Origin of the sequence: Duganella sp. BJB1802, from assembly GCF_013369445.1 — a bacterium.
Lineage (GTDB): Bacteria > Pseudomonadota > Gammaproteobacteria > Burkholderiales > Burkholderiaceae_D > Rugamonas > Rugamonas vulcania_A.
Genome location: NZ_JABWEF010000005.1, coordinates 280,512 through 337,538, shown reverse-complemented (window position 1 = coordinate 337,538; position 57,027 = coordinate 280,512). Strand labels below are relative to the sequence as shown.

The 57,027-nt window shown below is 66.5% G+C and carries 50 protein-coding genes and 3 pseudogenes (2 of these 53 running past the window's edge); 26 read left to right on the top strand and 27 right to left on the bottom strand.

Annotated elements, in window-relative coordinates:
• Both HUX88_RS11115 and HUX88_RS11110 read left to right on the top strand, forming a co-directional pair.
• A protein-coding gene (locus tag HUX88_RS11115; protein ID WP_176361812.1) for a YciI family protein crosses the window boundary here: on the top strand, positions 1 to 239 show its 3' portion. Its footprint begins 79 nt before the window's first position; 239 of the gene's 318 nt are visible here — the last part of the coding sequence; its start codon lies beyond the left edge, outside the window; its stop codon occupies positions 237 to 239.
• A gap of 18 nt (positions 240 to 257) precedes the next feature.
• Positions 258 to 1,061 (top strand): alpha/beta fold hydrolase, encoded by an 804-nt coding sequence (locus tag HUX88_RS11110; RefSeq protein WP_176361811.1) that lies wholly within the window; start codon positions 258 to 260, stop codon positions 1,059 to 1,061.
• Here the strand turns inward: HUX88_RS11110 and fos are convergent.
• The 3 genes from fos to HUX88_RS11095 form a co-directional block, all read right to left on the bottom strand.
• On the bottom strand, positions 1,034 to 1,444 hold the full coding sequence (gene fos, locus HUX88_RS11105) for a fosfomycin resistance glutathione transferase (RefSeq protein ID WP_176361810.1): 411 nt from the start codon (positions 1,442 to 1,444) through the stop codon (positions 1,034 to 1,036). The genes HUX88_RS11110 and fos overlap by 28 nt on opposite strands.
• Before the next feature lie 40 nt (positions 1,445 to 1,484).
• Entirely contained in the window at positions 1,485 to 2,168 is a 684-nt protein-coding gene (locus HUX88_RS11100) for a glutathione S-transferase family protein (RefSeq protein WP_217916291.1), read from the bottom strand.
• A 95-nt stretch (positions 2,169 to 2,263) separates the two neighbouring features.
• Positions 2,264 to 3,016: an SDR family oxidoreductase gene (locus HUX88_RS11095; protein ID WP_176361836.1), complete on the bottom strand. Its 753-nt coding sequence runs from the start codon at positions 3,014 to 3,016 to the stop codon at positions 2,264 to 2,266.
• A gap of 125 nt (positions 3,017 to 3,141) precedes the next feature.
• On the opposite strand from HUX88_RS11095, the gene HUX88_RS11090 reads away from it, so the two are divergent.
• Entirely contained in the window at positions 3,142 to 4,065 is a 924-nt protein-coding gene (locus tag HUX88_RS11090; RefSeq protein WP_176361809.1) for a LysR family transcriptional regulator, read from the top strand.
• Between the two features lie 107 nt (positions 4,066 to 4,172).
• On the opposite strand, the gene HUX88_RS11085 is transcribed toward HUX88_RS11090, so the two are convergent.
• The 3 genes from HUX88_RS11085 to HUX88_RS11075 all read right to left on the bottom strand — a co-directional run bounded on the left by HUX88_RS11085 (position 4,173) and on the right by HUX88_RS11075 (position 5,262).
• Complete coding sequence (locus HUX88_RS11085; RefSeq protein ID WP_161098537.1) at positions 4,173 to 4,499, bottom strand: type II toxin-antitoxin system RelE/ParE family toxin; 327 nt, start codon at positions 4,497 to 4,499, stop codon at positions 4,173 to 4,175.
• Positions 4,496 to 4,780: a type II toxin-antitoxin system Phd/YefM family antitoxin gene (locus HUX88_RS11080; protein ID WP_176361808.1), complete on the bottom strand. Its 285-nt coding sequence runs from the start codon at positions 4,778 to 4,780 to the stop codon at positions 4,496 to 4,498. The genes HUX88_RS11085 and HUX88_RS11080 overlap by 4 nt, the downstream gene beginning before the upstream one ends.
• Before the next feature lie 89 nt (positions 4,781 to 4,869).
• Positions 4,870 to 5,262 (bottom strand): helix-turn-helix domain-containing protein, encoded by a 393-nt coding sequence (locus HUX88_RS11075; RefSeq protein WP_176361807.1) that lies wholly within the window; start codon positions 5,260 to 5,262, stop codon positions 4,870 to 4,872.
• 73 nt (positions 5,263 to 5,335) lie between these two features.
• On the opposite strand from HUX88_RS11075, the gene HUX88_RS11070 reads away from it, so the two are divergent.
• From HUX88_RS11070 to HUX88_RS11050, 5 genes are all read left to right on the top strand, one after another.
• Positions 5,336 to 6,157 carry a class I SAM-dependent methyltransferase gene (locus HUX88_RS11070; RefSeq protein ID WP_229219287.1) on the top strand — a complete coding sequence of 274 codons (822 nt, stop codon included), beginning with the start codon at positions 5,336 to 5,338 and terminating at the stop codon, positions 6,155 to 6,157.
• A gap of 89 nt (positions 6,158 to 6,246) precedes the next feature.
• Positions 6,247 to 6,801, top strand: a complete 555-nt coding sequence (locus HUX88_RS11065; RefSeq protein ID WP_117009836.1) for an RNA polymerase sigma factor — start codon at positions 6,247 to 6,249, stop codon at positions 6,799 to 6,801.
• Between the two features lie 19 nt (positions 6,802 to 6,820).
• Positions 6,821 to 7,138, top strand: coding sequence for a hypothetical protein (locus HUX88_RS11060; RefSeq protein WP_161091628.1), 318 nt, complete (start codon positions 6,821 to 6,823; stop codon positions 7,136 to 7,138).
• Positions 7,131 to 8,375: an MFS transporter gene (locus HUX88_RS11055; protein WP_176361806.1), complete on the top strand. Its 1,245-nt coding sequence runs from the start codon at positions 7,131 to 7,133 to the stop codon at positions 8,373 to 8,375. The genes HUX88_RS11060 and HUX88_RS11055 overlap by 8 nt, the downstream gene beginning before the upstream one ends.
• A 115-nt stretch (positions 8,376 to 8,490) precedes the next feature.
• Positions 8,491 to 8,682 carry a hypothetical protein gene (locus tag HUX88_RS11050; RefSeq protein WP_147330474.1) on the top strand — a complete coding sequence of 64 codons (192 nt, stop codon included), beginning with the start codon at positions 8,491 to 8,493 and terminating at the stop codon, positions 8,680 to 8,682.
• A 30-nt stretch (positions 8,683 to 8,712) separates the two neighbouring features.
• Here the strand turns inward: HUX88_RS11050 and HUX88_RS11045 are convergent, their stop codons facing one another.
• From HUX88_RS11045 to HUX88_RS33255, 7 genes and pseudogenes are all read right to left on the bottom strand, one after another.
• The gene (locus HUX88_RS11045) at positions 8,713 to 10,830 is read right to left on the bottom strand and encodes an HlyD family efflux transporter periplasmic adaptor subunit (protein WP_176361834.1); all 2,118 of its coding nucleotides are present in this window, start codon (positions 10,828 to 10,830) and stop codon (positions 8,713 to 8,715) included.
• Positions 10,824 to 12,143 (bottom strand): efflux RND transporter periplasmic adaptor subunit, encoded by a 1,320-nt coding sequence (locus HUX88_RS11040; protein WP_176361805.1) that lies wholly within the window; start codon positions 12,141 to 12,143, stop codon positions 10,824 to 10,826. The genes HUX88_RS11045 and HUX88_RS11040 overlap by 7 nt, the downstream gene beginning before the upstream one ends.
• Positions 12,144 to 12,151: 8 nt before the next feature.
• Complete coding sequence (locus tag HUX88_RS11035; protein ID WP_217916290.1) at positions 12,152 to 12,994, bottom strand: efflux RND transporter periplasmic adaptor subunit; 843 nt, start codon at positions 12,992 to 12,994, stop codon at positions 12,152 to 12,154.
• On the bottom strand, positions 12,955 to 14,481 hold the full coding sequence (locus HUX88_RS11030; protein ID WP_176361804.1) for a TolC family protein: 1,527 nt from the start codon (positions 14,479 to 14,481) through the stop codon (positions 12,955 to 12,957). Before HUX88_RS11030 ends, HUX88_RS11035 begins: the two co-directional genes overlap by 40 nt.
• A gap of 44 nt (positions 14,482 to 14,525) precedes the next feature.
• A complete protein-coding gene (locus HUX88_RS11025; protein WP_176361803.1) occupies positions 14,526 to 15,650 on the bottom strand; it encodes a hypothetical protein in 1,125 nt (374 codons plus the stop codon).
• 18 nt (positions 15,651 to 15,668) lie between these two features.
• Positions 15,669 to 15,785: pseudogene (locus HUX88_RS33260) on the bottom strand (hypothetical protein); the annotation flags it as partial.
• 142 nt (positions 15,786 to 15,927) lie between these two features.
• A pseudogene (locus HUX88_RS33255) lies at positions 15,928 to 17,121 on the bottom strand (Ig-like domain-containing protein); the annotation flags it as partial.
• A 4,457-nt stretch (positions 17,122 to 21,578) separates the two neighbouring features.
• On the opposite strand from HUX88_RS33255, the pseudogene HUX88_RS11015 reads away from it, so the two are divergent.
• The 4 genes and pseudogenes from HUX88_RS11015 to HUX88_RS11000 all read left to right on the top strand — a co-directional run bounded on the left by HUX88_RS11015 (position 21,579) and on the right by HUX88_RS11000 (position 29,809).
• A pseudogene (locus HUX88_RS11015) lies at positions 21,579 to 22,540 on the top strand (LysR family transcriptional regulator).
• 64 nt (positions 22,541 to 22,604) lie between these two features.
• Positions 22,605 to 24,572 carry a glycoside hydrolase family 97 protein gene (locus HUX88_RS11010; RefSeq protein ID WP_176361801.1) on the top strand — a complete coding sequence of 656 codons (1,968 nt, stop codon included), beginning with the start codon at positions 22,605 to 22,607 and terminating at the stop codon, positions 24,570 to 24,572.
• 10 nt (positions 24,573 to 24,582) lie between these two features.
• On the top strand, positions 24,583 to 26,676 hold the full coding sequence (locus HUX88_RS11005; RefSeq protein ID WP_229219286.1) for a hypothetical protein: 2,094 nt from the start codon (positions 24,583 to 24,585) through the stop codon (positions 26,674 to 26,676).
• Positions 26,677 to 26,803: 127 nt separating this feature from the next.
• Entirely contained in the window at positions 26,804 to 29,809 is a 3,006-nt protein-coding gene (locus HUX88_RS11000) for a TonB-dependent receptor (protein ID WP_176361800.1), read from the top strand.
• A gap of 71 nt (positions 29,810 to 29,880) precedes the next feature.
• Here the strand turns inward: HUX88_RS11000 and HUX88_RS10995 are convergent, their stop codons facing one another.
• Together HUX88_RS10995 and HUX88_RS10990 are read right to left on the bottom strand one after the other, a co-directional pair.
• Positions 29,881 to 30,129: a DUF3297 family protein gene (locus tag HUX88_RS10995; protein ID WP_176361799.1), complete on the bottom strand. Its 249-nt coding sequence runs from the start codon at positions 30,127 to 30,129 to the stop codon at positions 29,881 to 29,883.
• A gap of 12 nt (positions 30,130 to 30,141) precedes the next feature.
• The gene (locus tag HUX88_RS10990; protein WP_117009825.1) at positions 30,142 to 31,347 is read right to left on the bottom strand and encodes a cation:proton antiporter; all 1,206 of its coding nucleotides are present in this window, start codon (positions 31,345 to 31,347) and stop codon (positions 30,142 to 30,144) included.
• 169 nt (positions 31,348 to 31,516) lie between these two features.
• Here HUX88_RS10990 and HUX88_RS10985 point away from each other — a divergent pair, with 169 nt between their 5' ends.
• The 5 genes from HUX88_RS10985 (at position 31,517) to HUX88_RS10965 (ending at position 37,091) form a co-directional block, all read left to right on the top strand.
• The gene (locus HUX88_RS10985; RefSeq protein ID WP_117009824.1) at positions 31,517 to 31,987 is read left to right on the top strand and encodes a MarR family winged helix-turn-helix transcriptional regulator; all 471 of its coding nucleotides are present in this window, start codon (positions 31,517 to 31,519) and stop codon (positions 31,985 to 31,987) included.
• Positions 31,988 to 31,999: 12 nt separating this feature from the next.
• Positions 32,000 to 33,358, top strand: coding sequence for an MFS transporter (locus tag HUX88_RS10980; RefSeq protein WP_176361798.1), 1,359 nt, complete (start codon positions 32,000 to 32,002; stop codon positions 33,356 to 33,358).
• Positions 33,359 to 33,370: 12 nt separating this feature from the next.
• On the top strand, positions 33,371 to 34,333 hold the full coding sequence (locus HUX88_RS10975; protein ID WP_176361797.1) for a LysR substrate-binding domain-containing protein: 963 nt from the start codon (positions 33,371 to 33,373) through the stop codon (positions 34,331 to 34,333).
• A gap of 141 nt (positions 34,334 to 34,474) precedes the next feature.
• On the top strand, positions 34,475 to 35,767 hold the full coding sequence (locus HUX88_RS10970; RefSeq protein ID WP_176361796.1) for a Glu/Leu/Phe/Val dehydrogenase: 1,293 nt from the start codon (positions 34,475 to 34,477) through the stop codon (positions 35,765 to 35,767).
• Positions 35,768 to 35,858: 91 nt separating this feature from the next.
• On the top strand, positions 35,859 to 37,091 hold the full coding sequence (locus HUX88_RS10965; protein WP_176361795.1) for a malic enzyme-like NAD(P)-binding protein: 1,233 nt from the start codon (positions 35,859 to 35,861) through the stop codon (positions 37,089 to 37,091).
• A gap of 27 nt (positions 37,092 to 37,118) precedes the next feature.
• Here the strand turns inward: HUX88_RS10965 and HUX88_RS10960 are convergent, their stop codons facing one another.
• The 5 genes from HUX88_RS10960 to senA form a co-directional block, all read right to left on the bottom strand.
• On the bottom strand, positions 37,119 to 37,613 hold the full coding sequence (locus HUX88_RS10960; protein ID WP_176361794.1) for an ATP-binding protein: 495 nt from the start codon (positions 37,611 to 37,613) through the stop codon (positions 37,119 to 37,121).
• 207 nt (positions 37,614 to 37,820) lie between these two features.
• On the bottom strand, positions 37,821 to 39,476 hold the full coding sequence (locus tag HUX88_RS10955; RefSeq protein WP_176361793.1) for a methyl-accepting chemotaxis protein: 1,656 nt from the start codon (positions 39,474 to 39,476) through the stop codon (positions 37,821 to 37,823).
• A gap of 180 nt (positions 39,477 to 39,656) precedes the next feature.
• A complete protein-coding gene (locus tag HUX88_RS10950; protein ID WP_117009816.1) occupies positions 39,657 to 40,976 on the bottom strand; it encodes a hypothetical protein in 1,320 nt (439 codons plus the stop codon).
• 118 nt (positions 40,977 to 41,094) lie between these two features.
• Positions 41,095 to 42,384, bottom strand: a complete 1,290-nt coding sequence (locus HUX88_RS10945) for an amidohydrolase family protein (RefSeq protein WP_117009815.1) — start codon at positions 42,382 to 42,384, stop codon at positions 41,095 to 41,097.
• 34 nt (positions 42,385 to 42,418) lie between these two features.
• Complete coding sequence (gene senA, locus HUX88_RS10940; protein WP_301549469.1) at positions 42,419 to 43,621, bottom strand: selenoneine synthase SenA; 1,203 nt, start codon at positions 43,619 to 43,621, stop codon at positions 42,419 to 42,421.
• Between the two features lie 34 nt (positions 43,622 to 43,655).
• Here senA and senB point away from each other — a divergent pair, with 34 nt between their 5' ends.
• The 5 genes from senB (at position 43,656) to HUX88_RS10915 (ending at position 47,216) form a co-directional block, all read left to right on the top strand.
• Complete coding sequence (gene senB, locus HUX88_RS10935; protein WP_176361792.1) at positions 43,656 to 44,648, top strand: selenoneine biosynthesis selenosugar synthase SenB; 993 nt, start codon at positions 43,656 to 43,658, stop codon at positions 44,646 to 44,648.
• Positions 44,645 to 45,691: a selenide, water dikinase SelD gene (gene selD, locus HUX88_RS10930; RefSeq protein ID WP_117009812.1), complete on the top strand. Its 1,047-nt coding sequence runs from the start codon at positions 44,645 to 44,647 to the stop codon at positions 45,689 to 45,691. The genes senB and selD overlap by 4 nt, the downstream gene beginning before the upstream one ends.
• 10 nt (positions 45,692 to 45,701) lie before the next feature.
• Positions 45,702 to 46,517 (top strand): S9 family peptidase, encoded by an 816-nt coding sequence (locus HUX88_RS10925; RefSeq protein WP_176361791.1) that lies wholly within the window; start codon positions 45,702 to 45,704, stop codon positions 46,515 to 46,517.
• Positions 46,518 to 46,606: 89 nt separating this feature from the next.
• Positions 46,607 to 46,927, top strand: coding sequence for a heavy metal-binding domain-containing protein (locus HUX88_RS10920; protein ID WP_176361790.1), 321 nt, complete (start codon positions 46,607 to 46,609; stop codon positions 46,925 to 46,927).
• A gap of 1 nt (position 46,928) precedes the next feature.
• Positions 46,929 to 47,216 carry a hypothetical protein gene (locus HUX88_RS10915; RefSeq protein WP_176361789.1) on the top strand — a complete coding sequence of 96 codons (288 nt, stop codon included), beginning with the start codon at positions 46,929 to 46,931 and terminating at the stop codon, positions 47,214 to 47,216.
• A 3-nt stretch (positions 47,217 to 47,219) separates the two neighbouring features.
• On the opposite strand, the gene HUX88_RS10910 is transcribed toward HUX88_RS10915, so the two are convergent.
• The 4 genes from HUX88_RS10910 to HUX88_RS10895 form a co-directional block, all read right to left on the bottom strand.
• On the bottom strand, positions 47,220 to 48,002 hold the full coding sequence (locus HUX88_RS10910; protein ID WP_373886778.1) for an arginase family protein: 783 nt from the start codon (positions 48,000 to 48,002) through the stop codon (positions 47,220 to 47,222).
• Between the two features lie 132 nt (positions 48,003 to 48,134).
• Positions 48,135 to 49,070 carry a cupin-like domain-containing protein gene (locus tag HUX88_RS10905; protein WP_176361788.1) on the bottom strand — a complete coding sequence of 312 codons (936 nt, stop codon included), beginning with the start codon at positions 49,068 to 49,070 and terminating at the stop codon, positions 48,135 to 48,137.
• Positions 49,071 to 49,117: 47 nt separating this feature from the next.
• On the bottom strand, positions 49,118 to 49,870 hold the full coding sequence (locus HUX88_RS10900) for an APH(3') family aminoglycoside O-phosphotransferase (protein ID WP_373886777.1): 753 nt from the start codon (positions 49,868 to 49,870) through the stop codon (positions 49,118 to 49,120).
• A 56-nt stretch (positions 49,871 to 49,926) separates the two neighbouring features.
• Complete coding sequence (locus HUX88_RS10895; RefSeq protein WP_176361786.1) at positions 49,927 to 50,313, bottom strand: VOC family protein; 387 nt, start codon at positions 50,311 to 50,313, stop codon at positions 49,927 to 49,929.
• A 435-nt stretch (positions 50,314 to 50,748) separates the two neighbouring features.
• Here HUX88_RS10895 and leuA point away from each other — a divergent pair, with 435 nt between their 5' ends.
• The 4 genes from leuA to HUX88_RS32965 all read left to right on the top strand — a co-directional run bounded on the left by leuA (position 50,749) and on the right by HUX88_RS32965 (position 55,371).
• Positions 50,749 to 52,449: a 2-isopropylmalate synthase gene (leuA, locus tag HUX88_RS10890; protein ID WP_117009804.1), complete on the top strand. Its 1,701-nt coding sequence runs from the start codon at positions 50,749 to 50,751 to the stop codon at positions 52,447 to 52,449.
• Positions 52,450 to 52,536: 87 nt separating this feature from the next.
• Positions 52,537 to 53,337: an alpha/beta fold hydrolase gene (locus HUX88_RS10885; RefSeq protein WP_176361785.1), complete on the top strand. Its 801-nt coding sequence runs from the start codon at positions 52,537 to 52,539 to the stop codon at positions 53,335 to 53,337.
• Between the two features lie 93 nt (positions 53,338 to 53,430).
• Entirely contained in the window at positions 53,431 to 53,556 is a 126-nt protein-coding gene (locus HUX88_RS32970; protein ID WP_301547071.1) for a hypothetical protein, read from the top strand.
• Positions 53,557 to 53,823: 267 nt separating this feature from the next.
• The gene (locus HUX88_RS32965; protein WP_176361784.1) at positions 53,824 to 55,371 is read left to right on the top strand and encodes a methyl-accepting chemotaxis protein; all 1,548 of its coding nucleotides are present in this window, start codon (positions 53,824 to 53,826) and stop codon (positions 55,369 to 55,371) included.
• On the opposite strand, the gene HUX88_RS10875 is transcribed toward HUX88_RS32965, so the two are convergent.
• The 3 genes in view from HUX88_RS10875 to HUX88_RS10865 are tightly spaced (at most 31 nt apart) and all read right to left on the bottom strand, a layout consistent with a single transcriptional unit that may run on beyond the window.
• Entirely contained in the window at positions 55,346 to 55,864 is a 519-nt protein-coding gene (locus tag HUX88_RS10875; protein WP_176361783.1) for a GNAT family N-acetyltransferase, read from the bottom strand. The genes HUX88_RS32965 and HUX88_RS10875 overlap by 26 nt on opposite strands.
• Positions 55,865 to 55,895: 31 nt before the next feature.
• On the bottom strand, positions 55,896 to 56,567 hold the full coding sequence (locus HUX88_RS10870) for a response regulator (protein WP_176361782.1): 672 nt from the start codon (positions 56,565 to 56,567) through the stop codon (positions 55,896 to 55,898).
• An 11-nt stretch (positions 56,568 to 56,578) separates the two neighbouring features.
• A protein-coding gene (locus HUX88_RS10865; protein ID WP_176361781.1) for an ATP-binding protein crosses the window boundary here: on the bottom strand, positions 56,579 to 57,027 show its 3' end. Its footprint extends 1,063 nt past the window's final position; only the last 449 of its 1,512 coding nucleotides appear in the window; the start codon falls outside the window, past its right edge; its stop codon occupies positions 56,579 to 56,581.

Here is a 57,027-nt window from a genome sequence, read left to right as displayed (position 1 = left end):
TGATCGCCAACACCCGTGCCGGCCGCATCGCGGTGGCCGGGCCGCTGGAACCTCGCACCGGCGGCCTGATCATGGCGCACTGCACCGACCGTGCCGAGCTCGACCTGATGATGGCTGAGGATCCGTTCGTCGTCCACAGGCTGGTCGAAGTCCAGGTGCTCTGCGTGGCGGCCGCGCTGCGCCACGACGCCTTTCCCGCACGCTGGGCGACGGAGGCCAAATCCGTCCCGCAGAACTGATCCCGAAAGGAAAACACCATGGTGAATCTCTCCGGTTTGTTCCGCCGGTTCCGCCTGCGGATGGCTTGGGCGCTGTCTCTTATGCCGCTGCTGGCCGCGCAAGCGGCGCCTGTCGTTCCCAATGTTGTGCTGGTCCATGGCGCGTTTGCCGACGGCTCAAGCTGGAGCAGGATCATTCCGCTTCTGCAGAAAAAAGGCTTTCACGTCAGCGCCGTTCAGCTGCCTTTGACCTCGCTGGCCGACGACGTCGCAGCGACGCGCCGCGTCATCGAGCGCCAATCGGGCGATGTCATTCTGGTCGGGCACTCGTGGGCAGGCGTGGTCGCAACGGAGGCGGCCAATACGCCTGCCGTGAAAGGCGTGGTGTACCTATCGGCGATGGTGCCGGACAACGGCGAATCGGCAGCGGACATGCTGCAGCGCCTCAAGTCGCCCATGGAAGGCATGCAGCCCGACGCCAACGGCTTGATCTGGCTGGACAACGCGGCGGTGTTCCGCAAGGTGATGGCGAGCGATCTGCCACCGGCCACCGCGCAGGTGCTGGCGGCGGTCGGGAAGCCTATCGCGGCGCGGTCGTTCACGGACGCGGTCACACACGCGGCGTGGCATGACAAGCCGGCGTGGTACCTGATCACATCGGACGACCATGCGCTACCGCCCGCTGTGCAGCGACAGCTCGCAGCCCAGTTGAATGCACGGACGCTGACGCTCAAGTCCAGCCATATGTCGTTGATGTCGCACCCGCGAGAGGTTGCCGATTTTATCGGCAAAGCCGCTGCCGCCAGCGGCTGCGGTCAGTCGAAGAACCGCATGCCCTTGTAGGGCTTGGCTTTACATTGCGCCAGCCGGGAGCTCAGCGAGCCCACATGCGCTTCCAATTGATGGCCGTCCGGGTCCAGGAAATAGAACGAATCGCCTTCGCTGCGATTCGGCTGCCATTCGGTCACCCCGCTATTCTTGAGCCTTTGCCTGAACGCCGGGAAGTCCGACTGCTGGATAGAAAATGCGTAATGGGTGTAGGTGGCCCCGCCCTGCCCGCCGCTCCCCTTGTCCAACGACAGGCACAGCCAAAGTTCTCCAAGAGCGAGGTAGGCTCCCGAGTCCCAAGTGGCCGCCAGCCGAAAATTCAGAAGGCACGAATAAAAGTCCAGGCTTCTCTCTAGGTCGGAGACGGCGAGAGTCAAATGATTAAAACCGTTTAGCACAAAAGACCTCGTTCGGCAGGGCCATGAAAATGTTATCTTATCAAACAGGCGGCAGCGGTGACATCACCTGCGAATGATTTTGGCGGAGATGCGCCAGGAAAAGATCGGCATAGTCTTCGACTACGGCATCCCTCACGCTTGCGCGCGCCTCAAGCGCCGTGCGCCAGTTCGAAATACGCGGAAGGTCGTCGAAGATCCGATGCGCGACCGTCGCATCGATGATTCCGAAGTAACGGAAAAGAGGCGCGTACACCGCATCGACCATGCCAAAGGCAGCGCCGGCAAAAAATGGCCCTTCACCGATAGCCGACTCCAGTTTTCGGAGCCGTTCGCGAAATGCCGTGCGCCTGGCATCGGCGGTTGAAGCGTCGCGGGCGTGCAGGAACTGCCAGCCGTCTGCGAATGTCTGGGTAGCAAACTCGATCCATGCACGGTGCTGGGCGCGAAGCAGCGCATCCACGGGGTATATGGGCGCGCCGCCTTGGGTTTCGTTGATGTACTCGCAGATGACCACGCTTTCGAAAAGTATCGCGTCGGCCGCATTGGGCTGAGGCACCTTGAGCACGGGCACCTTGCCTGTCGGCGAAAGGGCCAGGAACCAGTCCGGCTTCGCGGACAAATCGATGTCTATCCTGTCGAATGCAACGCCCTTCTCAAGAAGAACGATGGCAGCGCGCTGGACGAAGGGGCACAGCGGGTGGCTTATCAGGGTAAGTACGGTCATAGTGATGTCGGATTCTGCATGGCTGAGGGGAAGGAAACAGGGGCGCGGCAAGTCGACACGCCACTGCTTCCTCTGCTTGAACGAAGTGCCGCCGCTTAGCCGTTCAGCAGACGGCCGCCGTCAACCACGATTTCAGTGCCCAACGTCCAGCGCGACTCGTCGGAAGCGAGATACAGCACAGCCTTGGCCACCTCGTCCGACGTACCGAAGCGGCCAAACGGAATGCTCGCCGCGATTTCTTTATTGAGCTGATCTCGATACGCGTCTGGAATCCCGAGCTTGTCGTACAGCGGCGTCTCGACCGGTCCAGGACTGACCGCGTTGACACGGATGCCGCGTCCCAATAATTCAGTCGAAAGGGTCTTCGACATATTCAGGAACGCAGCCTTCGTGGCCGCATACACGGACGAACGGTCTGCGCCGGCATGCGCGCTGACGGAGGTGGTGAGCACGACGGAAGCGGGATTCGCGAACACCGGGAGCAGTGCCTGCATCAGGAAGTAAGGGCCCTTGACGTTGATGTCAAAAGAGCGGTCGAACATCTCTTCCGTCCATGCTTCGATGGGCTGCCAGACAGATACGCCGGCATTGAGGAAGGCAACGTCCAGTTGGCCGTAGTGATCCTTGACAGCTTGTGCCAGCTCCTTTTGTGCCGCAACGCTGGCCGAGTCGGCGCGCAGCACCGGAACTTCGGGTCCCAGTATCGCCTGAGCTTTTGCGATCGACTCGGGATTGACGCCCGTGACGATGACGCGGGCGCCTTCCGCCAGAAACTGCTTTGCGGTTTCCAGCCCGATGCCAGTGGTGCCGCCTGTGATGAGGGTACGTTTACCTTGTAAGCGCGACATTGATTTCTCCTGTGATTGACGACCGACCTGGTCGATATGGAGCATCATGCACTCATACTCAAATTGAGATAAGATTGGACTTTTACATATAATCCATGCGAATTTCGCATGAATAAGGTGACGGTATGGACCGATTTCTTTTGATGACATGCTTCGCGCGCGCGGTGGAAACCGGAAGCTTTTCAGCTGCGGGACGCGATTTGGGCCTGGGACAGCCCAATGTGAGTCGCTATGTGGCGGCGCTGGAAGATCATTTGCAGACACGCCTGCTTCACCGGTCAACGCGCAAGCTGTTTTTGACGCCGGAGGGTGAACGCTACTATGCGGACATCCGGCGCATCCTGGATGCGGTGGATGAATCCGAATCATCCTTCAAGAACAACGTCGAACCATCGGGGCTCTTGCGTGTAGCGTGCCCGACAGCGTTCGCACACGCGTTCGTATTGCCGCAGGTGCCGACGTTTCTGCAGCGGTATCCCCGGTTGACGCTGGACCTGCAACTTAACGATCGCTACGTGGACCTGGTCAATGAGGGTACCGAACTCGCCATCCGCATCGGACATCTGGAAGACAGCGCCCTGCGCGCGCGACCTATTGGATGGTACGACCGCGTCTTCGTGGCCAGCAAGGACTACCTGGCCAAACGCGGAACCCCGCAGACACCGGAAGACCTGAGCGACCACGACTGCGTCATCTATACCTTGCTATCATCGGGGGCGTCTTGGCGCTTCCGGGACGCTGAAATTCCGGTCTCCGGCAGGCTGAGAGTGAACTCTCCCGACGCGGTGAGCGCTGCGGTCTCGGCAGGATTGGGCGTGGGACATGGACCTGCGTGGCTGTTTGAGGACGGGCTGAACAGCGGCCGGGTGGAGCTTATCCTGACCGACCACGCTGTTCCACCGGCCCCGGTGCAGATCGTCTACGTCGCGAACAGACTGCTCCCCACGCGGGCGATCGTGTTTATGGACTTCATGGCCGAGGTGCTTTCCAGGATTCCAGCCTTGAACAGCCACACCCCTTTTCCGACCCTCAAGGATTGGACACGCTGAGCGGTTGAAAATTTTTTACATTTGAAATCGATTCAAGCACGCCAAATAAGCCGACGCAGGGATTGGACACTTGTCTGCGCCGCCGTCTTGGCGGTCAGCAGGTGGCTTCAGCTACCAAGCAAGCGGCGACGCAACATAGTCTCAAGGTCGCGGCTCGTATGGCAAACAAGATGAATGTAACAAGTTTCATTGTCGCCACGTTCAAATATGATGCGGTGCTGCCCCGCGAGAAGTTGACGATACTGGGGAAGATTAAGCTCCTCAAGCTCCTTCACATACGTCCCTTTGTGCTTCGGCCACTTTTTGAGAGTGGCAACCTCATCACGGATTTCTTTCGTGACTTTGGCAGCAAATTGAACAGACTCAGAACTCCTTAAGAAGTCACGGATGTCTATCAGATCTGTTTTAGCCGAATCCGTCCAAACGATTTTCATTTTGGCGAATGAATTTCGTTGTCTTCCGCTTCAAGCTGAGCAAAGAAATCATCATGGTCGGTAACCTTACCTTCTTCAACCTGCTTTCGCCCATGAGCAAGGATACGAAGCATGGTCAGCTGATCTTGAGTCTTCTGATAGCTCGAAGGGTCTTGAACAATCGCTTGAACTTTGCCGTTCACCGTGATTGCCACTGGTTCCTGAGTTTCCTGAGCCTGCTTCACCACATCGCTCGTGTTAGTTTTCAAGAAGCTGATTGGTTGTATATTCGAAAACTTCATACGTGCCTCCGACGAATTGGTGAGGAACATGCTAGCACGAGCAAGCCAGATTAAGTACCGGGTTAAGCAGGGCCACCTCGACCACTTTTCTACTTCCTGGCCGTGATCCGCAAGATCCGGCGGAACGTCGGGCATTCCATGTGGCTGGCGGCCTTGCACACCGCCGCGTGCCGCAGGCCGTCGCGCATGGTGGTGAGTTTCTTGATGGTGCGGTCCAGATCGTCCGCCTTGGCGCTCAGCAGGTGGCGGTCGATACGCAGGTCGCCGTCGGCGCCGAACATGCCCGCGATCTCGTCCAGCGAAAAGCCCGAGGCGCGGCCCAGCGCGATCAAGGCCAGCCGCTCGACCACGCCCGCGTCGAAGATGCGGCGCAGGCCGTGCCTGCCAATTGAGGAGATCAACCCCTTTTCCTCGTAAAATCGCAAGGTGGACGCGGGCATGCCCGAGATCCGCACCACTTCGGCTATGTCCATGCCCGCCATCGCTTGACCTCAAGTTGACTTGAAGTGGCACAGTAGCACTTCCCCATTTCCACGACAAGCGTAAGGACCAACCATGAAGCAAAGCTCACTATGGCAAGGCGCCGGCGGCAACACCTGGGTCGCCGCGCAAGCCCTGCTCGACCACATGTTCCAGCCCATCGAAGATCTGCTGACGCAAGCCATCCCGCCCGCCACGCAAAGCCTGCTGGACGTGGGCTGCGGCACCGGCGCCACCACGCTGGCCGCCGCCCGCCGCCTGGGCGCGGACAGCCGCTGCACCGGCATCGACATCTCCGGCCCGATGATCGCCGCCGCCCGCGACCGCGCCGCGCAGACCGGCTCCAGCGCCACCTTCATCGAGGCCGACGCCCAGCGCCACGCCTTCGAACCGGCCAGCTTCGACGCCATCATCTCCCGCTTCGGCGTGATGTTCTTCGACGACCCCGTCACCGCGTTCAGCGCGCTGCGCCTGGCCACGCGCGACGGCGGCACGCTGCGCTGCATCGCCTGGCGCGGCCCGGAAGACAATCCCTTCATGACCGCCGCCGAGCAAAGCGCGGCCGCCCTGCTGCCCCAGCTGCCCGTGCGCGTGCCGGACGAGCCGGGCCAGTTCGGTTTCGCCAACCGCGACCGCGTGCAGGCGATACTGGAACAAAGCGGCTGGCGCGACATCGGCATCGCGCCGCTCGACGTCGCCTGCAGCTTCCCCGAGCCGGACCTGCTCCACTACATCACCCACATGGGCCCCGTCGGCAGGCTGCTGCAAACGGCGGACGAGGCCACCCGCCAGCAAGTGGCCGCCGTCGTCCGCCCCGCCTTCGAGCCCTTCGTGCACGGCGACCGGGTGCGCTACACCGCCGCCCTGTGGGACATCCGCGCCGGCGCGCGCCGATAGGCGGCGGGCGGGCTTTGCTGTATAACGTCCGCAGCGAAATAAATTGCAATTTGCCACAATAAGCGCAGCCGTGGGCCGTCTACAACGACATGACACCACCGAATTCAACCACCGAACAGGACATCGCCGCGACCGTGCTGCGCGAGCGCTCGCGCCTCGGGAATTTTATCCGGCGCCGCGTCAGCGACCCGACCGACGCGGACGACATCCTGCAGGACGTGTTCTACGAATTCGTCCAGGCCTACCGCCTGCCGGAGCCGATCGAGCAGGCCAGCGCCTGGCTGTTCCGGGTGGCGCGCAACCGCATCATCGACCGCTTCCGCAAAAAAAAGGAAGTGCGCCTCGACGACCTGGGTTGCGACGACGACGGCGACGACTGCCGCCTGGACCTGCTGCTGCCGTCGGTGGACGGCAGCCCGGAAGACGCCTACGCCCGCGCCACGCTGCTGAAGGAACTGCAAACGGCGCTGGAGGAATTGCCGGCCAATCAGCGCGAGGTGTTCGTCGCGCACGAGCTGGACGGCGCCAGCTTCAAGGAAATGGCCGCGCAAAGCGGCGTATCGATCAACACCCTGTTGGCGCGCAAACGCTACGCGGTCCTGTACCTGCGCACGCGCTTGCAAACCCTGTACGACAACGAATGAAACGAAAGGAGAATTTGAAATGAAAAGAAAGCTGCTGTTCCTGCCCATGATCCTGCTGGGGGTGGCCTTGCTGGCCTGGGTCGTGATGATGCTGTGGAACTGGGTCATGCCCGGGGTGTTCGCCGGCAGCATGCAAATCGATTACTGGCGCGCGCTCGGCCTGCTGGTACTATGCCGGATTCTGTTCGGCGGCTTCCGCGGGCGCCACGGCGGCGGCTTCCACGGCGGACGCGAACGCTGGCAGCGCTGGCAGGCCATGACGCCCGAAGAGCGCGCACAATTCCACAAGGACCGCAGCGCCTATTGCCGTCCCAATAAAGAACCGACACATGACTAAACCCGTACCGACGCCGTTCACCGGCTATCAAAAAACCGTGGTGGCGATGCTGGCCTTCCTGCAGTTCGCCGTCATCCTCGATTTCATGCTGATGTCGCCGCTGGGCGCGGTCATCATGCCGGCCCTGCACATCGGCCCCCAACAATTCGGGCTGGTGGTCTCGGCCTACGCCTTCAGCGCGGCCGCCTCCGGCCTGCTGACGGCCGGTTTCGCCGACCGCTTCGACCGCAAGAAGCTGCTGCTGTTCTTCTACGCCGGCTTCGTGCTGGGCACGCTGTGGTGCGGCCTGGCGCAGAGTTACGAATCGCTGCTGGCGGCGCGCATCGTCACCGGCCTGTTCGGCGGCGTGATCGGCTCGGTCGTGCTGGCGATCGCCACCGACCTGTTCCTGCCGCAGCAGCGCGGCCGCGTCATGGGCCTGATCCAGACCGCCTTCGCCGCCAGCCAAGTGCTGGGCATCCCGGTCGGCATCTACCTGTCCAACCAGTGGAACTGGCACGTGCCGTTCACCGCCATGGCCGCCCTCGGGCTGGCCGGCGGCCTGCTGGTGGCGTGGCGCCTGCAGCCGGTCGATGCCCACCTCGGCAAGCCGCAGGAGCACAGCGCCTGGATGCACTTGTTCCACACGGTCAGCGAGCGGCGCTACCTGCTGGCCTTCGCCACCACCGCGCTGCTGACCACCGGCGGCTTCATGCTGATGCCGTTCAGCAGCGCCTACGTGGTCAACAACCTGGGCATCGACCTGCAGCACCTGCCGACGGTCTACCTGATCACCGGCCTGTGCACCATCTTCATCGGCCCGTTGATCGGCAAGGTGGCCGACGCGGTCGGCAAGTTCCGCGTGTTCATGTTCGGCACCGCGCTGACCATCACCATGGTGCTGATCTACACCAACCTGGGCCCGACCTCGCTGCCGGTGCTCATCGTCATCAACACGGTGATGTTCATCGGCATCTTCTCGCGCATGATCCCGTTCCAGGCCATCGTCTCGACGGTGCCGGCGCAGACCCAGCGCGGCTCGTTCAACGCCATCAGCGCCTCGGTGCAGCAGCTGTCGGGCGGCCTGGCCTCGGTGGTGGCCGGCCACATCGTCACGCAGAGCGCCAGCGGCCAGCTGCGGCACTTCAATCACATCGGCTACGTGATGGTCGGCACCTCGCTGGTCGGCCTGGCCCTGTTGTGGCGCCTGCACCGCGACACCCGGGCGGCCGCCATGCCGCAGCCGGCGGCCTCATAGCATATTGCTTCCGATAATTAAGAAAACCCAATTTAGTTGCCACACGGAACTATTTTGGGCATATAATTGCGCTGGTACCACCCTCCAACCATATAAATCGAAAGGGAATCAGCGCATGAACGCCAGGAATATGGACGCAGCCTGCTTACGCGCACTGCGCCGCCGCGGCCACTCGGACGCCAGCATCACCGCCATGAGTCCGGAAGAAGCATTTTGTGAATACTGCGCCTACCACGGCATCATGAACCTGCTGCCGACGACCTTGCAAATGCTGGACAAGTTGCGCGGAGAACAGCCAGCGCAGTAAGCGCCGGAGGGGCCTGTCGCTCACCCGGCCTCACAAGCCCCCTTCCTTGCGCAGCAACGCCAACAGGCGTTGCCAGCCCTCGCCCAGCAGGCTCCGGCGTTCGCCTTGCAGCCGCGCCACGCCGGCCATTTCGCGCGCCGGCGCCTCGCCGCTGTCGCAGTCGTCGAGCCGCACGCGGAACAGCGCCGACAAGGGCACCAATCCCCGCTCGCGCGCCTCGACCGCCAGCGGACCGCCATGGACCGACGCCAGCAAAGGCTGGTCCAGCAGCGGCAGGTTCAAATCGTCGACCGCCCCCACCCTGCATTGCACCGCCCTGTGCTGGCCGCCATCGGCCACGAAGCGCGCCGTCGCGCCGCCCTTCAACGCGCCCAGCTGCGCCTCGCCGACGAAGGCCTCGCCGCGCGCGCCGCGCGGCCCCAGCACGTCGAGCAGATGTTCCCCTTCCGCGATCACCGTGCCGGCGCGCAGCGCCTCGCTCAGCTCCGCCACGCGGCCGTCGAACGGCGCCTGCAGCGTCAGCCTGGCTTGCTGCCGGCGCAGGCTGTCGACCTGCTCGCGCGCGGCCAGCCACTGCCGCTGCAGCACCGCGCCCTGCTGCTGCAGATCGCTGTGGAAAGCCTGCTGCTGCGCCATCCAGCCCAGCTGGCGCTCGCGCGCCTCGGCCTGCGCCAGCTGCGTCGCCAGCACGGGCGAGCGCAGGCGGGCCAGCACCTGCCCGGCGCGCACCTGCTGGCCGGCGCGCACCCAGACCGCTTCCACCTCGGCCACGGCGGGCGCGTACAAGCCCTGCGACTGGCGTGCGCCCAGCACGGCGGGCGCCGCCACGTCGGCCTGCCACGGCAGGACCAGCCAGCCCGCCAGCAAGGCCAGCAGCAGCGCGCTGCGGCGGCTGGCGCGGCACCAGCGCAGCTCGGCGCGGCGGCGCCACCACAGCATCAACTCGCCCACGATGGGACGCGCGATGAACCAGCCCAGTTCCACGAACAGCATCAGGATGCCGAGCGCCTTGAAGAACAGGTGGTAGACCAGCAGCGCGATCGACAGGAACAGCACCAGGCGGTACAGCCAGGTGGCCCAGGCGAACAGGATCAGCTTGCGCCGGGTCGCGGCCGGGAAGTGTTCCGGCGCGGGATCGTCCAGGCCCAGCAGCCACCGCCGCAGCCTCCACAGCGCCAGCGCGAACGCGCGGCTGTGCAGGTTGGGCAGGCCCACGTAGTCGGCCAGCAGGAAGTAGCCGTCGAAGCGCATGAAGGGACTGGCGTTGACCGCCAGCGTCGCCAGCCAGGTGGTGGACGCGAGCAGGAAGGCGCCGGCCCGCAGCGGCCCGTCCGGCAGCACGCACCACAGCAGCGTGGCGCACACCGCCAGCGCCAGCTCGGCCAGCATGCCGGCGCCGCCGATCAGCAGGCGCTGGCGGCGCGAACGCAGCTTCCACGCCTCGTTGGTGTCGGTGTACAGGACCGGCATCATCACCAGGAAGGCCACGCCCATGGCCGGCACGCGGCAGCCGAAGCGGCGCGCCGTCAGCGCATGCCCCAGTTCGTGCAGCACCTTGGCCAGGCTGAGCGCGGCGCCCACGCCGAGCGCGGCGGTCCAGCCGCCGTAATTGGAAAATGTGTGCGTGAATTCGTCCCAGCGGCGCGACAGCAGGCCCAGCGCCAGCAGCAGCGCGCCGCCCATGGCCCACCAGAAGCGCGGCCGGAACAGCCAGGCGCAGTAAGGCAGCAGCGCTTGCAGCAGCGCCTCCGGCCGCAGCAGCGGGACGCGGAAGAACAGGTAGTTTTTCAGCAGCCACATGGCGCGGCTTGGCCGGCCCGCCTGGCGCCGGCGCCACAGCTGGGCGCCCTGTTCGGCCGTGGCGGCCACCAGCAGCTCGTGCCGTCCGAGGAAGGCCAGCACCGCGTCGATGTCGTCCGGCGCCAGTTGCAAGGTGGTCTCGGCGCGCAGCGCGGCCAGGATGCGTTCGGCGCTGCCCAGGTGCCAGCGCTGCAGGATCTCGAAGCTGGCCCAGCCCAGCTGGTAGAAGCGGTTGACGCTGGGATCGTGCAAGGTCCAGCTGGGCGAGCCGTCGGCCTGCACCGGCCCCGGATGAAGGCTCAGCTCCTGGCGCAGGACGGGCAAGGCGCGCGCTTCCACGCCTACCATCCCAGCCACTGGCGCGCCGCCGTCAGCGGCCGGCGCAGCACGTAGTACGCCAGCGGCACCCAGTCGCCATACACCTTGGCCGTGCCCATCTGCCCGAGGCGCGGCGGCACGCGCTCGACAAAGCGCGCCTGCAGGCGGTAGGCCAGCAGGCCGCCCTCCGCCGCTTCCGCCTTGTACGCCACGCGCAGCACTTCGGCCTCGTGGGTGGCGGTGGGGTCGCCGTTGGGATACAGCACGATGCGCGCGCCCGGCGCCACGTCGATCGCCTCGGCGGCAGGCAGCCACGCGGCCAGCTCCACCTGGGCCGGATCGGCCAGCGTCATCACCTTCTCGCCCACCGCCACGGCCTTGCCCTGCCAGTCGTTGCGGTCGGAGAACACCACCACGCCGGCCTGCGGCGCCGTCACCTGCAGGCGCTGCAGCTCGCGGCCGCTGTAGTCGGCGGCGATGCTTTTTTCTTCGAGGCGGGCGCGCTCCTGCGCCATCGCCAGCCGGCCCTTGTCGTCGGTCACGGCCAGCTGGGCGCTGACGCGGTAGCTTTCCTGGGCCGCGTCGCGCTCGCGGCTGGCCAGCGCGTACTGGCCGGAGAGCTGGGTCGCGTCCCGCGCGAACAGCGGCGCGCCCTTGGCCACGCGCTGGTTCGGCTGCACGGCGATGCTGGCGATCACGCCCGACAACGGCGCCCGCAACAGCAAGGGATCGCGCGGCACCACCTCGCCGCGCGCCAGCACGCTCAGGCGCACCGGCACGCAGGCCAGCAACACCAAGGCCAGCAGCAGCTTGCGCTGGCGCGGTCCCGGCTTGAGCCAGTCCCAGGCCAGCTGGCGCAGGTCGCGGCGCGGCGCGAACAGCGTCAGCGCGTGGCCGTAGCAGTGCGCCAGTTCCTGCGCCAGCTTTTGTTCGTAGGCGCTCCAGGCCTCGGCGCGCGCCAGCAGCAGCGCGCCCTGGTCGCCCAGGCGCAGCCACAGCACCTGCTCCGGCAGCCAGGATGCCCAGTCGTCGGCCAAGGCGGCGGGCAGTTGATCGGGGCTCAACAGCCGGCAGTCCGGCCCCGGCTGCGCGGCCAGGTGGCGAAACAGCCCGCCCAGCCATTGCACATAGGGCGCGGTCGGTTCCAGCTCGGACAGGCCGGACAGCGCACCCACCTGCCGTTGCAGGCCTTCGCGCCACAGCGCCGCCTGGCGGTAGGCCAGCATCTGCTGGCTTTCGTTGACGATCACAAAGCCCAGCTCAGCCGCGTCGCCGGCCGCCCGCGCCCGATGCATGAGGGCGATCAGCGCCGCCAGTTCGCGGCTTCCATCGGCATGCGCCATGAGGTCTCCTATTTGAAGCTGGCCCAGCCGCTCATGCCGGGCAGCAGCGCGGCGGCGCCGCCGTCGATCACGCCCACCGCCGGAATCGACTGGCTGACCGGATCGATCTGCGCGCCCAGGCGTTCGATGCGGGCCGGGAAGCTGGCGCCAAGCTCGTCGACCACCACCGTGAAGCGGCTGCCCGGCTTCATGCCGGCCAGCCATTTGGACGGCAGCAGCATGCGCAATTCCAGCGGCCCGGCGTCGACGATGTCGAGCACCGGATTGCCCGGATTGACGTACTGGTGCACGGCCGCCACGCGGCGCGCCACCCGTCCCGCGAACGGCGCGGCGATGACGCATTTGCCGACCACGGTCTGCATGTAGTTCGCTTCGGCCGCCGCCTCCTTGGCGCGGCCCTGGGCCTGCGCCACCTCCAGGCTGCCGGCCGAATTCAGCTTGGCCAGCTGGCTGTTCACCTCGGCCAGGCGGTTGGCCGCCTCCAGCGTGGCCTGGGCCTTGTTGAGCTGGGCGCGGTAGGTGCCGCAATCGAATTCCACCAGCGTCTGGCCGCGTTTGAAGCTGCCGCCCTCGGCCACCGGCAAGGCGGCGATGCGCGCCGCCACCTCGCCCGACAGCGTGACCGCCTGGCGCGACATCATCTGCACGCGCACGCGACCGTCGCCGGGCGCCGCCGGTGCTGTTGCCATTGCCGGTGCCGGCGCCGATGCCGGCGACGGAGCCGCTGCGCGTGCTGGCGCCTGCGCGCCCGCCGGCGCGGCCAGCGCCGGTCCGGCCAACGCGCAGGCCAGCGCCATCAAGGCCGGCCGCATCATTGCGCCGCCCTGGCGGCCGACACCTTGGCCTGCCACTGGGTTTCCGCGCCGGCGAACGCGGCGGCCAACGCCGGCAGCCCGTGGCTGGCGGCACTGTCCGGCAAGGGATCGATGCCCAGGCTGGCGCCCAGCGAGCCGTAGGCGTTCTGCAGATCGCCATAGCTCTGGTACAGCCGCAGCGAGGAGAACACGGCGTTGGCGTCGGCCAGGATGGCGGGCAGGCGGCCCTGGGCGCCGCTGGCGCTGGCGTTGCGGTTCTGTTCGAAGATGCGCTGCTCGACGTCGCTCAATTCCTGCTCCAGCGCGAACTGGCGGCTGCGTCCCTGCAGATCGAGGTAGGCCACGTGCACCTGAGTCAGCACGGCCATGTTCAGCGCCAGGCGCTGGGCCTTGGCCAGGTCGAGCTGGGCCTGGGCGCTGCCCTTGATGGTGCCGGCGTTGAACAGGTTGAGCAGGTTCCAGCTCACGCGCAGGCCGGCGTCGCTCCACGAATGGTTGACCAGGAACTTGTTGCTGTCATAGCGCTGGCCGACGCTGAACTCCAGGCCCGGCATCAGCCGCGCCATGGCCTTGCGCGTCTCCAGCGCGCCGATGCGTTCCATGTAGCGCGCCTCGGCCAGCTCGGGACGGTTCAGCAAGGCCATGTCCTCCATCCGCTCCAGGTCCAGGCCCAGCGCGGGCACCGGCATGTCGGCCGGCACCGCCACCTGGAAGTCCTGGCCGGCGGGCAGGTTCATCAACGCGGCCAGGCGCGGCTTGGCCTGCGCCAGGTTGTTGCGGGCGATGCCCATCTGGCGGACCACGTCCAGCAGCTGGCGGCGGTAGTTCAGCGCCTCCAGCGGCGAGCGCAGCTTCTGCTGCTCCACCTGGCGCGCATCGGCCAGCGCCGCCTCGGTCTCCTTGAGCAGCGCATCAATGCGGTCCTGCAGGCGCTGCGCGCCCACCGCCTGCCACCACACTTCGCGCACCTGCTGCATCAGCTGCTGCGCCACCTTGCGCTGGCGCTGCTGCAGGATCAGCACGCGGTCGGACTGCTGCTGCGCGCTGTAGTAGCTGACGCCGAAGTCGAGCACATTCCAGCTCAGGCTCAGGTCGCCCGTGTGCTGCTGTTTCTCGGTCGAGATGGACGGCACCAGCGACTGCGTGCCGGTGGCCACGTTCTGCGACGACGAGGCCAGGTCGCGGCTGCGCGCCGTGAAGCCGGCGCCGGCGGCCAGCTTGGGCAGCATATCGAGGTGCGACAGGTCGAGCTGGCGCTGTGCCAGCGCCTCTTCCATCATCTTGACGCGGTAGTCGAGGTTGTACTTGAGGGCGCGCGCCATGGCTTCCTGCAGGCTGACCGGGCCGCTCAGCGCTTCCTGGCCGACCAGCATCGCCGCGCGGTCCGCGCCCAGCGTGGCCTGGCGCTCGCCGACGGTCAACGGGGCGGACGTGACGGCGCAGCCGCTCAGCACAAGAGCCGCGGCCACCGCCGCCCAACGGTTGCGGCCTGCGGCCGGCGTAAATGTAGCTTGTTGATCCATGCGATTTTCCTGATAGTGGGTCTGATTCCTGGTCTGTGGTGCGATCATGCGTGGCCCTTGCCTTCCAGCCAGGAGGCCAGTTGCTGCTCGAAGCCGTCCTTGCCGTACTGGCGCATCTGGTCGTTGAAGGCCGCCTTGGCCGGCGCCGGTTTCGCCGGTTTGGCGGGGTGCGCCTTGGCCTCCTTGGCGGGGGCCGGCTTGCCGTCGGCGGCCTTCGCCTCGCTCGCGTCGGCGGCGCGCAGGCGCAGATGGCTGAGCTGTTCGCGGCCGCCGGCATCCCGGCTTCGCACTTCCAGCGTCAGTTCGTCCTTCCAGCCCGGCGGCACCGCGCCGGTGATGGCGCCCGTCTCGGGATCGAAGCGGATCCAGGCCGGCACAGGCCGGCCATCGCTGAGACGAAGCTGCAGCGGCTGGCCGATCTGCGCGGGCAGGCGCAATGCGAAGGAACGGCCGGCTTCCACCTCGCGGGCGCCCATGTCCTGGGCCTCGCGCCCGCCGATGCCGGCGAAGACGTCGGCCACGCCGTTGCCGGCAAATCGGTCCACACCCCAAGCAGGCAGCGCCGGGACAGGTGTTGGAGACTGCCCTGCGGCCACAAAGCCGCCGCTTCCCGGAGGTCCGACGGCGGCCACGGTGCTGAGGACCGGAGTCGAAACGTTCGGCGCGGTCGTCGGCCTATCGAGGGTCGGCATGGAGCCGAGCGCCGGCGATGGCGGCGACGGCATGGGATCGAGCGACGGCGGCAGCGGCGCGGGCGTCGGTGTCGGCAATGGCGCGGGCGTCGGTATCGGCGTGGGCGTGGGCGTCGGCGTCGCCGCCTGCAACTGGTACGCGCGGCCACTGCCGCCCTGCGCCAGCACATTGCCGGCCAGATCGCTGGCGCCGCCCTGACGCAAGGTCAACGCCACGCTGCCTTCGCCGCTGGCGTTGAGCTGCACGACATAGCGCCCCTCCCCGCTCGCCACGATGGACGCGATGCTGGCCTGCGCCCCGCCGCCGAGCGCGACGCCGAACGCATCGGCCGCCAGCCGCACCTGTTCGGAGAACTGCACTTCATAACGCAAGCCGCCCGCCTTGGCCGACGCCGCGTCGAGCGCGTTGATCGCCACCAGCTGCGGCGCGCCGCTGTCGATGGTGACCAGCAGCGGCGCCGAGTCCGCGCTGCTCACGCCCGCCCCATTGGTCGCAGCCGCCGTCACGCGATGCGGGCCGTCGGCCAACGCGGCGCCCGGACGCCAGCTCCACGCGCCCTGCGCGTCGGCCACAGTGCTGCCCAGCGCGATGCCGTCTATGCTGACCGTCACGAGGCTGCCCGCCTTGGCCGTGCCCTGGATCAGCGGCTGGCGCGTGGCCGGTCACGCCGTCGCTGCCGCTGGCGCCCGTGTCGAGCCTGCCGCCAGCGCCAGTCCGGCCGGCACGGCGGGCGGCGCCGTAATCGGCCGTCAGCTGCGCCGCCGACGACGCGCCCATATTGCCGGCCGCGTCGCCGGCCGTGGCGCACGGTGTGCCGCCGTCGGCCAGTTTGGCGGACAGCCGATAACTCCAGCTGCCGCCGGCATCCGCCTGAACCGTGCCGGCCTGCACATTGTCCACGTAGACGATCACCGTGCTGAGGGCCTCGGCGCTGCCGGTGACCTGCGGCTGGGCCACATCGCCCCCCATGCCGGCGACGACCGGCGCGGCGGGAGCGGCCGTGTCGATAACCAGGCTCAACCCGGCCGATGCCGCGCCGGGGCCCCCCGCGTTCGAGGCCACGGCCGTGATGGTGTGCGCGCCATCGGCCAGGGCGCCATCGAATTTGTAGCTCCAGCCGCCATCGGTGCCGACGCTGGCCGTGCCGGCCAGCACGCCGTCAACCGACACCGCCACCGTGCTGCCGGCCTGCGCCGTGCCGCCGACGGTGGGATGAGTCTCCCTGGTCAGGCCATCGCTGGCGCTGCTACCGCTGTCCGAGCCGGGCGCCAGGCCCAGCGTGGGCGCAGGCGGCGGTGGCACCCTGGTGTCCACCACGAAATCGAGCGTAGACGAGGCCGCGCCGGCGTTGCCCGCCAGGTCGGTCGACACGGCGCGCACGCTGTGCTGCCCGTCGGCCAGCGCCGTGCCGGACTGCCAGCTCCAGGCGCCGTGGGCGTCGGTCTGCGTCCTGCCCGCTTCCACGCCGTCGAGGAACACCGCGATGGTGCTGCCGGCCTCGGCCGTGCCGCTGACCACGGGCCGCGCACCGCCGCTGAGACGGATATCGGCCGGGCTGACCGGCGCCTGCGTGTCGATCACCAGCGTGAGCGCGCCCGACGCGGGGCTGTCGAAGCCGCCGCTGCCGATGGTGGCGGTCACGCTGTGCGTGCCGTCGACGAGCGCGTTGGTGAAGGTGTAGCTCCACGCGCCGCCGCCGTCGGCCACGGCGGTGCCGGCCACCGCGCCGTCCACCGAGACCGTGACCAGCGCGCCGGCCAGCGCCGTGCCGCCGACGGTGGGCCGGGTTTGCGAGGTGACGCCGTCGCTGGCGCTGGCGCCGCTGTCGCTGCCGGCGGCCAGGCCGGCGATCTGCGGCGCGGGCAAGGCCAGCTGCACGTCGTGCGTGGCCAGCTGGCTGCTGCGCCCGCCGTCGTTGACGCTGAAGCTCACCGTGCGCGCCGCCATGTCCGGCAAGCCGGCGCTGTTGGCGTAGCTCACCGAGCGCAGCGCCGCCTGCCATTGCGCCACAGTGGCCGTGGCGCCGCTGGAAGTGAGGCTCAACACGCCGGTGGCGCCGTTGTAGCTGGCCGCGATATTGCCGTAGCGCGTGGTGTTGTTGTTCACGAAGGCCAGCACATCCTGCCCCGCGTGGAAGTTGCCGCTGATGGCGACCGTGGCGCCGGCCAGCGTGGCGCTGTCGCGGTCCGACACTTGCAGGCCGGCGTCCACCACCGCCGCGCCTGCACCCACGAGGAACCGGGCCTGGCCGCCGCTGGCGACCACCACCGGCGTGTAGTCCGGCAGCGCCAGCGTCACGCCGCGCGACACGGTGACGCTGCTCTTGCTGCCGTCCGACACCGTCACGCTCACCGTGCGGCTGGCCAGGTTGGGCGTGTCGGCGCTGTCGGTGTAGGTGACGGCGCGCAGCGCGGCCTGCCACTGCGCCAGCGTGGCCGTGGCGCCGGACGAGGCCAGCGTCAGCACGCCGGTGGCCGGCGCGTAGCTGGCCGTGATGTTGCCGAACGTGGCGGCGCTGTTGTTGGTGAACGCCAGCACATCCTCGCCCGCGCGGAAATTGCCGGTGATGGCCACCGTGGCGCCGGCCAGCGTCGTGTTGTCGCGGTCGCCGACCGTCAGGCCCGCGTCCACCGCCACCGGCGCGGCCGGCACGCCGTCGCCCGCCGTGAAGTGCGCGCTGCCGGCCGAGCCGGCGAGGTCCGGCGTCTGGTCCGGCGCCGTCACCGTCACCGCGCGGGTGGCGGCGGCGCTGGTCTTGCTGCCGTCGTTGACGGCGAAGCTCACCGTGCGCGTGGCCGTGTTCGGCACGACGGCGCTGTCGCCGTAGCTCACCGTCCGCAGCGCGGCCTGCCACTGCGCCAGCGTCGCCGTCGCGCCGGACGAGGTCATCGTCAGCACGCCGGTCGCGCCGTTGTAGCTGCCGGCGATATTGCCGAACAGCGCGGCGTTGCCGTTGCTGAAGGCCAGCACGTCCTCGCCGGCCTGGAAGTTGCCGGTGATCGCCACCGTGGCGCTGGCCAGCGTCGTGTTGTCCAGGTCCGACAGCGTGAGGCCGCCATCCACCACCACCGGCATGCCGGCGACGCCGTCGGCGCCGGCGTAGGCCGTGCCGCCGCCGCTTCCCACGATGATCGGCGTCTGGTCGGTGGCGCCGACGGTCACGGTGCGCGTCACGCTGGCGCTGGTCCTGCCGCCGTCGCTGACGGCCAGGCTCACGGTGCGCGTGGAAGTGTCGGGCGAGACCGCGCTGTCGCTGTAGGTCACCGCGCGCAGCGCCGCCTGCCATTGCGCCAGCGTGGCCGTGGCGCCGGCCGAACTCATCGTCAGCACGCCGGTCGCATTGTTGTAGCTGGCGCCGATATTGCCGTACAGCGTGGCGTTGCCGTTGCTGAACGCCAGGCTGTCCTCGCCCGCGCGGAAATTACCGGTGATGGCCACCGTGGCACTGGCCAGCGTCGCGCTGTCGAGATCGGACAAGGTCAGGCCGCCGTCGAGCGCCACCGGCGTGGCCGGCCCGTTGTCGCCGGCGGTGAAGGCGGCGCTGCCGCCGCTGACGGTCAGCACCGGCGTCTGCGCGGCGGCGGCCACCGTCACCGCGCGGGTGACGGTGGCGCTGCTCTTGGTGCCGTCGTCGACGGTGAAGCTCACCGTGCGCGTGGCCGCGTTCGGCACGACGGCGCTGTCGCTGTAGCGCACCGCCCGCAGCGCGGCCTGCCACTGCGCCAGCGTGGCGGTGGCGCCGGACGAGGTCATCGTCAGCACCCCGCTGCCGCTGTTGTAGCTGGCGACGATGTTGCCATACAGCGCGGCGTTGACATTGCTGAACGCCAGCACGTCCTCGCCGGCGCGGAAGTTGCCGGTGACCGCCACCGTGGCGCTGGCCAGCGTCGTGTTGTCCAGGTCGGATAGGGTGATGCCGCCGTCCACCACCACCGGCGTGCCGGCGACGCCGTCGCCGCCGCTGTAGACCGTGCCGCCGCCGCTGGCGGTGGCGATCGGCGTCTGGTCGGTGGCCGCCACCGTGACGGTGCGCGCCACGGCGGCGCTGCCCTGGCCGTTGCCATCGGTGGCCTGGATGCTGATAGTGCGCGTGGCCGTGTTCGGCGTGATGGCAGTGTCGGTGTATTTCACCGCGCGCAGCGCCGCCTGCCACTGCGCCAGCGTGGCCGTGGCGCCGCTGGAGGTGAGCGTCAGCACGCCGCTGCCGCTGTTGTAGCTGCCGGCGATGTTGCCCATGCTGGCGCCGTCGTTGGCGAAGGCCAGCACGTCCTCGCCGCTGCGGAAGTTGCCGGTGATCGCCACCGAGGCGCTGGCCAGCGTGGCGCTGCCCGGATCGGCCACCGTGATGCCGCCATCGATGGCGACCGGCGTCGACGCGACGTTGTCGCCGGCGCTGAAGGCCGCGCTGCCGCCGCTCGGGGTCAGCACGGGCGCGTTGATCACCGCCACCGTGATGCTCGCGGCGCTGCTGCTCTGGCCGTGGCCGTCGTTGACCACCACCTGCACCGTGCGGGTGGCGGTGTTGGGCGAGCCGGCGATGTCGTTGTAGGTCAGCGCGCCGGCCAGGGTCGACACCCGCGCCGCGCTGGCGTTGCCGTTGAAGGTCACCATCAGGTCGCGGCCGCCCGCGCCGTCGCCGTTGTTGGCGATGACGCCGATGGCGACGCCGCCCACCGAGACCGTGCTGCCCACGGTGGTGCCGGCGCTGAGCGAGACGGCGCCGCCGCCGTCGATGCCCAGCACGTCCTCGGCGCTGTGGGCATTGGCCACGATGCGCGCGGCGATCCAGCCGCCGTTGAAGTTGGGCGTGTCGCTGTCGCTGACGATGGCCGCCACGCCGCTGTCCAGATGCACGGCGCCGCCGCCGGCGGTGTAGCTGACGCTGTCGCCATGGAGGTTGCCGATCGCCGGCGCCACGTCGGGGCTCACCGTCACCGCCCTGATCACCGTGGTGCTGGTGAAGCCGCCATTGTCGGTGATCGCGAAGCTGATGGTGCGCGTGTCGGCGAGGGGCGTGGGCGAGCTGTTGCGATAGGTGACCGCCTCCAGCGCCGCCTGCCACTGCGCATTGGTGGCGCCGGCGCCGACGGAGGTCAGCGTCAGCGCGCCGGTGGCGTTGTTGTAGCTGCCGCTGATATTGCCGAACAGCGCGCCGTTGTTGTTGGTGAACGCCAGGAGATCCTCGGCGCTGTGGAAATTGCCGGTGATCGCCACAGTGGCGCTGGCCTGGTTGTCGGCGCCCGTGCTCGACAGCGTGATGCCGCCGTCGACGACGACGGCATTGCCATCGCCGGCCCGGTAGGCGGCACTGCCGCCGCTACCGGCCAATACCGGCCCTGGATGAAAGAAGTCCGTCGCCACGATATTGTCGACACCAACCGCCCCGGTCACCACGAAGCTGCCGTCGCTCTGGACGCGGAACGCGTCTATGCCCTCGAAACTGCTGTTATTGCTGACATTGAAGGTGATCAGCTGGCCGCCCAAATTCGCGTCGGTGACCATCAGGCTCATGGTCGCGCCCGAGACGGCGGCGCCATTGCGATAACCCTGCAGCCGCATGACGCCGTTCGATCCGACCGAAATGCCGCCCACCCCGATATCCACCGAGGCCAGCGTGAAGCGGGTGTTGTTGTCGCTGCTCACCTGAAGATAACCCAAGGGAGCGCCGTCGTTGGAGACGCCGGTGATGACGATGGTCTGCCCCGTCAGCGTTTCCGCGCCGATATAGCAGTTGGTGGCGGCGCTGCTCTTCAAGAGGAAATCCCAGCCGTCGATGTTCAGGACCGAGAGTCCGTCGCCGGCGGACGAGCCCGACGCGATGACGGGCCCACTGACCGTGTTGAAATCGCTGACCCCCGCCACAGGCTGCGCCATCACGCCCATGGAATTGGCTTGCGGCGCCGCGCGCTGCTGGAAGCGCTCCACCGGCGCCTCGACGCCGGCCGCATGGGGCGCGTCGGCATGCAGGGCCGAGATGGCCGACTGCACCGCCGCGCCATCGAACATCAGGCGCGGTTCCAGCGCCTGCAGCAACAGCCGCGCGGGCTGGTTTGTGCGCGCCGCCACGGGCGCCGCTTGTTTGAACTTCCACCACACCATGCCAGTCCCCTCGTCAAGAACGCCATCGGCATCCGGCAACATGAGAAACGGCACAGCTCTGCTGCTCCCGTGCCGCGTCGCTGGCACAGATGCCCTGCCCTAAATGGCAACAATATCCTTATATTATCTCTTGCCATGCGTAAATAGACATCAGTCCAAACGGACTGGTTGACAGGCCGGCACTATGCCGATTTAGTTATCAATCCCCTCGATTCCGTCATTGATCGGCTATGACTGCTCCCCTATACTTTTTTCCACAACTATAAGGGAGATACCATGACGAAATCGAATAGGTACGCGCCGGCATGAACGCGCCCAACCCCAACTGGTTCCTGCGCGCGCGGCTCAAAACCCGCCAGCTGTTGCTGCTGATCGCGCTGGACGACGAGCGCACGCTCAGCCGCGCCTCCGAGGTGCTGTGCATGACCCAGCCGGCCGCCTCCAAGCAGCTCAAGGAGCTGGAGGACATGCTGGGCATCGCGCTGTTCGAGCGCCTGCCGCGCGGCATGGAGCCCACCATCTACGGCGAGAGCATGATCCGCCACGCGCGCATGGCGCTCACCAGCCTGGCGCGCGCGCACGAGGACATCGTCGCGCTCAGGTCCGGGCTGGCCGGCCAGGTCGACATCGGCAGCATCATGACGCCGGCCATGCGGCTGCTGCCCATGGCCATCACGCGCGTCAAGCAGCACGCGCCGCAGCTGCGCATCGGCGTGCAGATCGAATCGAGTACCGTGCTGCTGGACCGCCTGCAGCGCGGGACCTTCGACTTCCTGCTGGCGCGCATGACCAGCCAGCCGGACAGCGCCGACCTGCAGTACGAGGAACTGGGCGCCGAGCCGGTGGTGGTGGTGGCGCGCGCCGGCCATCCGCTGGCCGGGCGCGCGCCTCAACGCGCGAGCTGGCGCTGGCGCCGTGGATCATGCCGCCGACCGGCAGCATCCTGCGCCTGCGCTTCGAGCAGCTGTTCCACAACGCCGGCCTGGAGCCGCCCAGCGACGTGGTCGACACCAGCGAGATCGTGCTGATCACCAGCATGCTGCAAATGAGCGACGCGCTCAATGTGATGTCGGCCGACGTCGCGCAGCACTACCGGGCGCTCGGCCTGCTGGTGGTGCTGCCGATCGAGCTGGCGTGCCAGATGGACCCCTTCGGCATCATCCGCCGGCGCGACCGCCTGCTGTCGCCGGGCGCCGAACTGCTGCTGCAGGCGATACGGCGCCAGGCCATCGGCAGCCATACCGCATTCGACATGGCAGCAGCATAAAAGGTGAATGGACGGCTATCGCCCGCCGCGATTAGCATGGCCCAAACACCTACGGAGACCCGCCTTGAACCATCCATCCCTCGCGCGCCGCCTGGCCGGCGCGCTGCTCCTCATCGCGCCGCTGTACGGCCACTCGGCCAACCCGCTGGAACTGAGCTCGCCCGACCGCCAGCTGCGCGTGACCATAGCCACCGGCGACCAGCTCACGCTTGCCGTCAGCCTGCGCGACGCCCAGCTGGTGCTGCCCACGCCGATCGGCCTCAAACTGAGCGGCATCGGCACGCTGGGCGAGCGCCCGCGCCTGACCGGCCAGCAGCGCCTCAGCATCGACACCTCGGTGCGTCCGGTGGTAGCGCAGAAGTCGCGCGAGGTACGCGACCACTACAACGCGCTGCGGCTGGACTTCGCCGGCGGCTACACGCTGGAGGTGCGCGCCTACGACGAAGGCATCGCCTACCGCTTCCGCACCGAGCTGCCCGGCCAGGTGACGGTGGAGGACGAGCTGGCGGGCGTCCACGTGCGACCGCAGGACACGCTGTACTGGCCGCAGGAAAAGTCCATGCAGTCGCATAACGAGCACTATTACCAGGCGCTGGCCGTGAGCGAGGCCGCCGGAAAGCTGGTCGGCGTGCCGGCGCTGGTACGCGGCGGCGGCGCGCATCTGGTGCTGACCGAGTCCGGGCTGCGCGATTATCCCGGCATGTACCTGCACGGCGAGGCGGACGGCCTGCGCGCCGTGTTCCCGAAAGTGGCGCTGGCCGACACCGCGCGCGACGACCGCAACGTGCCGGTGACGCAGGAGGCGCCCTACATCGCGCGCACCGCCGGTACGCGCGCCTACCCGTGGCGCATCCTGGGCATCGCCGCCGAAGCCGGCGGCCTGCTGACCAACCAGATGCCCTACCTGCTGGCCGACGCCCAGGAACTCAAGCAAACCGAGTGGATTAAGCCAGGCAAGGTGGCGTGGGACTGGTACAACGGCAACCACCTGTACAACGTGCCGTTCAAGTCCGGCATCGACACGCGCACCTATCGCCACTACATCGACTTCGCGGCGGAGAACGGCCTCGAATACATCATCATGGACGAAGGCTGGTATGTGCTGGGCGACCTGCTGGCGGTCAAGCCGGCCATCGACATGCCGGCGCTGATGGCGCACGCGAAGGAGCGCGGCGTGGGCATCATCCTGTGGGTGTCGTGGAAGACACTGGACACGCAGATGAAGCCGGCGCTGGACCAGTTCGCGCGCTGGGGCGCGGCCGGCATCAAGGTCGACTTCATGCAGCGCGCCGACCAGTGGATGGTGAACTACTACGAACGCGTCGCGCGCGAAGCGGCGGCGCGCCATCTGCTGGTGGACTTCCACGGCAGCTTCAAGCCAAGCGGTTTGCAACGCACCTGGCCGAACGTGCTCACCTTCGAAGGCGTGAAGGGACTGGAGAACGACAAGTGGACCGACAAGCAGACGCCGGAACACGACGTGACCGTGCCCTTCATCCGCATGTTCGCCGGGCCGATGGACTACACGCCCGGCGCCATGAGCAACGCCCACCGCAAGGACTTCGTGGCCAGCTTCGACCGGCCGATGAGCCAGGGCACGCGCGCGCACCAGCTGGCGATGTACGTGGTGTACGAAAGCCCGCTGCAGATGCTGGCCGACAGCCCGTCGCAATACCGCGCCAATCCGTCATCGCTGGCCTTCATCCGCCAGGTGCCGGTGGAGTGGGACGAAAGCCGCGTGCTGCACGCGGACCTGGGCCATTACGTGGCGATGGCGCGCCGCCACGGCGATACGTGGTACGTGGGCGCGATGACGGGCGCCGACGGCCGCGAGCTGGCGCTCGACCTGTCCTTCCTCGGCGAAGGCGTCTACCAGATGAGCAGCATGGAGGACGGCCCGAACGCCGCCATCTTCGCCACCGACGTGCAGGCCGGCAGCACCAGCGTCACCCGCGCCAGCCGCCTGACCATGCAGCTGGCGCCAGGCGGCGGCTGGGCCGCCATCATCCGCCCCGCCAAGCCTGCGCAATAAGGAGACCCGTATGCAGATGAAATTACGCGCGCACGCCGCCACCCCGGCCGTCGCCCTGACCGCCGCCCCCGCAAGGGCGCCGACCGCAGCGCGGGTCACGGCACTGGCCGCAGCACTGGCTGCGGTGCTGCTGACCGCCGGTTGGGCGCAAGCCGCGCCGCCGGCCTTCACGCCGCGCTGGCAGATCGACGGCAACGCCATCCGCTGGCAGGTCGCCGACACCCATCGCGACCAGCTGGAGATGAGCGGCCGCCAGGTCTCGGCGGTGATCGACTACGGCAGCCAGGCCGACGGCACGCTGCTGCTGTCGCGCACCGTGGTGTGGCCGATGCTGCGCACCATCCCCGACGACACCCACGCCAGCCTGATACGCAAGTTCGGCCTCGAAGCCACACCCGCCATCGCAATCGACGGCGCCCCCGCCGCCGCCGAGCACCTGCGGCAGGTACGCTTCGACGGCCGCCTCGCCCTGCACTCCCAGCTGGCGCCAGGCCTGCTGCTGACCCGCACCCTGACGCCATCGCCGGACGAACCCGCGCTGGTGGAGCGGCTGGAACTGGTCAACAACGGCAAGACCGCCCGCCGCTACAGCTTCGCCGCGCTGGACGCCAGCGAAACCACGCCCGCCGACAAAGGCACGCACGGCACCTACGTGATCGAAGTGCGCTCCCCCGCCCGCGAAGGCACGCTGGCGCCAGGCGCGCGCACACACGTGGACGTGATCATCAGCGGCCGCCTGCAAAACGAAATGGTCTACGTCGACGGCGAAGAAGCCCTGCAGGCCCGCGCCCGCAAGGTCGCACAATGGCGCGATGAACTGGTGCTGGAAACGCCCGCCCCCGTGCTCGACGCCATGTTCGCCTTCTCCAAGGTCCGCGCCGCCGAAAGCGTGTTCGCCACGCGCGGCGGCCTGCTGCACGGGCCGGGCGGTACGCGCTACTACGCGGCCGTGTGGGCCAACGACCAGGCGGAGTACGTCAATCCCTTCTTCCCCTACCTGGGCGACCGCGCCGCCGTACAGAGCGCAGTCACCAGCTTCGGCCTGTTCGCCCGCTACATGAATCCCGAATACAAGCCGCTGCCTTCCTCCATCGTCGCCGAGGGCCGCAGCTACTGGAACGGCGCCGGCGACCGTGGCGACTGCGCCATGATCTCCTACGGCGCCAGCCAGTTCGCGCTGGCGCAAGGCGACGCCGGCACCGCGCGCCAGTTGCTGCCGCTGATCGACTGGTGCCTGGAATTCACCCGCCGCCAGCGCGACGCCGAAGCCATCGTCCACTCGGACAGCGACGAACTGGAAGGCCGCTTCCCGGCCGGAAAAGCCAACCTCTCGACCAACGTGCTGGCCTACGGCGGACTGTCCGGCGCCGCGCGCCTGAACGCCGCGCTGGGCGATCCGCAGCGCGCCGCAGCGTTGCAGCACGAGGCGAAGGAACAGCGCGCCGCCATCGAGCGCTACTTCGGCACCAACATCGGCGGCTACGACACCTACCGCTACTACGCCGGCAACGACAAGCTGCGCGCGTGGATCGCGCTGCCGCTGGCGCTCGGCATCATGGAACGCCAGCGCGGCACCATCGACGCGCTACTGTCGCCGCAACTGTGGTCGGAAAACGGCGTGCTGACCGAGGCCGGCGACAAGACCTTCTGGGACCGCGCCACGTTGTACGCCTTGCGCGGTCTGCTGAAGGCGGGCGAACTGGAACGCACCATGCCCTACCTGCGCTACTACTCCGGCCGCCGCCTGCTGGGCGAACATGTGCCGTATGCGGTGGAGGCATGGCCGGAAGGCCAGCAGCGCCACCTGTCGGCGGAGAGCGGCCTGTATGCGCGGGTGATGACCGAGGGCCTGTTCGGCATCGAGCCGACCGGTTTGCGCAGCTTCAGTTTCGCGCCGCGCCTGCCCAAAGGCTGGCCGCGCATGGCCTTGCGGCGCATACGCGCGTTCGGCGCGGGCGAACAGGGCGAGGGACTGGAGCTGGCCACCACGCGCCTGAAGCCGGGACAAGCCACACAGCGCGTGCTGGTGCGCCTGGACGGCAAGACCCTGCTCGACCGCGCCTGGGACGGCAAGGCGCCGTTGCAGGTCGTGCTGCCCGATTGATATATATCGTTTCCAGCAACGGTAGTCGCTAAAGATTCATTAGATCGCGATCCCCTCCTTGCCTAGTATGTCTCAGTCGGCTGCCCACGGCAGCCGGCCATCATCATAAAAACGATAAGGAGACATCATGAAAAACCCCATCCGGATGACCGTTGTAGCCCACGCCCTCGCGCTGGCATTCGGCGGCGTCCTGCTCTCGGGCAGCCTGTCCGTGCCGGCCTACGCGCAGTCCAACGCCACCGGCACCATCTTCGGCCAGATCGCCAACGCCAACGGCGCCAGCGTGGTGCTGGAGAACACCGCCACCGGCGCGCGCCGCACCGTCCACCCGGACGCCAGTGGACGCTATCAAGCCACCTCCATGCAACCGGGCAGCTACAAGGTCATGCTGATGCGCGGCGGCGAAATCGAACGCACGCTGGACGTGGAAGCCCTGATCGGCCAGGGCGTCGAAGCCTCGTTCGACGCGGTGCAGGCAGTCACCGTCACGACCAAGCGCCGCACCATCGACGTCAGCAACACCAACAACGGCGCCGTGTTCACCGCGCGCGAGCTGCAGGCGCTGCCGGTGGCGCAAAGCCTGTCGGGCATCATCCAGCTGGCGCCCGGCACCACGCGCGGCAATCCGCGCATCGGCGGCGACAGCTTCGGCGGCGCCGGCGTGTCGGAGAACTCGTACTACATCAACGGCTTCCCGGTCACCAATGTGTACAAGCAGATCGGCTCGACCACGCTGCCGTTCTTCGCCATCGCGCAGGCGCAGATCCTGCAGGGCGGCTACAGCGCGGAATTCGGCCGCTCCACCGGCGGCGTGGTCAACATCACCACCAAGAGCGGCACCAACCGCTGGGAAGCCGGCGCGGTGCTGCAGTACACGCCCAACAAGCTGCGCGCCAAACCGGAGGACACCTACTATCCGCAGACCGGCGCCAACCCGGCCACCGACGGCAAGCTGCTGACCTACCGCGGCGCCAACACCGCCACCGACGTCTTCGGCAGCGCGTACGTCGGCGGCCCGCTGATCAAGGACAAGCTGTTCGTCTTCGCCAACGTGGAGCAGGACCGCTTCACCTCCGGCTACATCAGCAAGGACTCCGATTCGACCAACAAGACCAACGGCTGGACCGAGCGCGATACCCACACGCCGCGCTACCTGGTCAAACTCGATTACAACATCAACGACGACCACCGCCTGGAATTCACCCAGATCCACGACGAGTACAAGAAGACGCAGCAGAACTACGGCTTCGACTACGGCACGCTACAGCGCAACAACACGCGCGCCGACGGCGTCACCGGCGATGGCGCCATCACCAACGACTCGATCCTGAAATACACCGGCTTCCTGACCGACCGCCTGACCGTGACGGCGCTGGCGGGCCGCTTCAAGTCGACCTATCCGCAAAGCGTGGAGGGCTATGTGCCGGGCGTGTACCAGGTCAGCGCGCCGGCGCGCGCGCAGGTGCCGGGGCTGAGCTACAACAACCCGCAACCCATCGGCGGCACCATGCAGGTGGAGAACGCGGAGGACAAGCAATCCACGCTGCGCCTGGACGTCGAGTACAAGCTGGGCGACCACGCGCTGCGCGCCGGCCTTGACCGCAACAACGTCTCGTCCATCAACGGTTCCTCGCTGGCGGGCGGCGGCAGCTGGATCTACTTCCGCTCCTCCAATCCGAATGCGGCGGTGCCGGGCGGACGCTCGCCGGCATCCGGCGGCGGCTACGGCACGCAGGGCTACTACGTGGACGAATACCACCAGAGCGACTCGGCCTCGCCCAAGACCGACCAGAGCGCGCAGTACCTGCAGGACCGCTGGCAGATCACCGACCGTCTGCTGCTGGACCTGGGCCTGCGCAACGAGCAGTTCACCAACAAGAACAGCTTCGGCGTGCCGTATGCCGAACAGCGCCACATGCTGGCGCCGCGCCTGGGCGCGTCGTGGGACATGCGCGGCGACAGCAGCCTGAAACTGTTCGCCAACGCCGGCCGCTATCACCTGCAGATCCCCACCAGCGTGGCGCTGCGCCTGGCGGGCAATCCGGTACACATCGACCACTACTTCACCTACACCGGCGTCGATCCCAAGACCGGCGTGCCGACCGGCCTGACCGAGATCAGCACGCCCTTCTCCGCCGGTAACGAGTACGGCCAGGCCAAGGACCCGCACCAGGTGGCGGCCAGCTCCCTGGGCGCGACCTACCAGGACGAACTGGCGCTGGGCTTCGAGGCGGCGCTGACGCCGACCTTCACCGGCGGCGCCAAGTTCACCTACCGCACGCTGCGCAACACCATCGAGGACTGGTGCGACCAGCGTCCAGTGGACGCCTGGGCGCGCCGCAACAACGTCAACGCCAGCAAGTACAGCATGCCCTGCCTGCTGGTCAATCCGGGCCGCGGCAACACGCTGGAGCTGGACCTGCGCGGCGACGGCAAGCTGGTGACGGTGCCGTTGTCGGCCGAGGACATGGGCCTGCCGAAAGTGGAGCGCATCTACACGGCGCTGGACTTCTTCCTCGAGCACCCGCTGCGCAACGGCTGGTACGGCAAGGTCAATTACACCTGGTCGCGCAGCCGGGGCAACATGGAAGGCCAGGTGGCGTCGGACATCGGCCAGGCCGACCTGGCCGCCACCACCGCCTTCGACTATCCGGAACTGATGACCGGCGCGAACGGCCTGCTGCCCAACAACCACACGCATGTGCTCAAGGCGTTTGGCTACTATGAGCTGACGCCGGAATGGCGCCTGGGCGCGAACCTCAACATCGCCACCGGCGCGCCGAAGTCCTGCATCGGCAACCTGCCCAAGGCGCTCAACGTCAACAACAACCCGGCCGGCTGGTATGGCGCCGCGACCTTCTATTGCGACGAGAAGCTGACGCCGCGCGGCTCGGTGGGCACGCTGCCGACCGACGTGCGCCTGGCGTTGAACGCGACCTACATGCCGCGCTGGCTCAAGGGCCTGACGCTGAAGGCCGACGTGTTCAACCTGTTCAACAAGCAGACCGACCTGGCCACGCAGCCGGTCTACAACTCGGGCGCGGACACCATCAGCCCGTACTACAACCAGGTGCTGGGCCGTTCGCCTGAGCGGCAGGTGCGCTTCACGGCGGAGTACAACTACAAGTTCTGACCGTAGGCACGAAAAAAACCACCCGGGCTGAACTGGTTCAGGCGGGTGGTTTTTGTATTACGACGGTTGAATTAACGATAGAACGCTTCGACTTTGCCCTTCAGCTTGATCAGCATCGGGTTGCCCTTGCGGTCCAGGCTCTTGCCGGCAGGGACCTTGATCCAGCCTTCGCTGATGCAGTACTCATCGACGTCCAGGCGTTCTTTATCGTTAAAACGGATGCCCACATCGTGTTCGAACACGGCGGCAATGTGGAATTTGCTGCGCGGGTCGATCGACAGACGATCCGGCAGCGGAGGGAGTTGAGTAGTATCGTTCATCCCGCAATTATATCAGCTGGTTTTGAAGATCAGCTGCGCGACCCGTTGCAATTTCGGGTACACCATCGGCACCGTCAGCATGGTGCTGCCGATGGCCATCAGCAGCAGCGCGGTGAAGGTCTCGCTGGTGATGATCTGCTTGTCGAGCAAAATGTTGACAAAAATGATCATGATCAGCGCCTTGGTCTGCAGCAGCCAGCCGATGATGGACGCCTCGCCCGGCCCCCACTTGAGGATCTTGCCGGCGATGTGGATGCCGGCCAGCTTGCCGCTGACCGAGGCCACCAGCAGCACCGCCGCCACGATGAACACGGCCGAACCGCCCACCGCCCAGTTCGTGCGCAGGCCAGTGCTGAGGAAGAACACCGGCATCACCGCCATCAGCACGTTGGCGCGCAGGAAGTCCATCTTCTCCTGGTTGAACCATTCGGCATCCATCACCGCGCCGGCCAGGAAGGCGCCGACCATGTAGTGCAGCCCGGCCCAGTCGGCCGCGAAGGCGCACACGGCCAGCCAGATGAAGGATACGTACCAGCGGTCGCGCTCTTCCAGGCGTGCCATCATCTTGCGGAACAGCCAGGTCGCCACGGCGAACGCGGCCAGGAAGCCGACCTGGCGGCCGACGCGGTCCCAGTCCAGCAGGATCACCGCCAGCACGCCCCAGATGGCGATGTCGTCCAGGCTGGCGTAGCGCAGGATGCGCTGGCCGATCGGCTGGCGCAGGATCTCCAGCTTCTCCATCAGCAGGATCAGGATGGGCAACGCGGTGACGGCGCAGGCCATGCCCACACCCAGCACGAACTGCCAGTCGTGCGCCTTCGGCCCCATCCAGCCGGCGTAGCCGAGCAGCCCCAGCGCGGCCACGCAGCCGAACGCCAGCGGTGTGCCCAGCGCCAGGCCGGCGGTGATGGTGCTTTCGCGGCGGTGCTCCCAGGCCTTTTTCAGGTCCAGCTCGATGCCGGCGATCATCACGAAGATCATCACCGCCCACCAGGCGATGCCGTTGAGCGACTGCACCACCTGCGGGTTGAACACGAAACTATAGTACTCGGGATAGGCGCGGCCCATGATGCCCGGCCCCAGCAGAATGCCGGCGATGATCTGCACCACCACCAGCGGCGCGTAGTAGTCCGTGCCGCCAAGGCGCCAGATCAGGTACGGCACGCTGAAAATGATCAGCATCGCGATCAGGAAGATCTCGGTGGTCCCCATATGCATCTTTGTCTCCTGCTATTTTTTGTAGTTTAAGTAAATTGAAGCTTGCGCTGCGGTGATTCTAAACCGTATCCCTTGCAGAAAAAACAAAAACTTCTTGCATCCTCAATTAGTTGAGATATACTTGTTTACTCAAGCATTTATCAAGAATTAATTGACAACGGAGTACACCATGAGCGACAACATCAACGACACCCCTGCCGACATCAGCCCCAGCCTGGAATTCGCACTGCGGCTGGCGCGGGCGCAGGCCACGCTGGTGCGCCGGCTCGACCAGGTGCTGGGCGGCTACCACGGCATCAGCTTCGGCGACTTCATGCTGCTGCACTACCTGAACCGCGCGCCCGGCGGCCGCCTGCGCCGGGTCGACCTGGCCGAGCGCCAGGGCCTGACCGCGTCCGGCGTCACGCGCACGCTGCTGCCGCTGGAGAAAATCGGGCTGGTCGAGCGCCAGCAGGATCCGCGCGACGCCCGCGTGGCCTACGCCGCCATCACCGCCACCGGCCGCGAGCTGCTCAACAACGCCGTCACGGTGGCCGAGCAGATCAGCAAGGAACTGCTGCGCAACTGCCCCACCGCGCATTTCGATGAACTGAGCACGGCGCTCGGCCTGATCGCCGGCATGAACGCCACCAACTCCTGAGAGACCGCCACCATGGACGATCCCAAAAAACGGCAACGCGCCGCCCTGATGCGCGACCACAACTTCAAATGGCTGCTGCGCGGCAGTACGATCTCCATGCTGGGCGACCAGCTGACCATGGTGGCCCTGCCCTGGCTGGTGCTCAAGCTCACCGGCGACACGCTGGCGCTGGGCTTCGTCATCGCGCTGATGAGCATACCGCGCGCGGTCTTCATCCTGATCGGCGGCGCCCTGGTGGACCGCTACTCGCCCAAGCGCGTGCTCATGCTGAGCAAGTACGCCAGCGCCCTGCTGCTCGGCGTGCTCACGGTGCTGGTGCTGAACAACCAGCCCACGCTCACGCTGTCGCTCAGCGACTCGCTCTCGCTCACCATCGACATGAACGCGCACCTGACGCTGATGCTGATCTACGTGCTGGCCCTGGGCATCGGCCTGGCGCAGGCGTTCGGCATCCCGTCGGGCACCTCGATCATGCCGCAGGCGGTCGGCCCCGAGCACCTGCAGGCGGCCAACGGCGTGTTGATGGGATTGCGCCAGCTGTCGATGCTGCTCGGCCCCCTGCTGGCGGCCGGCCTGCTCGCCATTTCCTCCGATGGCGACGGCGTGGTGGCCGACGCTCACGGCCTGGCCTTCGCCTTCGGCTTCGACTGCGTCAGCTTCCTGGTCTCGGCATGGACGCTGTCGCGGGTTAGCCTGCTGACCGCGCCGGCCCGCACCGAGGCGCCGCAATCGGTGCTGCGCTCCGTCGCCAGCGGCCTGACGATGGTGTGGAACGACGTGCCGCTGCGCCTGTGCTTCATCTACTGGGGCATCGTGTCGCTGTTCATCGGCGGCACCATGCAGGTGGCGCTGCCGGTGCTGGCCAGCGAGAAGCTGCACGGCGCCTCCGCCTTCGGCCTGCTGATGGGCGCCAACGGCGCCGGCACCCTGCTCGGGATGGCCGGAGCGGCGGTGGCGGGCGCGCGCCTGCGCTTCGCCAGCTTCGGCACGGTGCTGCTGGCGGGCGACGCCATCGCCGGCCTGCTGGTGATGCCGCTCGGCGCCGTGCACGCGCCGTGGCAGGCCTGCGCGCTGATGCTCACCCTCGGCCTGCTGTCGGGCTATATGCAGATCAAGGTCTTCACGTGGATACAGCGCCGCGTGCCGCCGAACATGATGGGCCGCGCCATGAGCATCTTCATGTTCATCTTCATGGGACTGGCGCCGTTGTCGGCCGCCGTCGCCGGCTGGGCGCTGACGAAGATCGAGCTGTCGCAAATGTTCCTCGGCGGTGGCATCATACTGGTGGTGTTCGCGGCGCTGGCCTATCTGTTCACGCCGATCGGCAGCATCGATACCGACAACACCACAAGCACCCCGCAACCGCAGTAAAAGGAAAAGCGCATGGAAACCAAATGGCTGGAAGACTTCATCTCGCTGGTCGAGACCAATAATTTCAGCCGCTCGGCGGCGCTGCGGCACGTGACGCAGCCCGCCTTTTCGCGCCGCATCCAGTCGCTGGAAAACTGGCTGGGCACGGACCTGATCGACCGCACCTCCTATCCCACGCGCCTGACGCCGGCCGGCATCGTGTTCTACGAGCAGGCGCTGGAGATGCTGGCGCAGATCAACGGCGCGCGCGACATGCTGCGCTCCAAGCGCGCCGCCGCGCAGACCAGCATCGACCTGGCGGTGCCGCACACGCTGTCGCTGACCTTCGTGCCGAAGTGGCTCACCGCGTTGGAGCAGGACTTCGCGCCGATCAGCAGCCGCCTGATGGCGCTCAACGTGCACGACGCCGTGATGCAGCTGGTGGAAGGCGGCTGCGATCTGCTGCTGTGCTATCACCATCCGCGCCAGCCGGTGCAGCTCGACCCGGGCCGCTACGACATGCTGGTGATGGGCCGCGAATCGCTGCGCGCCTATGCGCGCTGCGACAAGAACAAGACCCCGGAATTCACGCTGCCCGGCACCAAGAAGGAGCCGTTGCCGTTTTTATCGTACACCAACAATGCCTACCTGGGCCGCATGGTGGAGCTGATCCTGAGCGACGCAAAAACGCCGCTGCACCTGGACCCGCAATACGAGACCGACATGGCCGAGGGCCTGAAGATGATGGCGCTGGAGGGCCGCGGCGTGGCCTTCCTGCCCGAATCGGCGGTCACGCGGGAGCTCAAGCAAAAGCAGCTGGCGCGCGCCGACGGCGGCGCCTCCGAGTGGGAAATCGAGATGGAGATCCGCCTGTACCGCGAGCGCCCGTCGGCGCACCGGCGCGGCAAGGCCATCGTCGAGCGGCTGTGGGAATTCCTCGAACAGCAGCAGAAAAACAGCGGCCGCAAACGCCGCGTCGCCGTGTCGGAAAGATAAGCCCCGCCATAACTATGCATTTTTTGCATAGCCGAATGCACATACAGCATTGGCCCGTTTTCAATCTCCCGTCCTATGATTCGACCCACTTGAAGAGCGCCACGAGCGGACTTCAGCCACGAATTCAACGGAGACTTGAGCATGACCACTGTACAAGCACACGCACTGCCTTCCTACCTCAATCCAGAAGACCTCGGCCCTTGGGGCGTCTACCTGCAGCAGATCGACCGCGTCACCCCGCACCTGGGCAACCTGTCGCGCTGGGTCGAAACCCTGAAGCGCCCGAAGCGCATCCTGACCGTCGACGTGCCGATCGAGCGCGATGACGGCTCCATCGCCCACTACGAAGGCTACCGCGTCCAGCACAACATGTCGCGCGGCCCAGGTAAAGGCGGCGTGCGCTTCCACCAGGACGTGACCCTGTCCGAAGTGATGGCCCTGTCGGCATGGATGACCGTTAAAAACGCGGCCGTCAACGTGCCATACGGCGGCGCCAAGGGCGGCATCCGTGTCGATCCGAAGACCCTGTCGCGCGGCGAACTGCAGCGCCTGACCCGCCGCTACACCAGCGAGATCTCGCTGATCATCGGACCAAACAAGGACATCCCGGCACCGGACGTCAACACCAACGAACAGGTGATGGCATGGATGATGGACTCCTACGCCATGATCGAAGGTAACCTGTCGACCGGCGTCGTCACCGGCAAGCCAATCTCGCTGGGCGGCTCGCTGGGCCGCCGCGAAGCGACCGGCCGCGGCGTGTTCGTGGTGGGCCGCGAAGCCGCCGCCAAACGCGGCGTGGCGATCGAAGGCGCACGTGTCGCCATCCAGGGCTTCGGCAATGTCGGCGGCGTGGCAGCGACCATGTTCGCGGAAGCCGGCTCCAAAGTCATCGCCGTGCAGGATCACACCGGCACCGTGGTCAATCAAGGTGGCCTGGACGTGGCACGCCTGCACCAGCACGTGGCCGAATGCGGCAGCGTGACCGGTTTCGCCGGCGCCGAAGCCTTCCTGGACCGCGACGCGTTCTGGGGCATCGAGTCCGACATCCTGATTCCGGCGGCGCTGGAACAGCAGATCACCGCCGCCAACGCGCCGCTGATCCGCACCAAGATCATCCTGGAAGGCGCCAACGGCCCGACCACCCCGGAAGCGGACGACATCCTGACCGACAAGGACGTGCTGATCGTGCCGGACGTGCTGGCCAACGCCGGCGGCGTGACCGTGTCGTACTTCGAATGGGTGCAGGACTTCTCCAGCTTCTTCTGGAGCGAGGACGAGATCAACGCCCGCCTGACCCGCATCATGCAGGACGCCTTCAACGCCGTATGGTCGGTGTCGCAGGATAAGAAAGTCACGCTGCGCACCGCCACCTTCATCCTGGCGTGCACCCGCGTGCTGCAGGCCCGCGAAGTACGCGGCCTGTATCCATGATCGACTGATCCCCAGCAGTTTGCGCCTGCACCGGCTTTGGCCCGTGCGGGCGTTTTTCGCATTCAGAGCCAAACAAAACAACGAGGACACCATGAGCACCATCGAACAAAAAGCGCTGGCCTACCACCGCGCCGGCAGCGCCGGCAAGATCGCCATCGAAGTGACCAAGAGCGTCGCCACCCAGGAAGACCTGGCGCTGGCGTACTCGCCTGGCGTGGCCGCGCCGTGCGTGGAAATCCAGCGCGAGCCGGCCAAGGCCTACGAGTACACCGCCAAGGGCAACCTGGTCGGCGTGATCACCAACGGCACGGCGGTGCTCGGCCTGGGCAACATCGGCGCGCTGGCCGGCAAGCCTGTGATGGAAGGCAAAGTGGTGCTGTTCAAAAAATTCGCGGGCATCGACGCCTTCGACATCGAGATCGACGAAACCGATCCCGATAAGCTGATCGACATCATCGCGGCGCTGCATCCGACCTTCGGCGGCATCAACCTGGAAGACATCAAGGCGCCGGAGTGCTTCTACATCGAGCGCAAGCTGCGCGAGCGCCTGTCGATCCCGGTGTTCCATGACGACCAGCACGGCACCGCCATCGTGGTCGGCGCCGGCATGCTGAACGCGATCGAGATGACCGGCCGCGATATCTCCAGCGTGAAGATCGTCTGCTCCGGCGCCGGCGCTGCGGCCATCGCCTGCCTGGAACTGCTGGTGGATCTGGGCGCGAGCCGCAAGAACATCTTCGTCTGCGACAGCAAGGGCGTGCTGACCACGGCGCGCGCGCTGGACGGCGAAAAAGCTGCATGGGCGCAGGACACCAGCGCCAGCAAGCTGTCCGAGGTGATGGACGGCGCCGACGTGTTCCTCGGCGTGTCCGGTCCCGGCGTGCTGTCGCCGATGGACATCGAGCGCATGAAGCCGCACCCCATCGTCTTCACGCTGGCCAATCCGGAGCCGGAACTGCGTCCGGAACTGGTGCGCGAAGTGGCGCCGGACGCCATCATCGCCACCGGGCGTTCGGACTATCCGAACCAGATCAACAACGCGCTGTGCTTCCCCTATCTGTTCCGCGCGGCGCTGGACTGCGGCGCCTCGACCATCAACCAGGAAATGAAGCGCGCCTGCGTGGTGGCGCTGGCCGACATCGCGCGCAGCGACGCCCGCTTCGGCAAGGACTATGTGGTGCCTGGCCTGCTGGATCCACGCCTGCTGAGCGGCGTCACGCCGAAGATCGCCAGCGCGGCCTGGCGCAGCGGCGTCGCCCGCAAGGAGCTGGTCGAGCTGGAATACGCCGAGGATCTGCGCGACCTGGCGGAATCGCTGATCTAAACTTGCCAGGCCTGAAGCGCCACAGCTTCAGGCCATTTTGACGTTGAAGCCTTCCGCGTCCGTTGGCGGCACGAAGTACTGGGTAAACAAATCGAATTCCGCCTCGCTCGTGCTGAATTCATGACCGCCTGCCTCATTGCGGCGCCTCAGCCGCCGCTTGCATTCTTCATCGCTGACGTCCAGGTAGTGCAGGCAGTGCGCGGCCGAGGTGCCGGCGAACAGGGACTTCATCCAGGCTCGCGTTGCGACCGTGTTCGCCGGGAAGTCCAACACCACCGAGCTGCCTGCGGCCAGTATGTCCTGGATCAAGCCATGCAAGGCGGCGCGCAACTTGGCCGTGCAGCGCACGTAATCGGCCAGCGACTTTATCTCGCCTGGATAAAGGGTCGCCAGCATCTTGTCCTCGCTGATCAGCACCGTGTGCGGCTGGCTCGCCAACGCGCCGGTCAACGTGGATTTGCCGGAGGCGATCTTCCCGCACACGAGATGCAGGGTCGAGACATTGGCTACTTCTGTTTTCATGGAACTCTCCTTGGTTTAAAAACCCCGAGGACCAGATTCCAAAAAAAGAAACCCGCCTCCAGGGCGGGCTTCTTCGTTGCTGCAAAAAGCTAACCCGCCATCGGAATAATGGCGGCAATAATCGCAAGCTTCGAGTATTGGCGTTTAGTCAGCATCATGATTCAAGCATTGCATAGCTTTTTGATCATGTCAACAAAAGCTCAAACGCTAACCGTTGGCGATGCGGCGTGCCGCCTCGGTCCGGCGCGCAGCCGATGCGGGCGGCTGGCGGCGCGCGTGGCCGCGCAGGCCCAGCACACTGCCCGAACGCTGGCCCGCCTCCAGCTTGAACACATCCACCACATGCGCCAGGCTGGTGGCCTGGTCCTGCAGCTCCTGCGCCGCCGCCGTGGCCTGCTCCACCAGCGCGGTATTCTGCTGCGTCATGCTGTCCATCTCGCCGATGGCGGCGTTGACCTGCTCGATGCCGGCCGTCTGCTCCACACTGGCGCCACTGATTTCGCCCATGATCTCGGTCACGCGCTTCACGCTGGCCACCACTTCATGCATGGTCTCTCCGGCCTTGTGCACCAGCTCCGAACCCGTGCCGACCTTCTCCACCGAGTCGTCGATCAGCGACTTGATCTCCTTGGCGGCCGCCGCGGAGCGTTGCGCCAGATTGCGCACCTCCGTCGCCACCACCGCGAAGCCACGGCCCTGCTCACCGGCGCGCGCTGCCTCCACCGCAGCGTTCAGCGCCAGGATATTGGTCTGGAACGCGATGCCGTCGATGACCGAAATAATATCGACAATCTTCTTCGACGAGTCGTTAATCGACGCCATCGTCACCGTCACCTGCTCCATCACATTACCGCCCAGCTCCGACACCTGCGACGCCGACACCGCCAGCACATTGGCCTGCTGCGCGTTGTCCGCGTTCTGCTTCACGGTCGTCGTCAGCTCCTCCATCGCCCTCGACACCTTGTCCAGCGATCCCGCCTGATGCTCGGTGCGCGACGACAGGTCGCGATTGCCGGAAGCGATCTCCGACGACGCGGTCGAAATCAAATCCGTCCCCTGGCGCACCTGGCCGACGATGGACGACAGGCTGTCGCGCATCGCCTTGATCGCGTACAGCAGGCTGGTTTTGTCATCGGATTCCACCTCAACGGCGATGGCCAGGTCGCCCTCGGCGATCTTGTTGGCGATCTCGGTGGCGTAGGCCGGTTCGCCGCCCAACTGCTTGAGCAACAGGCGCGTATTCACCCAGGCGATCAACACACTGACGGCAAACGACAGCACCGCCTGCAGCACGATCCACAGGCGCGCATCGCTGGCGTGGGCGTTGACGGAGGCGCTGGCGGCCGCCGTCTCGGCGTGCGCCTCGGACATCAGGACCGCGATGTCGGCCACGATCTGGCGGCGCAGCGGGCTGCATTCCTCGGTCAGGAAGCGGCCGAAGGCCTCGGTATTGCCGGCCTCGCGCAGCTGGCGCGGACGCTTGAGTTCATCGGCCATCTTCAGCAAGCCGCTGCGCACCTTGTCGAATTTGGCGTCGCCGGCATAGGCGGGGGTCATCTTCTCCAGCGCCGCCAGGTAGATGGCCTTCTGCTCGTCGACCAGCGCCAGCTCCTTGGCCGCCTGCGCGCTGTCGGTGAAGATATAGGCGTTGCGCGCGGCCAGGCCGGTCTGGGCCAGCGCCTCGCGGGCCACGTACAGCGGCTCGAGCTTTTGCGCGGTCACTTGCTGCTGTTTCTGGAACGCGCCGGTGATCGACGACATGCGCACCACGGCAAACGTGGCGAGGATCAGCATCAGCGCCGTCAATGTGCCGAAGCTGAGCGCGAGCTGCGTACCTATCTTTAACTTCTTGAACGATTCCATCCGGTCTTCCTGTTGAAAAGGGCGAACGCCAGCGGCGGCGCTTGCGGCGCCGCTGGCTGACTAAGGGGAGTAGAAAAAGAAGAAGAGGCGCAGCGCGCGCCCATCACCAGTTTTCGTGCAACAGATTATGCATTAACTAATGATTTAAATAAACAAAATTGTCCTGGACGGAAAGATGGCTCAGCTGCGGTTAATCCGCATCATCACCAGGCGATGTTCGTCGCCGACCAGCAGCACGGCATGGTCGGCAAACACCATTTGCCGGATCACCGCCGTGCCGCCAAACTCGGTATCCGTGCCGGTCAGCTTGATGCGCAGGATGGTCGACTTCTGCGCCGACAGCGCCGCCGTGCCGACACCGTAATCGCCCAGCACCAGCACATCGCCCACCGGATCGCCGACCTTGTAGGAACCGACCACCACATCGGCCAGCAGCAGGCTGCCCTTGTAGAGATGCGCGTCGAGGTCCGGCGAACGGCCGCTGCCCGCCCAGCCCTTGGACAAAGTCTCTTGACCCAGGTCGGTGCGGCCAGCCGGCAGCACCGCGATGCCCGATTTGTCGAGCGCCACGCCCATCACGCCGCCGGGACTGGAGAGCGAGGCCTTGCCGTTCCAAAGCACGCCCATTTTGCCGCTGGTGTCCAGCGCGACCGGATAAGGCAATGCGCCGCTGGTGCCCAGCGAATGCACAACAGGCGCGCCCAGTCCCTTGGGCCACATGGCGACCATCGCGCCGCCGCCTTCCAGCCAGGAGGACAGCACCACGCCGGCCGCTGCCGCCACGCGCGGATGCAGCGCCGACGTCGATATCTCGAACGGTGGCGTCAACTGCCGTCCATTGAAATCGAATTTGCACAGCTTGAGCATGTACTGCGTCTTGTCCGTGACAGGCAGCAGCGAGAAGGTGGTGACCAGCCAGAAGCCATTGCCGTCCACGGCGCCGCTGCTTTCGGCTGCGGACAGCTCGGTGGTCGACGTGGGCGCCACCGCCGGATACAGGTCGATGGCTTCACCGATCTGCTTTGCCTGCGCGTCGAAGTGCAGCAACTTGGTGCCGGGGCCGGACTGCACCATCACAAAGCCATCCGGCGACGGCATCATCTGCCACTCGCCCATGTAGCCGGCGGCCAGCGAGAAGCCGTAATCGATGGTGGACAGCAGCGCGCCATCCTTGTCCAGCACACTCAATCGCGTGCGCGGATGCACCTGGTTGCCGTTCTGGATGACAGTCGTGTCGGAGAACGAGCGCACCACGATATGGTCGCCGATGACCAGCGCATCGCCCATGCCCTTCAGCTGGGCGCCGCCCGGCAGCGTGACCGTTTGCCGGACGCCTTCGATGGCGATTACGCTGGAGGTGTCGGGCGCGGTGCCGACGAAGGTGGCCGAGGTGGCGTCGGGTTGCGCCGTGGCGCCCGGCGAACCTCCGCCGCCGCAGGCGCTCAACGCGGAGACCAGCACCAGCAAGGCCAGATGGCGGGGTAAGGCTTGAAAACGCATACTGGCTCACAGTGCACTGTCTGAAAGCGAAAAGTATATAGAAAAACAATCCCTTCCCTATACCATCCGCACCACAACAGCATGGCCCTGCGAGCCAGCGGCATGACCCGGCAAGCCTTTATTTGCGGATGACTTCTCCGCCCTTCATCACAAAGGTCACTTTAGTGAGCTCGGTCGCGTTCTCCGCCGGATCGCCCTTGACGGCGATGATGTCGGCGAACTTGCCGGCGGTGAGGGAGCCCACGCGGTCCTTCCAGCCCAGCAGGTCGGCCGCGTTGATGGTGGCCGCCTGGATCGCCTGCATCGACGTCATGCCGTACTTGATCATGTACGCGAACTGCTTCGCGTTGTCGCCATGCGGATAAACGCCGGAGTCGGTGCCGAAGGCCATTTTCGCGCCGCCGTTGAGGGCCTTGCGGAAGTTGTCGCGCTGGATCTGGCCGACCACCTTCTCCTTGGCGATCGACTCAGGCAGCATGCCGGCCTTCTCGCCTTCCTGCAGGATGAAGTCGTCGTTGTAGATGTCCATCACCAGGTAGGTGCCCTTCTCGCGCGCCAGCTTGATGCCCTCGTCGTCGATCAGGCTTGCGTGCTCGATCGAATCGACGCCGGCCAGGATCGCATCGCGGATGCTGCTGGCGCCGTGCGCGTGCGCCGCGACCCTGCGGCCCAGCTTATGCGCCTCGCCGACAATGGCCTGCATCTCCTCCAGCGTGTACTGCTGCGCGCCCGGCTCGTCGCCCTTGGACAGCACGCCGCCCGAAGCGCAGATCTTGATCACGTCGGCGCCGTACTTGGCCATCTCGCGCACCTTGGCGCGCGCCTCCCACGGGCCGTCGGCCACGCCACGGCTGGTGAACTTCATATCCGGCGGCAGCAGGTTCTCGTCGCAGTGGCCGCCCTGGATGCCGATGGCGTAACCGGCGGTACGCATGCGCGGGCCGATGAAATCGCCGTCGTTGATGGCGTCGCGCAGCGCCACGTCGCCGAAGCCACTCGCGCCGACATTGCGCACGGTGGTGAAGCCCGCCTCCAGTGTCTTGCGCGCGGCGCGCACGCCGTACAGCGCGGCCCGCGTGTCGGACACGCCCAGCGCGTTGTAGCCGCCCAGGTAAGGGTCGCCGGTCAGGTGGGTGTGCATGTCGATCAAGCCTGGCAGCACGGTCTGCGACGACAGGTCGATCAACTGAGCACCCGCCGGCACCTTGGCCGAGGCGCTCGGGCCGACCGAGGTAATGCGCTCGCCGGTGATGACGATGGTCTGGTCCTTGAGCACCGTGCCGGCGACCACGTCGACCAGGCGGCCGGCGCGTATCGCCACCACTTTGCCGGCGTCGGCGAACGACGGCGCGGCCGCGCCCAGGGTGGCTGCGACAGTGGCGGAGATCAGGAGATGCTTGAGTTTCATGGAGTTCCCGAAAATAGTCTGCTTGTTGTTGATGTTATCCCGGCCACGCACAGGTGCGGAATCCGGCGAAGATGTCGTCGCGCTCGGGCAGGAAGAAATTGCGGAAGCGGGCGTTGACGAAACGTGGCGGCGTGGCGAACGAGGCGCCCCGCAAGGTCTGGTGCGTGGAGAACCACGGCTCCGAATATTCGCGGTAGCGGTCCGCCTGGAAGCCGGGGTAGGCGTCGAACGGCGACGCGGTCCACTCCCACAGCTGGCCCCACCGGAACGCCGGATGGCCGGACAGCGCGGCAGACTCCCACTCCGCCTCGGTCGGCAGGCGGCGGCCGGCCCAGGAGCAGTAGGCCTGCGCCTCGTACAGGTTCAAGTGCCGCACCGGCTCGGCGCCGGCCAGCGTCGCGGGCTGGCCGAAGCGCACGGTGCGCCACTGCCCGCCGTCGCGCTGCCAGTAGCGCGGCGCCGAGCGCTCCTGGCGCATCAGCCAGTCCGCGCCGGCGCTGCTCCAGAACTGACGGTTATCGTAGCCGCCGTCGCCGATGAAATCGGCATACTGCGCATTCGTCACCAAGGTGCTGTCGATGGCGAACGGCGCCACGCGGAAGGCATGCGCTTGGCGCTCGTTGTCGAACACGAAGCCGTTGCCCTCGGCGCTGCCCAGCTGGATCGTCCCGCCCGGGAAGCCGATCTCCGATGGCGCAAACAGCTGCTGACCGTTGTGCGCGGCCCGCTCCGGCGCGGGCAAGCCCAGGGTCTGCAAGGTGTAGAGCAGCGCCTCGCCGTGCATGTCCTCGTGCGCCAGCGCCAGCCGGTAGGGATACAGCGCCGCGTCGTCGTTCGGTTCGCGTGACAGCTTGTCGAGCACACGGTCCAGCACTTCGCGGCAGTAGGTCTTCAGCGCGCCGGTGCTGAGCAGGTCCAGCGTCCAGCGGCTGCGGTGCGGCACGCGCGCCGAATCGAACCAGTCGTCGCCCTTGGTCAGCAGGCAGTTCCCGTGGGCGTCGGCCGGATGGCTGGAATCGGCCGCGCGCAGGATGAACCATTCGGCGAACCAGGCGGTGTGGCCCAGCTCCCACAGCGGCGGATTGACGATGCGCAGCTGCGGCACGCGCTCGGCCACGTCCATGCCGGCGGCGGCGAAGCAATCAAACAGCGACAGCGTATAATCCCGCGCATGCTGCAGCGCCTGCGCCATCTGCTGCGGCGAGGCGGTCCTGAACGAAGTTGGGTTGGAAGTCATGGGCCGATTGTAACGATTTTTAGCCAAAACACCAGTGAGCGCACCCCATATCTGGATCGTCAGTCCCGCCTCGGCGCGGGCCAACAACGGCAACTGGCAGAGCGCCAGCCGCTGGGCGCGTTTTCTGCGCACACGCTACCGGGTATCGATTTCACAACAGTGGCCCGAAGCCGATGGCAATGCCGCGCCCGACCTGCTGATCGCGCTGCACGCGCGCCGCTCGGCGTCCTCGCTCGATGCCTATGCGCGCGCTTATCCGCAGCGGCCATCGATCCTGCTGCTGACCGGGACCGACCTGTATCGCGACATCCAGACCGACGCCAGCGCCCAACAGGCGCTGCGCCAGGCCAGCGCGCTGGTGCTGCTGCAGCCGGCGGGCATGGACGCCCTGCCCGAGCCGCTGCGCGCCAAGGCCAGCGTGATCTTCCAGTCGGCGCCCACACTGCGGCCCGCGCGCCCAGCCAACAAACGGCACACGGACATCAGCATGGTCGGCCACCTGCGCTCGGAAAAAGATCCGCTGACCTTCATGCGCGCCGCCGCGCTGGTCACGGCGCCCACGGCGCGCCTGGTCCACATCGGCGGCGCGCTGGAACCGGCGCTGGAGCAGGCCGCGCTGGCGACCGCCGCCGCCCATCCGCGCTACCGGTGGCTGGGCGCCCTGCCGCATGCGGCCACGCGGCAGCGCCTCAAGCGCAGCGCCCTGATGGCGATCACCTCGCACATGGAGGGCGGCGCCAACGTCATCATCGAAGCCATTTGCAGCGGCGTGCCGGTGCTGGCGAGCGACATCAGCGGCAACCGCGGCATGCTGGGCGACGGCTACGCCGGCTACTTCCCGCCCGGCGACGCCGCCGCGCTGGCCCGCCTGATCGACCGCGCGCTGGCCGAACCGGACTTCCACGCCCTGCTGCGCGCCCAGTGCGACGCGCGGGCGCCCCTCTTCGCTCCGGCGGCCGAGCAGGCAGCTTTGCTGGAGTTGGTGGATAATCTGCTGCACAAGTCTAAACAAGGAACGACATCATGAGCAATGAACCAATCAAACTGACCTCCTTCTCCCATGGCGGCGGCTGCGGCTGCAAGATCGCGCCGGGCGTGCTGTCCGAGATCCTGAAAAATTCGTCCGGCTTCCCGGTGCCGAAGGAGCTGATGGTCGGCATCGAGACCGCCGACGACGCCGCCGTCTACAAACTCAATGACGAGCAGGCGCTGATCGCCACCACCGACTTCTTCATGCCCATCGTCGACGACCCGTTCGATTTCGGCCGCATCGCCGCCACCAACGCCATCTCCGACGTCTACGCCATGGGCGGCACGCCGATCATGGCGCTGGCCCTGGTCGGCATGCCGATCAACAAACTGCCGCTGGAAACCATCGGCCAGATCATCAAGGGCGGCGAATCGATCTGCGCCGAAGCCGGCATCCCCATCGCCGGCGGCCACACCATCGACTCGGTCGAACCGATCTACGGCCTGGTGGTGCTGGGCCTCGTCCATCCATCGAAGGTCAAGCGCAACGCCGACGCCAAGGCCGGCGACGTGCTGGTGCTGGGCAAACCGCTGGGCGTGGGCGTGCTGTCGGCCGCGCTGAAGAAGGACAAGCTGGACGCCGCCGGCTACCAGGCGATGATCGCCAACACCACCAAGCTCAATAAGCCGGGCAAGGCGCTGTCGGAAATGGCGGGCGTGCACGCGCTGACCGACGTCACCGGCTTCGGGCTGCTGGGCCACCTGCTGGAACTGGCGCGCGGCGCCAAGCTCACGGCGCATCTCGACATGGCGAAGATTCCGCTGCTGCCGGGCGTCGAGCAGCTGGCGCACGACGGCTACTTCACCGGCGCCTCGGGCCGCAACTGGGATGCCTATGGCAAGGATGTGGAGCTGTCGCCGTCGGTATCGCAGGCGCAGCACATGCTGCTGACCGATCCGCAAACCTCCGGCGGCCTGCTGGTGTCGTGCGACGCCGGCAGCGTCGACGAGGTGCTGGAGCTGTTCCGCCGCGAGGGCTTCGGCGAAGCGGCCGTCATCGGCCGCATGGCCGACGGCGCGGCGCGCGTGACAGTCGGCTGAGGCGTACCCGATGCGCTATCGCCTGCTCCTGCCGGCCTTCTTCTGCACCTTGGCCGCCGGAGCGCAAGCGGCCGAACCGGAAATAGTCCACTTCCCCGGCAAGACAGGAACGCTGGGCGGTGAGCTATACAGGCCATCGGGCGAAGGCCCGTTCCCTGTGCTGCTGTATAACCACGGCAGCGCGGCGGGCATGTTGAACAGCCAGGCCGCCAAGATCATCGGGCCGCTGTTCGCCACGCGGGGTTGGGTGTTCTTCATGCCCTACCGGCGCGGCCAGGGCTACAGCGCCGACGCCGGTCCTTACATCGGCGACGAGATCAAGGCGGCGAAAGAGCGCGGAGGCATGCAGGAGGCTTCGCGTACGATGACCCGCCTGCTCGGCACCGACCATCTCGACGACCAGCTGGCGGCACTGGCATGGATACAATCGCAGCCCTACGCGCGCGGAAAACCGGTGGCCGTCGCCGGCAATTCCTTCGGCGGAGTGGAGGCGGTGTTGGGCGCCGCCAAGGCGCCCTACTGCGCGGCCGTCGTCGCATCCGGCGGCGCCGAGAGCTGGTCGCAATCGCCCGAGCTCCAGGAGGTGATGAAATCGGCCGTCCGCAACGCGGCCAGTCCGATGATGTTCTTCCAAGCCGCGAACGATTTCAATCTGGAGCCCAGCCAGGTATTGTCAGCGGAGCGCTCGCAAGCCGGAAAAACCAGCGTGGTGAAAACCTACGGCCCCTTCGGCAAAAGCGCAGCGGAAGGCCACAGCTTCGCCTATCGCGGCGCCGACATCTGGTTCGCCGACGTGTTCAGCTTCATCGAGCAAAACTGCAAGTAGAATTTCCGGTGAAAGCCGTAGACGATTGCCGTGGCATCAGCGCCGGCATGCGCTAAAGTAGATCCATCATCAACCACCGAAAGAAAGTCATGCTGGTCACCACAACAGAAAACGTCGCAGGCCACCGGGTGCTGGAAGTGAAGGGTCAGGTATTCGGCGTGGTCGTGCGCAGCCGAGGCCTGGCGGGCAACCTGATGGCAGGGCTGCGCTCCATCTTCGGCGGCGAGATCCTGGAATACACCGCCCTGCTGGAGGAAACGCGCCGCCATGCGCTCGACCGCATGGTCAAGAACGCGCAGCAGATGGGCGGCAACGCGGTCGTCATGATGCGCTTCGACTCCTCCGAGATCGGCCAGACCATGAGCGAGATCGTCGCCTACGGCACGGTCGTCGTGGTCGAGAAAGCCTGACATGCTGCGCAACGCGATACTCGTCATCGCGCTACTGGTCGCCGGTGGCGGCGCGATCGCCCTGGCGACCGGCCACCCAGAGGCGATGCCTGCGGCAATCTGGGGCGGCATCCTTACGGTGGCGGTGCTGTTCGAACGCTGGCGCTATCAACCGCCGCCAGCCACCGGCGGTAACTGGCAGCCTACCGGCGAGCAGTTCATCGACCCGGAGTCCGGCGCGGCGATGGAAGTCCTGTACGATCCCGGCACCGGCGAACGACGTTATGTCGCCAAGGCCGGCAAGCCGTAGCGTCTATCGCAGCGCCTCCAGCACCGGGCCCAGGGCGGCGATCAACGGTGCCGGCGACACCGGCTCGCCGCCCTCTTCCCACGCATTCTGGAATTCCGCGATTTCCATCCCGATCACCTCCGATTCGGCCAGCACCGCGCAGGCGTCGCGCAGCTCCGGCAGCGACAGTCCATTCTCGTGCACATAGTCGGTCGGCACGATGCCGGGGTTGAGCACATCGCAATCGAGGTGCATGTAGACAGGCCGTCCGGCGACAGCTGTGCGCAGCCGCTCTGCCAGCCCGGCCCCCGGCGGCACATGCGTCACCGCGCCCGATGCGATCAGTTGCAGCTCCGCCGGATCAAGGGCTCGCTGGCCCACCAGCACGATGTCCGGCAGCGCCAGGCCCGCCCCCAGGCCCGACTCCCACATGCCCGCGGGCCCGGACAGCGCCATGCCGCCCAGGTAGCCGCTGTCGGTGGTGGACGGCGTATTCAGGTCGGCGTGTGCATCGAACCACACCACGCATGCATCCGGACGATGGCGTGCCACCATCGGCAGCGTCGCCAGCGAGGCGGCGCAGCGGCTCGACGCCGTCAGCGGCTTCTGGCCTCGGGCCAGGACCTGATCGAGCTGCGCGGCCAATGCGTGCAAGGCCGGCATGGCGACGTCCAACTCCGCCCGCCAGCCCAGGTTCAACGCCGGCGCCGGCGTGCCGACCACCACGACCGCAGCGTCCAGACGCTCCGACAACACAGCCGCCAGCGACTTCGCACCGGGAATCGCCAGGTTATTGTGGTCTCCCACACGCCCCTGAAATAACGTAATCGCCACCTCGTTCATTTGCCACCTCCTCAAAGACTTCGACTGTAGCCGCCCCAGGCCATTGGCACGCATAGGAGCTGCAAAGCGCGCGCACGGCGTCCGCAATAGACTGGGCTAGTCCGCCGGGCGCAGTATGGATGGGTCATCACTCAGTGCGAACGGCACGGCTCTGGCCCATCGGTTCGACGACAACGAGAACGTCAGCGCGCGCACCTGATGGTACCAGCCGGCCGGCACGTACAGCATGTCGCCCGGATTGACGATGACTTCGACCGTGGCGGCCTGGCGCGCGAGAGGGAACTTCTCGTAGTCCGGCGCTTCGGGGTCGAACGGGGAGCCGAACAGAATGGCGTTGGCCTCGTTCGGATACAGGAACTCGTCGTGGTGCGGCGGCGCCAGGAAGATGCGCTTGGTGCCCCAGATCTGCGCGAAGATGTTGTCGTCGTAGTCGCAATGCAGCGGCGTCACCGTGCCAGCGGGTCCAAGCCAGAAGCGCGGCGGCCCCATTTTATCGAAGTACGTAGGCCAGTGACAAAGGCGGTTCAGCTCACGCAGTTCCAGGTTGCCCAGGTACGGCGGCAGGTCGTGCGCGCCGGCGGCCACCAGTTCCAGGTACTCCAACATCGACATGTCCTGCATCGCGCGGTCGGGCGCGAACGCGGTGTTGATGTAGTCGCCCACCCGCGCGCGCACCGGCAGGTGGCTGTACTGCGCGCGCAGCGATTCTGGAGTCAGGGCGCACAACGGCCAGCGGTTGGCCGCGCCGGCCATCAGGAACGGCAGCCCGTCCGCCGCCCGTTTGCGAAAGGCGGCGGCATCGAGCGCCCGGATGCGCGGTATCTCCGCGACAGCCGGCAGTTCGCGCGACGCACGCTTGATCGCCTCGCGCATCTCGGGGATCGACGTAACGCCGCGAACCTGCGCGTCCCTGCGCTCGCGCGCCAGCTTCTGCGCCGCAGGGTCGGCGGACCAGGCGGACTCCGACTCCTGCCGGGTCGGCGGCAGCCGGGGCGCCCGTGCGGCCGCCCCAGTGTTCTTCTCTCGTGACATATCCCGAACTAAAATTTTTTCAAGGGCGATAGTATAACTGGTCGCTCTCAAAACAGTTCGTCAAGCTGTTCGAAGAAAAGGCGTTTTGCCGGCGCGTCGTGCCGGTCCAGTTCCTTCAGAAAGGAGGCCGCCGCGCGCTCGGACACGTCTTCAATCAGGTTGCGGTGAACGAAGGCGATGTCGAGCCAGCGGTCGGCCTTCCCGCCACGCCCCCAGTCGATGAAATGCAGCCGTTCGCCGGCGTCGACAAACACATTGCTGTCGCCCAGATCGCCGTGCGAGAACACCAGGTCCTCGGCAGGTGTCGTCGCGCGCAGGTGATGCAGCAGGTCCTGCGGCGTGCTCAAACCCGGCCATTGTTCCAGATCGCAGTCGTGATCGATGAGGCCTTCGCGCATCAGGTATTCCAGTTCCCGCAGCCGTATCGCCGCGCTGGTATCGAACGGACAATCGGCGACAGGCAGCGACTGCACTTGACGCAGCGCCTCGCGGAACAAGCCCGTCACCGGTTTGCCGGCAGCGACCAGCGACGACAGCGGCACCCCTGGCACGGCACGCGTGATCATGCACTCCCCATCGCCGTCCTGCGCGGCGAGAACGACCTCCGGAACGCTTAACCGCCCCGAAAGCCAGGCCAGAACGCCCGCCTCGCGCATGACGCTATAGGTGGTGTCGGCATAGATCGAGGGCGAGGTCTTGAGAAAAAAGACATCGGTGCCGCGCTGAAAGCGGTAGACCTGGCATGGCGATTCGCCGACTTCGTCCCGCTGCAGCGGCGCGTCGCCGATAAAGCTATCCACTGCGGGAGGCAGCTTTAAAAACGATTGTACGTTCACTGATTCCTCTTCTGTGTTGTTCAAACCGCCCGATAAAACTGAAGGCCGTTACCGTCCGGATCACGCACATGGAACTCCCTGGTTCCCCATGGCGTGTCGCCCGGCCGGCACCAGGGACCGGAGCCCGACGCCGGAATGGCGCCGCTTCGCAGGAATTCGGCATACGCCCGCTCCACATCGCTCACATAAAAACGGTAAACCGGGCGGTCCAACACATGATCCCAATGCGACGGATCCTGCCACTGCAGCTGAAGCTCCAGGCCATCGCGCGCCACCGCCGCATATCTGGGGCTGTCCGCCTGGTCCCTGAACACCTCGACGAAACCCAGCTTTTCATAGAACGCCAGCGATGCGGCGACATCACGCGACATCAGCACCGGTATCACCGCCTCGATGAGTTTTTCCATTCGATCCTCCGTTTAGCGCTTCGCCGCGCAGATGACAAAAACACCATGACACCACATAATCATTGTAACAAGATCAAATCTCCTTGACAGTCACGCCGCCGATCTCGTACATTAAAGGCCATGACCTCGCATCTGCACCTATCCGCTTTCCTGCTATCGCCTACCAGCGCCCTATCGCTGGCAGCGCGCCTACTAGCACGCGCCTAATCCGCGTTCCAGCTGTACCCTGTGCCGGCCACAAGCCGCACCTGTCTACAAATCCCAGGAAAGTTTGCACCGATGTTCCCAGCCTTGTCGCTACTGCTAAAACTACCGATCGGTTGCCGAGCCTAGTATCCCGTGGCCGCGCGGCAGCCCTTCGCCACAACAGAGCGCCAGCCCGATTCGTCGGCACGTGGCATCCGCACTTCCCAATTTGAGACCCAGGAGTACCCCATGATGTTGCAGAACCCAGCAGCGAAGTACCGCGCCTTCCCACCTGTCCAATTGTCCGACCGCCAGTGGCCGAACAACGTCATCTCCAAACCGCCGATCTGGATGAGCACCGATCTGCGCGACGGTAACCAGGCCTTGATCGAGCCGATGAGCGCCGAGAAGAAGCTGCGCTTCTTCGAACTGCTGGTGAAGATCGGCCTCAAGGAAATCGAAGTGGGCTTCCCTTCCGCCTCGCAGACCGACTTCGATTTCGTGCGCAAGCTGGTCGAGGAAAACCGCATCCCCGACGACGTCACCATCATCGTGCTGACCCAGTCGCGCGATGAACTGATCCGCCGCACCGTGGAATCGGCGGCCGGCGCCAAGCGCGCCATCGTCCACCTGTATAACTCGGTGGCGCCGGTGTTCCGCAAAGTGGTGTTCGGCATGTCGCGCGAAGAGATCACCAACATCGCCACCACCGGCACCAAGCTGGTGAAGGAATTGATCAAGCAGCATCCGCAGACCGAGTGGGGCTTCGAGTACACGCCTGAATCGTTCTCCACCACCGAACTCGATTTCTCCAAGCATATCTGCGACGCCGTCACCGCGATCTGGGAACCGACCCCGAACAACAAGATGATCATCAACCTGCCGTCGACGGTGGAGTGCAGCACGCCCAACGTCTACGCCGACCAGATCGAATGGATGTCGCGCAAGCTGGCCCGCCGCGATTCGCTGATCATCAGCGTCCACCCGCACAACGACCGCGGCACCGCCGTGGCCTCCGCCGAGATGGCCGTGATGGCCGGCGCCGACCGCGTCGAGGGCTGCCTGTTCGGCAATGGCGAACGCACCGGCAACGTCGACCTGGTCACGCTGGCCTTGAACCTGTACACGCAAGGCGTGCATCCTGGCCTGGACTTCTCCGACATCGACGAAGTGCGCAAGTGCGTCGAAGAGTGCAACCAGCTGCCGGTACATCCGCGCCATCCATACGTGGGCGACCTGGTGTTCACCGCCTTCTCCGGTTCGCACCAGGACGCGATCAAGAAGGGCTTCGCCCAGCAGCAGGAAGGCGCGCTGTGGGAGATCCCCTACTTGCCGATCGACCCGCAGGACCTGGGCCGCAGCTACGACGCCGTCATCCGCGTCAACAGCCAGTCCGGCAAGGGCGGCATGGCCTACTTGCTGGAGCAGGACTACGGCCTGGTGCTCCCGCGCCGTTTGCAGATTGAGTTCAGCCGCGCGGTGCAGGCGGTGGCCGATTCCACCGGCCTGGAAATCACCTCCGAAGGCATCTACGACATCTTCCGCAAGGAATACCTGGAGCAGGTTGCGCCCTACGCCTACAACGCGCACAAGATGGTGGAAGACACCAGCAGCGATGAGCCGGTGCAGATCGACATCGCCCTCACCCATCGCAAGGCGCCATTGGCCCTGCAAGGCGGCGGCAACGGCCCTATCGACGCCTTCGTCAACGCGCTGGGCCTCGACATCAAGCTGATGGACTACCATGAGCATTCGATCGGCTCGGGCGCCAACGCCAAGGCGGCGTGCTACGTCGAACTGCGCCTGGCCAACGGCCCGACCCTGTTCGGCGCCGCCACCGACAGCAATATCCTCACGGCCTCGTTCAAGGCGGTGCTGAGCGCCGTTAACCGCCAGCTCAAACAGCAGGAAACCGCAGCAGCACCAGCCGGCGCCGACGCCACCGCGTAAGACCAGTACCGGCCAGCCGCCGCCAGAGCCGGATTTTGAAGGGCGCCCCACGAGGGCGCCCTTTCACCATCCATCTCATCCAAGACCATGAATAAATCCGCACTATCCGCCGCAGCCTTCCTGCTGGCCGCCGCCGGCGCCCACGCGACACCACCCGCCGGCCAGGACGCGCTGGCAGGCGCACAAGTCAAGGTCGATGTCGGCGGCCGCAAACTGAATATGTACTGCACCGGCAGAGGCTCACCGACCGTGCTGTTCGAAGCGGACGGCGGCCGCGCGGGCTGGGATTGGTCGGCCGTGCTGCCGGAAGTGGCCAAACGCACCCGCGCCTGCGTCTACGACCGCGCCGGCATGGGCGCGAGCGAGCCGGCCATCCGCGCATCGACCGTCGCCAACGCCAGCAAGGACTTGAACTTCCTGATCAAGAACGCCCGCATGGATGCGCCATTTGTGCTGGTGGGTGCTGGCTACGGCGCGATGGTGGCGCAGCACCATGCGCTGCGCTCGCGCGGCGCCGTCACCGGCCTGGTGCTCGTGGAAGCGATGCACGAGGACGCGCTGCCGGCGGACCGCGCCGCCCGCCTCGACGCGGCGCTGACCTGCCTGGCCGCCGCGGAAGATGGCAAAACGGTCGCCGCCTGCGCCTATCCGGCCACCGCCATCAATGGAGAAGTCGGCCCGCGCCTGGCGGCGGCACAGGCGGCGCAGGTGGCCCGGCCATCCTACTGGCGCGCCCGCGCCTCCGAACTTGACAGCCTTGAGACCAGCGCCAGCCAGATGCGCGCCGCGCGCAAGCCGTTCGGCGACATGCCGCTGGCGGAGGTGGCGCACGGCGAACCGGCCGCCGTCGTCGCCGCCGTGATGGAAGTGCTGGACAAGCAGAAGTAAGCTAGCGGGCTGTCCTCGATGCTGCAGACAGGGTCGAGGAAGCCCAACGTATAAAAGAACTTGCCGCCCCGGTAGGGCATCAGCGGGTCCGCCGTGCAGCCGAAGATCAGCGCCGGCAGCGCGACCGTGGGCGGGCGCGCCGCGTGCGGCGGCGGCATGCAGGACAAGACCACCGAAAACGCGGCCAGCTTGTGCGGTATCTCCACCGCCGCGCGGTAGGCCAGCAAGCAGATAGCGGCGAAGTCCCTCCGGCCGCGCAAGCGTTTCAGGCATCGCCTGCGCACAGGATGAGGAAGCGACGGCTGTGCCAAGAAAAGTCGCCCTCAGTCCGGCGCGTAGTCGTCCCGACATGCTTACTCCAATGATAAAAGTATCACGATACTATGCACCGTCCATCCGGCGCAACAGTCGCCTTCCGCCGATGCCTCCGCACCGCAGCATTGTCGCTATACTTGGCTTTCGCTCGGTGTTCTCATGGAGTCATGCATGAATATCTCGAATCTGAAAATCGGCATGCGGCTGGCGATTGCCTTCGGTGCGGTGCTGGTGCTGATGGCGGCGCTGATCGGCGTTGGCCTGCAAAGGCTGGACAGCATCAGCCGCCTCAACGCGGTCATCCTCGACAAAGACTGGGTGAAGGCCGAGGCGGCGGCCGTCGTCGGCAGCACCACCCGCGCCAACGCGGCGCTCACGCTGGAGCTGTTCACCACCGGCGACCCGGCCCGCACGGCCGAAATCTACCGCGAGATAGACGTCAATAAGAAAACCATCAGCACCGCACTCGAAACCCTCGACTCGCTGCTCTATACGGAGGAAGGCAAGGCGCTGATGGCCGGCATACGCGAACAGCGCAAGGCCTACGTGGTGTCGTTCACGCGCGTCGCCAAGCTTCTGGCCGACGGCCAGCGCGACGACGCCCTCGCCGCGCTGCGCACCGACATGCAACCCAGACTGGCCAAGGTGCAGGCCAGCATACGCCAACTGTCGGAGCTGCAAAAATCCGTCGCCGCCTCCAACGGTGAGCTGGTCAGGCACAATATCTCCATGGCCAGCCAGATCATGGGTTGGCTGGGCGTGGTGGCGCTGGCCCTGGGCCTGGCCTTCGCGTGGCGCGTCACGCGCTCGATCACCGATCCGATCAGCCATGCGCTGAAGATGGCGCGCGCCGTGGCCTCGGGCGACCTGACCTGCCGCGTCACCAACGAGCAGCGCGACGAAATGGGACAGCTGCTGGAGGAACTGGGCAAGATGAACGACAACCTCGCCCACATCGTCGGTCGCGTGCGCAACGGCACCGGCGCCATCACCACCGCCTCGGCGGAAATCGCCAGCGGGAATATGGACCTGTCTTCCCGCACCGAGCAGCAAGCCAGCTCGCTGGAGGAAACCGCCGCGTCGATGGAGGAGCTGACCAGCACCGTCAAGCAAAACGCCGCCAACGCCCAGCAGGCCAACGATCTGGCGCTATCGGCGTCGGAGGTGGCGCAGCGCGGCGGCGACGTGGTGGCGCAGGTGGTCGGCACCATGAACTCGATCAATGATTCGTCGCGCAAGATCGTCGACATCATCGGCGTCATCGACGGCATCGCCTTCCAAACCAATATCCTCGCACTGAACGCGGCGGTGGAAGCGGCGCGGGCCGGCGAGCAGGGGCGCGGTTTTGCGGTCGTGGCGTCGGAAGTGCGCAACCTGGCGCAGCGTTCGGCCAGCGCGGCCAAGGAAATCAAGATGCTGATCGACGATTCGGTGGACAAGGTGTCGGCGGGCGCGCGCCTGGTCGACCTGGCCGGCGCCACCATGAACGAGGTGCAGGAAAGCGTGCGCAAGGTGACCGACATCGTCGGCGAGATCACGCTGGCCAATCGCGAGCAGACCGGCGGCATCGAGCAAATCAACATCGCGATCAGCCAGATGGACCAGGTGACGCAGCAGAACGCGGCGCTGGTCGAAGAGGCGGCGGCCGCCGCAACCGCGATGCAGGACCAGGCCGGGGAGCTGAATCAGGTGGTCAGTCAGTTCCGGCTGGTGGCATAGCGGCCGACATCATGATCTCGTCGTGGAATCGGCCATCGACGATCATCGAATCCGGTTCGCGGCCGAATTCGATGAAGCCCAGCGACTCGTACAGGCCCACCGCTTCCGCATTGCCGGCGGTGACCGAGATCGTCATGCGCTGCACGCCTTCCAGCGTTGAGGCAAACGCCAGCGCATGCTCCATCAGCCGGCGCCCTATGCCGCGTCCGCGATGGCTCTCAGCGACATACATGGCACGCACATAGGCCTTGTGCATGACCTTGAGCGCAGTCTCGCGCCCGACGCCGACGATGCCCACCAATTGATCGCCGTCGAAGGCGCCGAACATATTGCGGCCCGAATCCGGCGCCAGCCTGGCCTCTATGGTCGACAGCGGCGTGTCGCACTCCTCCTCGTAGCTGGAACCGAAGGCGGAGGGAGCGCCGCGCAACCCCGCCAGTCGCAGGGACTGGAACGCGGCGGCGTCGGATGAAACCAATCGGCGTACAAGCATGCTGCTTCCGGGGCTGTTAGTGAATCGCCAATTATAGCGGCAACTCGAAGCGATAACCTACGCCATAAACCGATTGCAGGCACTCGGCATCCGGCAGCTTGCGGCGGATGTTCTTGATGTGCGAATCGACGGTGCGGTCGCCGATGTCGCGCTGGTCCTGGTGCGCAAAGTCGAGCAGTTGCTGGCGTGTGTAGACCCGGCTCGGGTTGTCGATCAACTCGGCCAGCAGGCGAAACTCCAGTGGCGTCAACGCCAGCGCCGCGCCCTTGTGCAGCACGCGCATGCCGGCGCGGTCGATCTGGAACGGCGAGGCGGGTGCGGCCGGCGCCTGTGGCGCGGCCGCCGCGCTGCGGCGCAGATGCGCGCGGACACGGGCCACCACCTCGCGAGGGCTGAATGGCTTGCAGACGTAATCGTCGGCGCCGCTGTCGAGGCCCAGCAAGCGGTCGATCTCGTCGACCCGGGCGGTCAGCATGATGATGGGCAGCTGGGAGAATGCGCGCACCTCGCGGCACACGCCTATGCCGTCCAGCTCCGGCAGCATCAGGTCCAGCAGCATCAGGTCCACGCCGCCGCTGCGGACGATGTCGACCGCGCCGCGGCCGTCGGCGGCCAGCCGCGTGGCCCAGCCGGCGGCGTTCATGTAGTCCGCCAGCAGCGCGGCGATCTTGGTGTCGTCTTCAACAATCAGGATATTGGGCACGTCTTCGCTTCCTATGTTTTCAATGGCAGGCGCACCGTTATTTTGACACCGCCCAGCACCGACGGCGCGGCGACTATGCTGCCGCCGTGCGCATCCACCAGCGCTTTGCAGATCGCCAGTCCCAGCCCGCTGCCGCCACGCTCGCGCGTGCGGGCGCCGTCCACGCGGTACAGCCGTTCGAAGATGCTGCCAAGGACGGCGGCCGGCACGCCGGGCGCGCTGTCTTCCACCACGATCTCGGCATGCCCGGCGGCGCTGCCCAGCGCGACCACCACCTGGCCGCCGCTGTCGGTGTAGCGCAGGCTGTTTTCCAGCAGGTTGGTGAACACCTGCTGCAAGCGGCCAGCGTCGCCTTGCAGCAGCAGCGGCGCGGACGGCAGGCTCCAGCTCAGGTCCAGGCCGCACTTCTGCGCGCGCGGCTGGTAGCGTTCCAGTGTTGGCCGCAGCAGCTCGGCCAGGT

Bases quoted from the DNA above. Each gene is read 5' to 3' on its own strand.
- HUX88_RS11110 (WP_176361811.1), top strand. From the start codon at position 258: ATGGTGAATCTCTCCGGTTTGTTCCGCCGGTTCCGCCTGCGGATGGCT.
- HUX88_RS11100 (WP_217916291.1), bottom strand. From the start codon at position 2,168: ATGACCGTACTTACCCTGATAAGCCACCCGCTGTGCCCCTTCGTCCAG.
- HUX88_RS11095 (WP_176361836.1), bottom strand. From the start codon at position 3,016: ATGTCGCGCTTACAAGGTAAACGTACCCTCATCACAGGCGGCACCACT.
- HUX88_RS11090 (WP_176361809.1), top strand. From the start codon at position 3,142: ATGGACCGATTTCTTTTGATGACATGCTTCGCGCGCGCGGTGGAAACC.
- HUX88_RS11085 (WP_161098537.1), bottom strand. From the start codon at position 4,499: ATGAAAATCGTTTGGACGGATTCGGCTAAAACAGATCTGATAGACATC.
- HUX88_RS11080 (WP_176361808.1), bottom strand. From the start codon at position 4,780: ATGAAGTTTTCGAATATACAACCAATCAGCTTCTTGAAAACTAACACG.
- HUX88_RS11075 (WP_176361807.1), bottom strand. From the start codon at position 5,262: ATGGCGGGCATGGACATAGCCGAAGTGGTGCGGATCTCGGGCATGCCC.
- HUX88_RS11070 (WP_229219287.1), top strand. From the start codon at position 5,336: ATGAAGCAAAGCTCACTATGGCAAGGCGCCGGCGGCAACACCTGGGTC.
- HUX88_RS11065 (WP_117009836.1), top strand. From the start codon at position 6,247: ATGACACCACCGAATTCAACCACCGAACAGGACATCGCCGCGACCGTG.
- HUX88_RS11060 (WP_161091628.1), top strand. From the start codon at position 6,821: ATGAAAAGAAAGCTGCTGTTCCTGCCCATGATCCTGCTGGGGGTGGCC.
- HUX88_RS11055 (WP_176361806.1), top strand. From the start codon at position 7,131: ATGACTAAACCCGTACCGACGCCGTTCACCGGCTATCAAAAAACCGTG.
- HUX88_RS11050 (WP_147330474.1), top strand. From the start codon at position 8,491: ATGAACGCCAGGAATATGGACGCAGCCTGCTTACGCGCACTGCGCCGC.
- HUX88_RS11045 (WP_176361834.1), bottom strand. From the start codon at position 10,830: ATGGTAGGCGTGGAAGCGCGCGCCTTGCCCGTCCTGCGCCAGGAGCTG.
- HUX88_RS11040 (WP_176361805.1), bottom strand. From the start codon at position 12,143: ATGGCGCATGCCGATGGAAGCCGCGAACTGGCGGCGCTGATCGCCCTC.
- HUX88_RS11030 (WP_176361804.1), bottom strand. From the start codon at position 14,481: ATGGATCAACAAGCTACATTTACGCCGGCCGCAGGCCGCAACCGTTGG.
- HUX88_RS11005 (WP_229219286.1), top strand. From the start codon at position 24,583: ATGCAGATGAAATTACGCGCGCACGCCGCCACCCCGGCCGTCGCCCTG.
- HUX88_RS11000 (WP_176361800.1), top strand. From the start codon at position 26,804: ATGAAAAACCCCATCCGGATGACCGTTGTAGCCCACGCCCTCGCGCTG.
- HUX88_RS10995 (WP_176361799.1), bottom strand. From the start codon at position 30,129: ATGAACGATACTACTCAACTCCCTCCGCTGCCGGATCGTCTGTCGATC.
- HUX88_RS10990 (WP_117009825.1), bottom strand. From the start codon at position 31,347: ATGCATATGGGGACCACCGAGATCTTCCTGATCGCGATGCTGATCATT.
- HUX88_RS10985 (WP_117009824.1), top strand. From the start codon at position 31,517: ATGAGCGACAACATCAACGACACCCCTGCCGACATCAGCCCCAGCCTG.
- HUX88_RS10980 (WP_176361798.1), top strand. From the start codon at position 32,000: ATGGACGATCCCAAAAAACGGCAACGCGCCGCCCTGATGCGCGACCAC.
- HUX88_RS10975 (WP_176361797.1), top strand. From the start codon at position 33,371: ATGGAAACCAAATGGCTGGAAGACTTCATCTCGCTGGTCGAGACCAAT.
- HUX88_RS10970 (WP_176361796.1), top strand. From the start codon at position 34,475: ATGACCACTGTACAAGCACACGCACTGCCTTCCTACCTCAATCCAGAA.
- HUX88_RS10965 (WP_176361795.1), top strand. From the start codon at position 35,859: ATGAGCACCATCGAACAAAAAGCGCTGGCCTACCACCGCGCCGGCAGC.
- HUX88_RS10960 (WP_176361794.1), bottom strand. From the start codon at position 37,613: ATGAAAACAGAAGTAGCCAATGTCTCGACCCTGCATCTCGTGTGCGGG.
- HUX88_RS10955 (WP_176361793.1), bottom strand. From the start codon at position 39,476: ATGGAATCGTTCAAGAAGTTAAAGATAGGTACGCAGCTCGCGCTCAGC.
- HUX88_RS10950 (WP_117009816.1), bottom strand. From the start codon at position 40,976: ATGCGTTTTCAAGCCTTACCCCGCCATCTGGCCTTGCTGGTGCTGGTC.
- HUX88_RS10945 (WP_117009815.1), bottom strand. From the start codon at position 42,384: ATGAAACTCAAGCATCTCCTGATCTCCGCCACTGTCGCAGCCACCCTG.
- senA (WP_301549469.1), bottom strand. From the start codon at position 43,621: ATGACTTCCAACCCAACTTCGTTCAGGACCGCCTCGCCGCAGCAGATG.
- selD (WP_117009812.1), top strand. From the start codon at position 44,645: ATGAGCAATGAACCAATCAAACTGACCTCCTTCTCCCATGGCGGCGGC.
- HUX88_RS10925 (WP_176361791.1), top strand. From the start codon at position 45,702: ATGCGCTATCGCCTGCTCCTGCCGGCCTTCTTCTGCACCTTGGCCGCC.
- HUX88_RS10920 (WP_176361790.1), top strand. From the start codon at position 46,607: ATGCTGGTCACCACAACAGAAAACGTCGCAGGCCACCGGGTGCTGGAA.
- HUX88_RS10915 (WP_176361789.1), top strand. From the start codon at position 46,929: ATGCTGCGCAACGCGATACTCGTCATCGCGCTACTGGTCGCCGGTGGC.
- HUX88_RS10905 (WP_176361788.1), bottom strand. From the start codon at position 49,070: ATGTCACGAGAGAAGAACACTGGGGCGGCCGCACGGGCGCCCCGGCTG.
- HUX88_RS10895 (WP_176361786.1), bottom strand. From the start codon at position 50,313: ATGGAAAAACTCATCGAGGCGGTGATACCGGTGCTGATGTCGCGTGAT.
- leuA (WP_117009804.1), top strand. From the start codon at position 50,749: ATGATGTTGCAGAACCCAGCAGCGAAGTACCGCGCCTTCCCACCTGTC.
- HUX88_RS10885 (WP_176361785.1), top strand. From the start codon at position 52,537: ATGAATAAATCCGCACTATCCGCCGCAGCCTTCCTGCTGGCCGCCGCC.
- HUX88_RS32965 (WP_176361784.1), top strand. From the start codon at position 53,824: ATGAATATCTCGAATCTGAAAATCGGCATGCGGCTGGCGATTGCCTTC.
- HUX88_RS10875 (WP_176361783.1), bottom strand. From the start codon at position 55,864: ATGCTTGTACGCCGATTGGTTTCATCCGACGCCGCCGCGTTCCAGTCC.